Source organism: Vibrio sp. KUL78, from assembly GCF_059725505.1.
In genome coordinates, this window is record NZ_AP045838.1 from 921,092 (window position 1) to 978,762 (window position 57,671).

General features: G+C 45.0%; 53 protein-coding genes (1 of these 53 cut by a window edge). 28 read left to right on the top strand and 25 right to left on the bottom strand.

The features are described 5' to 3' along the window. On the bottom strand, nucleotides 1–726 hold the 5' portion of the coding sequence (locus AC6I8Y_RS20740; RefSeq protein WP_042469984.1) for an AraC family transcriptional regulator. Its footprint begins 63 nt before the window's first position; the window shows 726 of its 789 coding nt (coding positions 1–726); its start codon is at nucleotides 724–726; the stop codon falls past the left edge of the window. Nucleotides 727–825: 99 nt separating this feature from the next. On the opposite strand from AC6I8Y_RS20740, the gene AC6I8Y_RS20745 reads away from it, so the two are divergent. The 5 genes from AC6I8Y_RS20745 (at nucleotide 826) to AC6I8Y_RS20765 (ending at nucleotide 6,283) form a co-directional block, all read left to right on the top strand. Beyond that, nucleotides 826–1,740, top strand: a complete 915-nt coding sequence (locus AC6I8Y_RS20745; RefSeq protein ID WP_394149192.1) for a DMT family transporter — start codon at nucleotides 826–828, stop codon at nucleotides 1,738–1,740. A gap of 151 nt (nucleotides 1,741–1,891) precedes the next feature. Next, nucleotides 1,892–2,377 (top strand): acyl-CoA thioesterase, encoded by a 486-nt coding sequence (locus AC6I8Y_RS20750; protein ID WP_042469983.1) that lies wholly within the window; start codon nucleotides 1,892–1,894, stop codon nucleotides 2,375–2,377. A gap of 186 nt (nucleotides 2,378–2,563) precedes the next feature. Beyond that, entirely contained in the window at nucleotides 2,564–4,375 is a 1,812-nt protein-coding gene (locus AC6I8Y_RS20755) for an alpha-amylase family protein (protein WP_498022971.1), read from the top strand. A gap of 177 nt (nucleotides 4,376–4,552) precedes the next feature. Next, nucleotides 4,553–5,728, top strand: a complete 1,176-nt coding sequence (gene malE / locus AC6I8Y_RS20760) for a maltose/maltodextrin ABC transporter substrate-binding protein MalE (protein ID WP_498022973.1) — start codon at nucleotides 4,553–4,555, stop codon at nucleotides 5,726–5,728. Between the two features lie 396 nt (nucleotides 5,729–6,124). Continuing rightward, nucleotides 6,125–6,283 (top strand): hypothetical protein, encoded by a 159-nt coding sequence (locus tag AC6I8Y_RS20765; protein ID WP_197058645.1) that lies wholly within the window; start codon nucleotides 6,125–6,127, stop codon nucleotides 6,281–6,283. A 78-nt stretch (nucleotides 6,284–6,361) separates the two neighbouring features. On the opposite strand, the gene AC6I8Y_RS20770 is transcribed toward AC6I8Y_RS20765, so the two are convergent. Then, nucleotides 6,362–7,993 (bottom strand): glycoside hydrolase family 13 protein, encoded by a 1,632-nt coding sequence (locus AC6I8Y_RS20770; protein WP_498022975.1) that lies wholly within the window; start codon nucleotides 7,991–7,993, stop codon nucleotides 6,362–6,364. 116 nt (nucleotides 7,994–8,109) lie between these two features. On the opposite strand from AC6I8Y_RS20770, the gene AC6I8Y_RS20775 reads away from it, so the two are divergent. Then, complete coding sequence (locus AC6I8Y_RS20775; RefSeq protein WP_498022976.1) at nucleotides 8,110–9,027, top strand: LysR family transcriptional regulator; 918 nt, start codon at nucleotides 8,110–8,112, stop codon at nucleotides 9,025–9,027. Between the two features lie 80 nt (nucleotides 9,028–9,107). Then, nucleotides 9,108–9,356 (top strand): hypothetical protein, encoded by a 249-nt coding sequence (locus tag AC6I8Y_RS20780; RefSeq protein WP_128650112.1) that lies wholly within the window; start codon nucleotides 9,108–9,110, stop codon nucleotides 9,354–9,356. On the opposite strand, the gene AC6I8Y_RS20785 is transcribed toward AC6I8Y_RS20780, so the two are convergent. Next, complete coding sequence (locus tag AC6I8Y_RS20785) at nucleotides 9,337–10,260, bottom strand: cation efflux transmembrane domain-containing protein (RefSeq protein ID WP_128650111.1); 924 nt, start codon at nucleotides 10,258–10,260, stop codon at nucleotides 9,337–9,339. The genes AC6I8Y_RS20780 and AC6I8Y_RS20785 overlap by 20 nt on opposite strands. 317 nt (nucleotides 10,261–10,577) lie before the next feature. Here AC6I8Y_RS20785 and AC6I8Y_RS20790 point away from each other — a divergent pair, with 317 nt between their 5' ends. Beyond that, the gene (locus tag AC6I8Y_RS20790) at nucleotides 10,578–10,886 is read left to right on the top strand and encodes a VPA0510 family protein (RefSeq protein WP_234496372.1); all 309 of its coding nucleotides are present in this window, start codon (nucleotides 10,578–10,580) and stop codon (nucleotides 10,884–10,886) included. Between the two features lie 214 nt (nucleotides 10,887–11,100). On the opposite strand, the gene malG is transcribed toward AC6I8Y_RS20790, so the two are convergent. From malG to malE (AC6I8Y_RS20805), 3 genes are all read right to left on the bottom strand, one after another. Then, nucleotides 11,101–11,991, bottom strand: coding sequence for a maltose ABC transporter permease MalG (malG, locus tag AC6I8Y_RS20795; RefSeq protein WP_042469972.1), 891 nt, complete (start codon nucleotides 11,989–11,991; stop codon nucleotides 11,101–11,103). An 11-nt stretch (nucleotides 11,992–12,002) separates the two neighbouring features. Beyond that, nucleotides 12,003–13,574 (bottom strand): maltose ABC transporter permease MalF, encoded by a 1,572-nt coding sequence (gene malF / locus AC6I8Y_RS20800; protein ID WP_394149200.1) that lies wholly within the window; start codon nucleotides 13,572–13,574, stop codon nucleotides 12,003–12,005. Nucleotides 13,575–13,651: 77 nt separating this feature from the next. Next, entirely contained in the window at nucleotides 13,652–14,833 is a 1,182-nt protein-coding gene (gene malE, locus AC6I8Y_RS20805) for a maltose/maltodextrin ABC transporter substrate-binding protein MalE (protein ID WP_234496370.1), read from the bottom strand. Between the two features lie 759 nt (nucleotides 14,834–15,592). Between malE (AC6I8Y_RS20805) and malK the strand changes: the two genes are divergently transcribed. Next, nucleotides 15,593–16,702 (top strand): maltose/maltodextrin ABC transporter ATP-binding protein MalK, encoded by a 1,110-nt coding sequence (gene malK, locus AC6I8Y_RS20810; RefSeq protein ID WP_498022978.1) that lies wholly within the window; start codon nucleotides 15,593–15,595, stop codon nucleotides 16,700–16,702. A 68-nt stretch (nucleotides 16,703–16,770) separates the two neighbouring features. Here malK and AC6I8Y_RS20815 read toward each other — a convergent pair whose 3' ends face one another. The 3 genes from AC6I8Y_RS20815 to AC6I8Y_RS20825 all read right to left on the bottom strand — a co-directional run bounded on the left by AC6I8Y_RS20815 (nucleotide 16,771) and on the right by AC6I8Y_RS20825 (nucleotide 18,620). Beyond that, nucleotides 16,771–17,076 (bottom strand): hypothetical protein, encoded by a 306-nt coding sequence (locus tag AC6I8Y_RS20815; RefSeq protein ID WP_498022980.1) that lies wholly within the window; start codon nucleotides 17,074–17,076, stop codon nucleotides 16,771–16,773. 18 nt (nucleotides 17,077–17,094) lie between these two features. Next, a complete protein-coding gene (locus AC6I8Y_RS20820) occupies nucleotides 17,095–17,886 on the bottom strand; it encodes a hypothetical protein (RefSeq protein ID WP_498022982.1) in 792 nt (263 codons plus the stop codon). 83 nt (nucleotides 17,887–17,969) lie between these two features. Then, on the bottom strand, nucleotides 17,970–18,620 hold the full coding sequence (locus AC6I8Y_RS20825; RefSeq protein WP_498022983.1) for a curlin subunit CsgB: 651 nt from the start codon (nucleotides 18,618–18,620) through the stop codon (nucleotides 17,970–17,972). Nucleotides 18,621–19,016: 396 nt separating this feature from the next. Between AC6I8Y_RS20825 and AC6I8Y_RS20830 the strand changes: the two genes are divergently transcribed. Genes AC6I8Y_RS20830 through AC6I8Y_RS20840 form a run of 3 tightly spaced genes read left to right on the top strand, consistent with a single transcriptional unit; the run spans nucleotide 19,017 to nucleotide 20,726 of the window. Next, on the top strand, nucleotides 19,017–19,445 hold the full coding sequence (locus tag AC6I8Y_RS20830) for a curli production assembly/transport protein CsgE (protein ID WP_234497828.1): 429 nt from the start codon (nucleotides 19,017–19,019) through the stop codon (nucleotides 19,443–19,445). A gap of 25 nt (nucleotides 19,446–19,470) precedes the next feature. Next, nucleotides 19,471–19,872, top strand: coding sequence for a curli assembly protein CsgF (locus AC6I8Y_RS20835; RefSeq protein WP_498019600.1), 402 nt, complete (start codon nucleotides 19,471–19,473; stop codon nucleotides 19,870–19,872). A 17-nt stretch (nucleotides 19,873–19,889) separates the two neighbouring features. Continuing rightward, nucleotides 19,890–20,726 (top strand): CsgG/HfaB family protein, encoded by an 837-nt coding sequence (locus tag AC6I8Y_RS20840; RefSeq protein ID WP_234496365.1) that lies wholly within the window; start codon nucleotides 19,890–19,892, stop codon nucleotides 20,724–20,726. A 77-nt stretch (nucleotides 20,727–20,803) separates the two neighbouring features. Here the strand turns inward: AC6I8Y_RS20840 and AC6I8Y_RS20845 are convergent, their stop codons facing one another. Then, complete coding sequence (locus AC6I8Y_RS20845) at nucleotides 20,804–21,280, bottom strand: DsbA family protein (RefSeq protein ID WP_498022984.1); 477 nt, start codon at nucleotides 21,278–21,280, stop codon at nucleotides 20,804–20,806. Between the two features lie 261 nt (nucleotides 21,281–21,541). Further along, nucleotides 21,542–22,222: a LuxR C-terminal-related transcriptional regulator gene (locus AC6I8Y_RS20850; protein WP_234496364.1), complete on the bottom strand. Its 681-nt coding sequence runs from the start codon at nucleotides 22,220–22,222 to the stop codon at nucleotides 21,542–21,544. 689 nt (nucleotides 22,223–22,911) lie between these two features. On the opposite strand from AC6I8Y_RS20850, the gene AC6I8Y_RS20855 reads away from it, so the two are divergent. After that, nucleotides 22,912–23,451 (top strand): hypothetical protein, encoded by a 540-nt coding sequence (locus AC6I8Y_RS20855; protein WP_498022985.1) that lies wholly within the window; start codon nucleotides 22,912–22,914, stop codon nucleotides 23,449–23,451. A gap of 108 nt (nucleotides 23,452–23,559) precedes the next feature. Further along, nucleotides 23,560–24,528, top strand: a complete 969-nt coding sequence (locus tag AC6I8Y_RS20860; RefSeq protein ID WP_498022986.1) for a hypothetical protein — start codon at nucleotides 23,560–23,562, stop codon at nucleotides 24,526–24,528. A gap of 59 nt (nucleotides 24,529–24,587) precedes the next feature. Here AC6I8Y_RS20860 and AC6I8Y_RS20865 read toward each other — a convergent pair whose 3' ends face one another. After that, nucleotides 24,588–25,268, bottom strand: a complete 681-nt coding sequence (locus AC6I8Y_RS20865) for a LuxR C-terminal-related transcriptional regulator (RefSeq protein WP_498022987.1) — start codon at nucleotides 25,266–25,268, stop codon at nucleotides 24,588–24,590. Nucleotides 25,269–25,637: 369 nt separating this feature from the next. Beyond that, nucleotides 25,638–25,838, bottom strand: a complete 201-nt coding sequence (locus AC6I8Y_RS20870; protein WP_234496360.1) for a restriction endonuclease subunit S — start codon at nucleotides 25,836–25,838, stop codon at nucleotides 25,638–25,640. 246 nt (nucleotides 25,839–26,084) lie between these two features. Here AC6I8Y_RS20870 and AC6I8Y_RS20875 point away from each other — a divergent pair, with 246 nt between their 5' ends. The 6 genes from AC6I8Y_RS20875 to AC6I8Y_RS20900 are packed head-to-tail and all read left to right on the top strand — an operon-like array spanning nucleotide 26,085 to nucleotide 33,040. Further along, the gene (locus AC6I8Y_RS20875; RefSeq protein ID WP_394149219.1) at nucleotides 26,085–27,041 is read left to right on the top strand and encodes an AAA family ATPase; all 957 of its coding nucleotides are present in this window, start codon (nucleotides 26,085–26,087) and stop codon (nucleotides 27,039–27,041) included. 55 nt (nucleotides 27,042–27,096) lie between these two features. Further along, complete coding sequence (locus AC6I8Y_RS20880; protein WP_394149220.1) at nucleotides 27,097–28,101, top strand: DUF58 domain-containing protein; 1,005 nt, start codon at nucleotides 27,097–27,099, stop codon at nucleotides 28,099–28,101. 14 nt (nucleotides 28,102–28,115) lie between these two features. Next, nucleotides 28,116–28,607: a DUF4381 domain-containing protein gene (locus tag AC6I8Y_RS20885; protein ID WP_498022988.1), complete on the top strand. Its 492-nt coding sequence runs from the start codon at nucleotides 28,116–28,118 to the stop codon at nucleotides 28,605–28,607. Beyond that, a complete protein-coding gene (locus tag AC6I8Y_RS20890; RefSeq protein WP_498022989.1) occupies nucleotides 28,604–29,572 on the top strand; it encodes a VWA domain-containing protein in 969 nt (322 codons plus the stop codon). Before AC6I8Y_RS20885 ends, AC6I8Y_RS20890 begins: the two co-directional genes overlap by 4 nt. Continuing rightward, nucleotides 29,565–31,406: a vWA domain-containing protein gene (locus tag AC6I8Y_RS20895; RefSeq protein WP_498022990.1), complete on the top strand. Its 1,842-nt coding sequence runs from the start codon at nucleotides 29,565–29,567 to the stop codon at nucleotides 31,404–31,406. Before AC6I8Y_RS20890 ends, AC6I8Y_RS20895 begins: the two co-directional genes overlap by 8 nt. Before the next feature lie 5 nt (nucleotides 31,407–31,411). Continuing rightward, nucleotides 31,412–33,040, top strand: a complete 1,629-nt coding sequence (locus tag AC6I8Y_RS20900) for a BatD family protein (protein WP_498022991.1) — start codon at nucleotides 31,412–31,414, stop codon at nucleotides 33,038–33,040. Nucleotides 33,041–33,100: 60 nt separating this feature from the next. Here AC6I8Y_RS20900 and AC6I8Y_RS20905 read toward each other — a convergent pair whose 3' ends face one another. After that, entirely contained in the window at nucleotides 33,101–34,144 is a 1,044-nt protein-coding gene (locus tag AC6I8Y_RS20905) for a porin (protein WP_234496353.1), read from the bottom strand. Between the two features lie 447 nt (nucleotides 34,145–34,591). Continuing rightward, nucleotides 34,592–35,635 (bottom strand): porin, encoded by a 1,044-nt coding sequence (locus AC6I8Y_RS20910; RefSeq protein WP_498022992.1) that lies wholly within the window; start codon nucleotides 35,633–35,635, stop codon nucleotides 34,592–34,594. Nucleotides 35,636–36,294: 659 nt separating this feature from the next. Here AC6I8Y_RS20910 and AC6I8Y_RS20915 point away from each other — a divergent pair. From AC6I8Y_RS20915 to AC6I8Y_RS20925, 3 genes are all read left to right on the top strand, one after another. Next, the gene (locus AC6I8Y_RS20915; protein ID WP_498022993.1) at nucleotides 36,295–37,341 is read left to right on the top strand and encodes a porin; all 1,047 of its coding nucleotides are present in this window, start codon (nucleotides 36,295–36,297) and stop codon (nucleotides 37,339–37,341) included. A 221-nt stretch (nucleotides 37,342–37,562) separates the two neighbouring features. Beyond that, nucleotides 37,563–38,597 carry a porin gene (locus AC6I8Y_RS20920; RefSeq protein ID WP_498022994.1) on the top strand — a complete coding sequence of 345 codons (1,035 nt, stop codon included), beginning with the start codon at nucleotides 37,563–37,565 and terminating at the stop codon, nucleotides 38,595–38,597. 290 nt (nucleotides 38,598–38,887) lie between these two features. Further along, a complete protein-coding gene (locus AC6I8Y_RS20925) occupies nucleotides 38,888–39,913 on the top strand; it encodes a porin (protein WP_394149230.1) in 1,026 nt (341 codons plus the stop codon). A 387-nt stretch (nucleotides 39,914–40,300) separates the two neighbouring features. Here AC6I8Y_RS20925 and AC6I8Y_RS20930 read toward each other — a convergent pair whose 3' ends face one another. Beyond that, nucleotides 40,301–41,290 carry a succinylglutamate desuccinylase/aspartoacylase family protein gene (locus tag AC6I8Y_RS20930; RefSeq protein ID WP_394149231.1) on the bottom strand — a complete coding sequence of 330 codons (990 nt, stop codon included), beginning with the start codon at nucleotides 41,288–41,290 and terminating at the stop codon, nucleotides 40,301–40,303. Between the two features lie 72 nt (nucleotides 41,291–41,362). Beyond that, nucleotides 41,363–42,838: a putative basic amino acid antiporter YfcC gene (gene yfcC, locus AC6I8Y_RS20935; protein WP_252017246.1), complete on the bottom strand. Its 1,476-nt coding sequence runs from the start codon at nucleotides 42,836–42,838 to the stop codon at nucleotides 41,363–41,365. A gap of 280 nt (nucleotides 42,839–43,118) precedes the next feature. On the opposite strand from yfcC, the gene AC6I8Y_RS20940 reads away from it, so the two are divergent. Both AC6I8Y_RS20940 and AC6I8Y_RS20945 read left to right on the top strand, forming a co-directional pair. Next, complete coding sequence (locus AC6I8Y_RS20940) at nucleotides 43,119–44,000, top strand: DMT family transporter (RefSeq protein ID WP_498022995.1); 882 nt, start codon at nucleotides 43,119–43,121, stop codon at nucleotides 43,998–44,000. Nucleotides 44,001–44,080: 80 nt separating this feature from the next. Beyond that, nucleotides 44,081–44,698: a glutaredoxin family protein gene (locus AC6I8Y_RS20945; protein WP_498022996.1), complete on the top strand. Its 618-nt coding sequence runs from the start codon at nucleotides 44,081–44,083 to the stop codon at nucleotides 44,696–44,698. A gap of 59 nt (nucleotides 44,699–44,757) precedes the next feature. On the opposite strand, the gene AC6I8Y_RS20950 is transcribed toward AC6I8Y_RS20945, so the two are convergent. Beyond that, a complete protein-coding gene (locus AC6I8Y_RS20950) occupies nucleotides 44,758–44,892 on the bottom strand; it encodes a hypothetical protein (RefSeq protein ID WP_128649903.1) in 135 nt (44 codons plus the stop codon). A gap of 428 nt (nucleotides 44,893–45,320) precedes the next feature. On the opposite strand from AC6I8Y_RS20950, the gene AC6I8Y_RS20955 reads away from it, so the two are divergent. After that, nucleotides 45,321–45,989, top strand: a complete 669-nt coding sequence (locus AC6I8Y_RS20955) for a response regulator (RefSeq protein ID WP_394149232.1) — start codon at nucleotides 45,321–45,323, stop codon at nucleotides 45,987–45,989. A gap of 42 nt (nucleotides 45,990–46,031) precedes the next feature. On the opposite strand, the gene AC6I8Y_RS20960 is transcribed toward AC6I8Y_RS20955, so the two are convergent. From AC6I8Y_RS20960 to AC6I8Y_RS20975, 4 genes are all read right to left on the bottom strand, one after another. Beyond that, nucleotides 46,032–46,301 carry a hypothetical protein gene (locus tag AC6I8Y_RS20960; RefSeq protein ID WP_498022997.1) on the bottom strand — a complete coding sequence of 90 codons (270 nt, stop codon included), beginning with the start codon at nucleotides 46,299–46,301 and terminating at the stop codon, nucleotides 46,032–46,034. A 96-nt stretch (nucleotides 46,302–46,397) separates the two neighbouring features. Then, complete coding sequence (locus AC6I8Y_RS20965) at nucleotides 46,398–46,928, bottom strand: LysR family transcriptional regulator (protein ID WP_498022998.1); 531 nt, start codon at nucleotides 46,926–46,928, stop codon at nucleotides 46,398–46,400. Further along, complete coding sequence (locus tag AC6I8Y_RS20970; RefSeq protein ID WP_498022999.1) at nucleotides 46,921–47,904, bottom strand: GGDEF domain-containing protein; 984 nt, start codon at nucleotides 47,902–47,904, stop codon at nucleotides 46,921–46,923. Before AC6I8Y_RS20970 ends, AC6I8Y_RS20965 begins: the two co-directional genes overlap by 8 nt. 528 nt (nucleotides 47,905–48,432) lie before the next feature. Then, nucleotides 48,433–49,329 (bottom strand): LysR family transcriptional regulator, encoded by an 897-nt coding sequence (locus tag AC6I8Y_RS20975; protein WP_394149237.1) that lies wholly within the window; start codon nucleotides 49,327–49,329, stop codon nucleotides 48,433–48,435. A gap of 417 nt (nucleotides 49,330–49,746) precedes the next feature. Here AC6I8Y_RS20975 and dcuC point away from each other — a divergent pair, with 417 nt between their 5' ends. Continuing rightward, nucleotides 49,747–51,114: an anaerobic C4-dicarboxylate transporter DcuC gene (gene dcuC, locus AC6I8Y_RS20980; protein WP_234496342.1), complete on the top strand. Its 1,368-nt coding sequence runs from the start codon at nucleotides 49,747–49,749 to the stop codon at nucleotides 51,112–51,114. Nucleotides 51,115–51,155: 41 nt separating this feature from the next. Here dcuC and AC6I8Y_RS20985 read toward each other — a convergent pair whose 3' ends face one another. Next, entirely contained in the window at nucleotides 51,156–52,292 is a 1,137-nt protein-coding gene (locus AC6I8Y_RS20985; RefSeq protein ID WP_498023000.1) for a BamA/TamA family outer membrane protein, read from the bottom strand. A 225-nt stretch (nucleotides 52,293–52,517) separates the two neighbouring features. Between AC6I8Y_RS20985 and AC6I8Y_RS20990 the strand changes: the two genes are divergently transcribed. Then, complete coding sequence (locus AC6I8Y_RS20990) at nucleotides 52,518–53,270, top strand: dienelactone hydrolase family protein (protein WP_498023001.1); 753 nt, start codon at nucleotides 52,518–52,520, stop codon at nucleotides 53,268–53,270. Nucleotides 53,271–53,361: 91 nt separating this feature from the next. On the opposite strand, the gene AC6I8Y_RS20995 is transcribed toward AC6I8Y_RS20990, so the two are convergent. After that, on the bottom strand, nucleotides 53,362–56,406 hold the full coding sequence (locus AC6I8Y_RS20995; protein WP_498023002.1) for an efflux RND transporter permease subunit: 3,045 nt from the start codon (nucleotides 56,404–56,406) through the stop codon (nucleotides 53,362–53,364). Nucleotides 56,407–56,437: 31 nt separating this feature from the next. After that, a complete protein-coding gene (locus tag AC6I8Y_RS21000) occupies nucleotides 56,438–57,529 on the bottom strand; it encodes an efflux RND transporter periplasmic adaptor subunit (RefSeq protein ID WP_498023003.1) in 1,092 nt (363 codons plus the stop codon). Nucleotides 57,530–57,671 lie beyond the last annotated feature (142 nt).

Consider the following 57,671-nt stretch of genomic DNA (forward strand, 5'->3'; position numbering starts at 1 on the left):
AAATGGGCTTGCTTGGTTATATCCTAGCGTAAATGCCACCTCTTTGACCGAATGTCCACTACGCAATAAATCCATCGAAAACAGATAACGCACCCTCAAGCGCCACTCAGTAAAGCTCATTCCAAGCTCACTTTGACAATATCGCGCTAAAGTCCGCTCTGTCGTATGAACCTTGGACGCCCACTCTTTAAGACTAATGTCGTTCGTCGGCTCCTCTTCAATCGCCGCAAGGATCGGTGCAAGATACTTGTTATTACTTGATGGCAAAAAATGGTGCTGCTCTTGCTGATCGCTCAGTTGATCCAAAAGAACTTGGATTAATCGCTTATCTTTTTCTGACTCCGCCACATTCACACTACGATGGCGAAAATCCTCAATGATCGACGATACAATTGGGGTGACTTTTATCAGGCTCGTGGTTTCTGGAAAGCTATCCGTAAGCTCATGAGCGATGTTCAGTGAGCAGTACTCAAGAGGTTTTCGATTATAGCTGCAGTGCATTACGCCAGCCGGCACCCAAATAGCTAGATGGGGCGGTGCGAGAAATCGAGTGTCCTGGGCCTCCATTTCTAGAATCCCACCACTTATCAGTTGTACTTGCCCCCACGGATGACAGTGAACGCGTGTTTCGGTATTGGAAAGAAACGCATCGAAGTTCATGAAAACATTGGATGGCATCTTGTCGATAGACAAAGAGGGGTGCAGATTTCTAGTGTGTTTTTTCAACTTGTCTTCCTATCGCGCGCAATGTCGTTTTAAAGATACATAATAGTATAACGACCTGTCACACTATGTATCAACAAACAAAACGCGATGAGGTTCACAGTGGTCTATCTTCTCCCTTTCTTTACCGTGCTCATATGGGGCGGTAACGCTATTGTGAACAAACTTTCAGCCTCTGCTATCGAGCCTAGCGCGATGAGTTTTTATCGCTGGGCACTCGCGATTTTGGTGATGACCCCCTTTTGCCTCCCAAAAATAAAACGCTATTGGCCTGAGATCCGTCGTAACAGCGGCAAACTCGCGTTCCTCGCTTTATTAGGTATGGTGCTCAACCAATCGTTAGGCTACTACGCCGCAGCGACCACCACGGCATCGAACATGGCCCTTATTACCTCGCTCGTGCCGCTACTTGCTGTCTTTATCTCAGTACCTCTATTGGGCAAGCGTATTTCAGGATTGAGCATCGTAGGCGGTGTCATTTCTCTTGCAGGTCTCGCATTTATGCTAGGACAAGGAGATGTCGCATTCTTTGTGCACCAAGATGTTTCTCAAGGTGATGGTCTAATGGTCCTGGCAGCCGTGGTTTATGCGACATACTGCGTTTTACTTAAACGTTGGAAGATGCAACTCTCTAGCTGGATGCTCATTTACACGCAAGGGGTATTTGCGGTCATCATGCTGTTCCCACTCTTACTGACCAGTCATCAGGTGATGCCGACTCAAGCCTCACTACCGTTGATCGCCTACGCAGGTTTACTCGGTTCACTTATCGCTCCACTTCTTTGGGTAAAATCCATTGACCTTATTGGTGCAGACAGCAGTGCTATGTTTATGAACCTGCTACCCGTAATAGCCGTAGCGCTCGCAGCCATGCTACTTGGCGAAACCATCACTCAGTTTCACCTTATTGGCGGACTCATGGTGATCTCTGGCGTTATTCTGTCACAAATCAAAACGAGAAAAATGCAGCCGACCACAGAAGGTGTGGCTCAAAATCTCACCATTGATAAGCAGTAACTGGGGCAAAACCATCTAAAAAATCGAGCCCATAAGTCGTAGCACCTTGTTAACAATTTTGTCATACTAAACACCTTAGAAGCTCAAAATGTCGGTCGAACTAAACCACATGGACTGAGAGTAAGCAGCTCAAATAAAAAGGATTACACAAATGAGTAGTGGCAGAAGAGAGACAACCCTTCGTTTTCTTGCTGAACCGGGCGATGTTAATTTCGGTGGCAAGGTACACGGTGGTGCCGTGATGAAATGGATCGATTTAGCAGCCTATGCATGTAGCGCCGCTTGGAGTGGCAAATACTGTATTACGGCTTATGCAGGTGGTATTCGATTTGTTCAGCCGATTCATGTCGGCAACTTGGTCGAGGTTAGCGCAAAGGTCATTTATACCGGCAGATCCTCAATGCACATCGCTATCGACGTACAGGCAAGTGATCCCAAAGAGCTACAGAATAGACTCACCACACACTGTATCGTGATTATGGTGGCAGTCGACGAAGACGGTAAACCCACTTCAGTGCCAGAATGGGTGCCGGAGAGTGAAGAAGACATCAAACTTCGCGACTCCGCGATCAAGCTAATGAACATGCGTAAAGAGATTGGCGAAGAGATGGAAGCGCACGTTAAGTATCTCAAGTAATGCCCTGCTAGCTTCACCTCATGACAGAAGGCAGATCTCGTGACGAAGATCTGCCTTTTCTAACAAGGTCTCATCTACGCCCTAAACTCACCCCAAAAGGATGAGTTTTTGCTAAACGACTTCATCTACACTCGCCGCATATGATAGATTTTTTCTATATCCTGAGAGTGAGCATTGAGAGATCTTATGTCTACCCTTCCGATCGATAATAACAATCAAAAAATACACTTATACCAAATCTTCACACGCCTATACGGCAACAAAAAGACATCCAATAAACCTTGGGGAACTGCCGAGGAGAATGGTGTAGGTAAGTTTAGTGACATCAACGAATCTGCCCTTACCGCAATAAAAGAGCTCGGCATGACACACGTGTGGTACACAGGTGTCCCTCATCATGCCCTAGTGCGTGACTACACTGAGTTTGGTATCAGCAATGATCACCCTGCGGTTGTTAAAGGTCGTGCAGGTTCACCCTATGCAGTCAAAGACTATTACTCGGTAAACCCTGACTTAGCGGACAACCCAGCGAACCGAAACGAGGAATTTCGCGAGCTTATCCAGCGCACCCACGAAGCGGGCCTTAAAGTCATCATTGATATCGTGCCTAATCACGTGGCTAGACAATATCAAGGTCTCAACAACCCACTTGGTGTTACGGACTTTGGTGCAGAGGATGACACCGGCTTAGAGTACTCACGCGAAAACAATTTCTACTACATTCCCAACCAAGGATTTGAGTTACCGGATATTCCCGACCATCTTGTTCCGCTAGGCGGGGAACCACATCCGCTGCTGGCCACACCTTACCTTGAGTATCCAGCGAAATGGACAGGCAATGGCTCACGCAGCGCAAAACCAAATGTCGATGATTGGTACGAAACAGTTAAGGTCAATTACGGCATCAGACCTGATGGCACAAAAGATTTTCCAGAACTGCCAGAGTGTTATCGAAGCAAAAATGCACAACAACATGCCGACTTTTGGTATGCCAGAGATGTGCCTAGCTCTTGGAGAAAATTTCGAGACATAGCACTCTACTGGCTAGAACAAGGGGTTGATGGGTTTCGCTATGATATGGCCGAAATGGTGCCTGTCGAGTTTTGGAGCTTTCTCAACTCATCCATCAAAATGAAGAACCCACAAGCATTCCTGGTTGCTGAGGTCTATCAACCTCATTTGTATCGCGATTACATACATCTTGGAAAGATGGACGCGCTGTACGACAAGGTTGATTTATACGATACCCTGAAAGGCATTATTCGCGGTCATACGCGCACCGGTGAAATCACTCGAATTCAAAATGAGCTCGCAGATATCGAGCCAAATATGCTTCATTTCCTCGATAACCACGATGAACAGCGCATTTCTTGTGAAGCCTTTGCTGGCAGTGCAGGAGCGGCTCTACCAGCTATGGTCTTATCCGCGACTATCAGCCGAGCGCCAACCATGCTCTACTTCGGACAAGAAGTAGGTGAAGCTGGCACAGAAATGGCAGGTTTTGGGCAGCCGACAAGAACCTCTATCTTTGACTATATCGGCGTACCAGCACACCAACGTTGGATGAACGATGGCGCTTTTGATGGCGGTCAGAGTTCCCAGCAAGAGAAACAGTTGCGGGACTATTATCAGCGTCTAATGCAAGTTTCACTCTCTTGCCCGGCCTTTAAAGGTGGCATGGTCCCGATAGGTATAGAGCAGGATTCAGCGCATGGAGAACTTGCCCACAGGCTTTACGGGTTTGTTCGCAGCTGGAAGGAGCATAAGGCATTGGTTGTCACCAACTTTGATGCTAATAGCGCTACCACGTGCCCTATTGCACTCTCAGAGGCCAGTTTTGATGCTTTGGCGCTGCCGGATGGTAACTACCCTCTTAGCTGTTCACTAGAGCCAAGTAAATCCGCCGTCCTACGAGTGCAACAAGGCCGAGCAGTACTCGATATGAACATAAAGCCATTAGCCTCACATATTTTCGAACTGACCTCTGTTGCAAAGTAGCCTCAGAAACTCAGGCGTGCCTAAGCTTAAATGCTGCGGCACGTCATTTAGGTAACTCAGATCACAAAGCAATCAGGTGAAATAGAAATAAACTATACCACTATAAACTTAGCCTATTTTCTCTTCCTCCAACATCAGACTATTCTGGGTCCAATGCAAATGGACAGGATAGTCATAATGAAAACACTAAAAACATCCTTAACTGCTTTAGCACTAACAACGTCAATGGCTACGCCCGCACTCGCGGTCACCGAAGGTGAACTGCTTATCTGGATCAACAGTGATAAAGGCTATGAAGGACTCGCAGAAGTCGGCCGTCAGTTTGAAGAAGATACCGGCATCAAGGTCAGTGTTCAGTTTCCTGAGTCTCTGGAAGCTCGTTTTCAACAAGTGGCGGCTACTGGCGATGGCCCCGATATTATTTTCTGGGCTCATGACAGATTTGGAGGCTATGCGGAATCCGGCTTACTCCGTGAAGTAAATCCAAGCAAAGAGTTTCAGGAGAAACTGGTCGACTTTAGCTGGGATGCCGTCAATTACAAAGGTAAATTGATTGGCTATCCTCTCGCCATTGAGGCTATCTCACTTATCTACAACAAAGACCTATTGCCAGAGCCTCCAAGCACATGGGAAGAGCTGCCAGAAATTCACGCCAAAATGGCAGCGCAAGGCAAAGGTACTATGATGTGGGATGTGAAAAACGCCTACTTCACCTGGCCAATTGTTTCAGCAGGCACCTACTCATTCGCGAAAACTGCAGATGGTCATGATGCAAATGACATTGGCATCAACAACCAACAAGCGCAAGAAAACTTGGCATTCCTATTAGATATGAAGCAGCATGGCGTATTCGACCCTGGAATGGACTACGCCAACGCCGAGTCATCGTTCGTTAAAGGTCAAGTCGCAATGACCATCAACGGACCTTGGTCATGGGGCAACCTCGACAAAGCAGGTATTAATTATGGTGTGGCTGCCTTCCCTACTTTGGATGGCCATAAGTCCAACCCATTTGTTGGTATTTTAAGTGCGGGTATCAGCTCCGCGAGTCCAAATGAAGATTTGGCGGTCGAGTTCATTGAGAACTATTTGTTTACTGATGATGCTTTAGAGACCATCAACAACGATAAACCTCTGGGTGCTGTCACTCTCAAGTCATTCCAACAATCATTAGAATCCGATGACAGGATCCATTCTACCATGATTAACGCCGAAAACGGTGAAATCATGCCAGCCTTACCGCAAATGATGACGTTCTGGATGTCAGAGGGCGCAGCCATTGAGAACGCTCTCACCGGCCGTCAAACGGTCAAAGCCGCTTTGGCCACAGCAGAGAAACAGTTAGTGAAGTAACCTTCACCATAGTTTGGACCTAAATGGTTTTGCCCACACTAGCAAGTGGGCTTTTTTCTATCTGCAATTTTTTTCTATCTGCAAATAGCGAAGTTGTTAGCAAATATATTAATGGAAAGTTGGCAAAGCCTCGCCCTAGTTAGAAGCATCTACGCAAAAACCACGTGAGAACAACATCTTGACGTTGTCACTTCTTTCATAGTGAACATTTAATTGTAAATGGAAGATCACACTCTGCTCTGGATTCACAAAACCGACATGGAATTAACCCAAAATACTGGCTATACACAAAGATACCGTCAAACGATCCTCTGAGGATCGAGCGCGTAAAAAGAGCTGATGTGTCCGTCACCTAGCGCGATAGCATCAGTGTTAGTTGAATATAGGAGAACTAATATGGACCGTACTTGCCCAATGTGTAATACCCCTATGATTGAGAGAAACACAGAACACGTATGCCCTAGAAATGAGATTGGTGATTGCTCCTATGACCCCTACTACCATGAGCTAGAAATTGAGATTGAGCTAGATAAAGAAGGTGATCGCTCGTTCTAGTTTCAGACAAAGCGCAAAGCAAAAGGCGAACTAAGTATTTAGTTCGCCTTTTGCTTTTTTTAGCGCTTATCCACATAGTTAGGTTAACTGAATGACCATCGCATCATATGGCTGCAACATTAAACTATCGAGGTTTTCAAGCTTACCACGTCCATTTGAGAGTAAGATATTTTGGGTAAATTCGTTATATTGGCTCAGATCTACCTGGTGATTTTCACTGCTGAAGTTAGCAACAACTAATAAACGCTCTTCACCAAGATGACGTAAATAAACAAACACGTCTTCATGCTCTTCTAGTAGAGGACGAAACTCTCCATACACTATGGACTTGTGCTGCTTACGAAGAGAAATTAACGCTTTATAGTACTGGTAAATTGAGTCGTCGGAAGCTAAATCCTTCTCCACATTCACCTCTGTGTAGTTTGGATTCACCTCAATCCACGGCGTACCTTTTGTAAAGCCAGCTTGCGGCTCTGTAGACCACTGCATAGGCGTACGGGCATTGTCTCGACCATTTTCTTGCAGCGCTTGCATCATCTCGTCATGACTGATACCTGCGTCTGTCTTGACCTTATAAAAGTTCAGCGACTCGATATCTCGGTATTGCTCAAGATGCTCAAAGTTTGCGTTGGTCATACCAATCTCTTCACCTTGATAGATATATGGAGTACCTTTAAGGCAATGCAAAACGGTAGCCAGCATTTTCGCAGACTTAACACGATGCTCTCCATCATCGCCATACTTCGACACTGCACGAGGAAGATCATGGTTATTCCAGAATAATGAATTCCAGCCCGTATCCTTGAGCTCTAGTTGCCACTTCGTTAGTACTTCCTTAAAAGCCCTTAAATCTAACTTAGCAGGCTGCCATTTATCCCCGTCTTTCCAAGTTAAGGTGATATGTTCAAACTGGAACACCATTGACAGCTCACCTCGTTCGGGTGCGCTGTATAATTTGGCTATCTCCGGCGTTGCGCCCCAAGTTTCTCCTACTGTCAGCAAGTCCTTATCACCAAACGTCGCTTGGTTCATTTTCTGAAGGAGTGGGTGTAGGCGCGGTCCATTGCCTGTGATGCCCTTGTCGATATCTTTACCAATGAGATCGATAACATCGAGTCTAAAACCACCAATCCCCTTCTCTATCCACCAGTTCATCATTTGATGAACTTCATCGTGGACCTTTGAGTTTTCCCAGTTTAGATCAGGCTGTTTTTTGGAGAACAAGTGAAGATAGTACTGCTGAGTCGGCTCGTGCCACTCCCATGCGCTACCACCGAATATGGATTCCAAATCGCTAGGCGCGCTGCCGTCAGACTTTGCATCTCGCCAGACATAGTAATCGCGATATGGCGAGTCTTTTGACTCACACGCTTGTTGAAACCAAGAATGTTCATCGGATGTGTGGTTAACAACAAGGTCCATCACGATACGAATATTCTTTTGTTTAGCTTCCTCGATCAGTGCTTCCATATCCTGCATAGAGCCAAACTCAGGGGCAATGGCTTGATAATTAGAAATATCGTAGCCGTTATCATCCATCGGTGACTGATAGACAGGCGACAACCAAAGAACATCGACGCCCAAACCTGCCAAATAATCGAGCTTTGAGCGAATACCATTTAGGTCACCAATGCCATCACCGTTGGAATCGCAAAAGCTTCGCGGGTAGATTTGATAGACCACAGAGTCATGCCACCATTTTTGTTCCATGAACCGATCCTTTACTAATATTGATTTTCCACCACTTTACGAAGTTCACGCTGGGATTAAAAATAGAATCTTCGTATAATCCTATAGTTTTTTTATATAGCAGAGCTTTCGATGCCATGGCACTAAATAAATCGATAAAGTACTTCTTAGCGGTAGCAAAACACGGCAATATCAAACGTGCCTCTGATGAACTCTACATTAGCCAACCCTCACTCACCGCGGCGATCAAAAAGCTAGAAAGCGAGATGGGAGCACCACTTTTCAACCGTCTCTCAAAAGGTGTGGAGCTGACGGCTTATGGTCTTAAGTTTCGCGAGTTTGCTCAAGAACAGCAAGAGCATTACTTTGCGCTAAAACACCAGTTTAATGATATGCAGCAGCGGCAGTTTGGTAAGGTGAAAATTGGTACTGGTGAAGTATGGTGGGAAGGGTTCGTTAAGCGCTCAGTGATGGACTATCAAGCGATACATCCAGCAAGTTCTTTTCATCTTGAGTTTGGCAACAATCTCTCTTTACTGCATCACTTGATCCAGGGTGATATAGATTTATTTATAGGTCATGAGGTTTCAGACTTGTCCGAATCCTGTCGCGTCGCGTTCCAACCTTTATTTCAAGACTTCGAAGCGCTCTATGTTTCAAATCGCCATCCCCTCGCCACTGGCATCACTAATAACGGTGTGATTAGCGATTATCCTCTACTCAGAGTCACTCCAAACCATCCTAGGCATCAATCCGTTTTATTGAATGGCCTGCCGCACGATGAACTGCTGGACGAACGTATTATCTATGACGTGTATTCAGTAATGGCGAGTATTGATATGCTTCATATAACCCAAGCGGTGATGCCATATAGTCATAGAGCACAAGAGTGGCTAACGAGACACGATTTAGTTGCCATTCACCTCGATGATGAAAAGATCGGAAACATTGGTATCTACACCAAACAAGGGGAAGCGAAGCGAAACGTGGATGAGTTGATTGAACTTCTGAAGTCCAACGCTGATATCGCGTACACAAATGTAAATTCCCTGTAAGGTCACTCGATTGTCATCTTTCTTTCATTAAAGTTTGATGTAATCGCAACTCCTATTTTAGTAAGAGACAGGAGCTCGACTTGACCCTTAGCGACATCACCTTAAGTGAAACCACATTGACCAACTTAAAGTCTGTTGAATATCAATGGATTAGAACCATGTATGTCGAGGGGTATCAAAGAGAAGAGATCAACCACTACATCAATGCTTGCTTTGGTGGTGATGATGTATTTGCTGATTTATTTCAGAGAGTCGCACTGGAGCAAGAAAGCTTATATGTCTTACTCCAGTACGTAGGGTGTGCGCCCTCTAGCCGTGAACTAGGTTAGCGCTATCTTCTGTAGTGGGTGAGCGTTTCAGAATGACATCCACTTCGGTCACCGTATAAGGCTTATCGACCTTACAACTAACATCTTCCACAAAGCGCTCGTAGCTCTTAAACGTCATCGACTCTCGCTTCGGATCAACGTATATCGATACCCAAGTTTTTCTACCCAACTTGGTAATGAAAATATCGACAATCTCAATCTCGTATTCTTGTGCCAAGCCTTTTAAGCTGCGGTAGATCGGTTTAGTGTGCTCAATTGGAGGCATGGCTAGAGTAAGCTCTCGCATACCATTCTTTATGAGTTTAATCGGGTCACTGATAAACGCGAGACTGAACAGCACCACTAAGATTTGGTCGATGTAACGCCCAACCCATCCAAACGACGTCTCTTGGATAATAATCACCAGCACCAATGCGACACCGATAGCACCGGATATCACACCATTGATAAACCAAGCATTCTTCTCTGCCTTGAGGATATCTGAGTTAGACTGCTTGTGGCCTATGTGGCACGCCCAATAAAGAAGTGCACATAGAATCACTGCAGGGAACACGTAGACGGCCATTAGACCCAATGCGGGCTCTCTACCACCAGCAAGGATCACAGGAATATTACTGCCCACCGCAAACGCGATCAAAATCAGTATCGTTATGCCTTTAATCACCACAATTAGCGGCTCAAACGCAAAGAAGCCGATGGGATAATGTCTTGACGTGCCAGACTCTGTAAGCTTCGCGATACGCAATGAGGCGAACGATACCACAGCTGAAAGCAGGTTAAACGAAGCATCTAATAAGATGGCACTAGAACCCGAAATAGAGGCCATAATACCGCCCCAAAGCGCGAGAATACCGGCACCTACCGCTGAAATTATTAATGCTCTGGATTCATTGATTTTTATCATTTGGTCATCCTTTCCAAACGCAGTAACTATTACTATTGTGTTAATTCTTATAACACAGCTATATGACCATTCCTATGGCGGACACACCGTTTGCTCAAAGTTAGTGCAAACGGTGACATCACTTATCACATTCCTACGTTAGGTCAGCTTAGGAACAATTCGTTTTCCACATAAAAACAAAAGTATCAAAAGGTAACATCCTGACAAAGTTGGGGATTTCTTTGCGATTCCCGTACGGTCGCTAACCGTCGGGTAACAGGACTATGACCCTAGGGATCTACATTGTTCACTCCAAGAACCTATTAGAGACGCGAATAATGTCCAAATTAAAACTTTCTGCAGTGGTAGCCATTCTCGTTGGTCTAGTGAGCCTTAATGCTTCGGCACACCCTCAAGGACACCACAAGCACAAACATAAACATAAAGGAAAACCCCACAAGGAAGTCGTAGTCGTTAAGAAGTACCACCCTTCCCCTAAGAAGCGCCCAAAGCATCGACACTACCACTACAAAAAAATGCCGAGGCACACGACGTACATAAAAATCGGCAACTTCACCTATGCACGTGTGGATGGACATTACTACCGCAGACAAGGCGACAATTACGTCAACGTCATCATCAAGTAACAAGTGGGAAAAGTCATCTAGGTGTAGAAAAGAAGAAGCCCGAGCGAATGCTCGGGCGTCGGTTACAAGAACTGTTAGTCGTGATAGTAAGGAATCCGTTTAACAGCCAGCTATACGTAACACCAGTGTTGCTTATTTAACTTGTCGGCGGCCAAACCAATAGGTGTTAAACAAGACAAAAAAATGGGTGACCTTGCGGTCACCCTTATCGTTTTTATCCTTTGACACCGCCGGCGGTCAAACCACCAACCAGCCAACGCTGTGCGAGTAGGAATACGACTGTGATAGGTAGTGCTGATAGTACTGCCGCTGCCGCGAAGTCACCCCATAGGTAGTTCTGAGGGTACAAGTACTGCTGCATACCAACCGCTAGTGTGTACGAGTTTACATCAGAAAGTAGTAGTGATGCTACCGGTACTTCACCAACAACCATGATGAACGACAGAATAAATACAACCGCTAGAATTGGCACTGATAGTGGCAGAAGAACTAGGCGGAATGCTTGCCATGGCGTTGCACCATCAAGTGCTGCAGCTTCTTCTAGAGAGCCATCAATCGTTTCGAAGTAGCCTTTGATTGTCCATACGTGAAGTGCAATACCCCCCAAGTAAGAGAAAATCAGACCGCCGTGTGTATTCAACCCTAGGAACGGAATGTACTGACCTAGTTTGTCGAACAATGCGTAAATCGCTACCAGTGCTAGTACCGCTGGGAACATCTGGAAAATCATCATCGCTTTTAGGATGGTTGACTTACCTTTAAAGCGCATACGAGCAAACGCGTAAGCAGACGTTGTTGATAGACATACAATCAAGATTGATGAAATACCCGCAACTTTAATTGAGTTCCACAACCAAGTTAGTACTGGGAACGGAGGCGGTGTTACTGAGCCGTCTGCGTTCGTTACCGAGAAACCTAGTGCTAGTTTCCAGTGTTCTAGCGATGGGTTCTCTGGGATTAGGCTACCTGTCGCAAAGTTACCTTCACGGAATGAGATCGCGATAATCATCAGTAGTGGGAAAATAATCAGCGATAGGAAAGCCCACATAGCGATGTGTGTTGCCCAAACGCGGTATTTTAATGACTTACCTTGTACCATTGCCATTTTAGGCCTCCTTAGTCTTGAGCTACTTTCGTGACGCGTAGGTTAAGTAGTGCTAGTGCACCTACTAGTAGGAAGATCAGTGTTGCGATTGCACTCGCTAGACCGAAGTCTTGACCACCAGAACCTTCAAACGCGATACGGTACGTGTAGTTAACCAATAGGTCGGTGTAACCCGCTGGCTCAGAAGTACCAATCATGTTAGGACCACCGTTCGTTAGAAGGGCAATCAGTACGAAGTTGTTGAAGTTAAACGCGAAACTAGCAATCAGTAGCGGAGTAAGCGGCTTAATCATCAGCGGCATTGTGATCTTAGTGAAGTTCGAAACAAAGTTTGAACCATCGATTGCTGACGCTTCATACAGGTCATCAGGAATCGCTTTAAGCATACCCATACATAGAATCATCATGTAAGGGAAACCTAGCCAAGTGTTCACGATAAGAATCATCACTTTAGCCATCAGTGGATCAGAGAACCAGTTCGGGCTAATGCCAAATAGACCTTCAAGTAGCATGTTCACTTCACCAAAGCTTTGGTTGAACAAACCCTTAAAGATTAGAATCGAGATAAATGCTGGTACCGCGTATGGAAGAATCAGTAGTACACGATAAACAGCGCGACCGCGTAGTGCTTCCCATTGAACAACACTCGCCAGGATAAGACCAATCAGTACCGTTAGAGCGACGCTCACTGCAGAGAATACGATTGTCCAGATGAAGATGCTGATGAATGGTTCTTTGATACCGTCGTCTTTCCAAACACGTTCAAAGTTATGTGTACCAATACCTACAATGAAGCCAGGAGAGACTGTGTTACCAACAAACTCACCACTGTCATTCACTGGTTGGTAAAAACCTACTTCCATATTTGGACGTAGTAGATCGCCAGTCTTGTTGTCGCGTAGGTCATCAGTGCCTTCAACAAACGTATAAAGCGGCTGTACCGATGCGAACTTACGAAGGCCACTCATACGAATGTCTTCACCACTCGGCATATGCAGATCAATCGTGTTTAAAGTAGAACGGTTTTGAATGATCGTTTTGATCTGTTCCTTATCACCAGCCTGAGTATCTACCGCCGATAGGTCGTAATCAGCTGATGGGCTAGAGATATCAAATTCAGGTGTAGCGAGCAGCTGTTCACCGTCTTTCACATAGATGCGGTGACCGTTTTCTGTCTTATAAAGATCAAACGAGAAGCTCTCACCAGTTTGGAAAGTGCGTTGCATCAGAACGTTTTGAGTTCTTTCCAAAGAGAGTTGGTTCTTCGCGCTGTAGTTCGTGAAGGCTAGGCCTACCGTGTACGCCAAAGGGAAAAGAATAAAAAGGATCATACCCGCAATACCTGGATAGATATAACGGTGCGCGTACGTTTTCTTACTGCCGAAAATATAAAGTGCCAGAGCGGTAAGAATCACAGTAAGCAATGCGAATGCAAGCTCACCACGGGAATACATAAGAATAGTCGCGTAACCATTGATAAGTCCCACTGAGCCAAGAAGTCCCCACTTGATGAATACTTTCTTGCTGCTTGGAACTGTACTAGTTTCAGCTGACATGGCATCTGTACCTTGAACTGACTGCATAAAAGGACCTGCTAGCGATAATACAAAAAATAAAAGAAGGAGGGGTTGCCCCCTCCTTAAAGGGTAGTTCTAGAAAATTACTTAGTCATTTGCTTTTCAGCATCAGCAACTGCTGCGTCAACTGATTGGCGACCGTCAACTACGTTGATGATAGCGTTCTTAGCAGAAGCCCAGAATGCGCTCATTTGTGGAACGTTAGGCATGATTTCACCGTTCATCGCGTTGTCCATTGTCGCTGCGATACGTGCATCAGAACCTAGCTCGTCTTGGAATGAAGTTAGAGCAACTGCGCCTAGTGGCTTGTCGTTGTTCACTTCACGTAGACCGTCGTTAGTTAGTAGGTAGTTCTCTAGGAACTCAACCGCTAGGTCACGGTTAGGTGACGCAGTGCTGATACCTGCTGTTAGTACGCCAACGAAAGGCTTAGAAGCTTGACCGTTGAACTTAGGAAGCGTAGCAACACCGTAGTTGATGCCAGACTTCTCGATGTTCGCCCAAGACCATGGACCATTGATAGTCATTGCAGTCTTACCTTGGTTGAACGCAGACTCAGATACTGAGTAGTCCATGTCTGCAGAGATAACGCCTTTGTCTACTAGACCTTTAACAAAGCTAAGCGCGTCCTTCACACCTTCTTTAGCGATACCTGCGTCTTTAACGTCGTAGCTACCACCGTTGTATTTGAATGCATAGCCGCCGTCAGCAGCCATTAGAGGCCATGTGAAGTACGGTTCTTTTAGGTTCCACATGATTGCAGTCTTGCCATCTTTAGCAAGTTTTGCGTTCAATGCTTCAACTTCTTCCCAAGTCTTAGGTGGGTTTGGAACCAAATCTTTGTTGTAGATTAGAGATAGAGATTCAACTGCTACTGGGTAACCGATGATTTTGCCGTCGTACTTAACTGCGTCCCATGCGAAATCAACGATGCCTTCTTTAGTTTCTTTAGAAGGTTTAACCTCAGCTAGCAAACCTGCTTGAGCATACTCACCGAAACGGTCGTGTGCCCAGAAAATGATATCAGGACCATCACCAGTCGCTGCAACTTGAGGGAAGCGAGCTTCAAGACCATCTGGGTGAGCAACTGTCACTTTGATGCCTGTGTCTTCTTCGAACTTTTTACCTACTTCTGCAAGACCGTTGTAACCTTTGTCACCATTAATCCAAATGGTAAGTTGTCCTTCTTCGATAGCAGCGTTTGCACCAAAAGAACCTAGAGCTACTAGGGTACCTAGAGCTACAGTGCTTAGGGCTTTTTTCATGTTTATATCCTTTTTATAGTTTTGATCGCAGGTTCATCCAGAGGTTCATCCAGAGGATTTCCCAAGTTTCGACGAGTATCATCTAAAAAATACAGCAAGCTCTCATCATCCTACTCTCTACGCCCTCGCTACAAGCGTTGATTTCCGTGACCTCAATCGCTCAAGACTATAGATCAACATCACAAAACAATCTGCACTTGTGACAGAATTCACTATTATCAGGCGCAAATTTTTGACCAAGATCTCACACGTCATTTCTACCCCCCTATCCTCCTCCTCCTTTTCTACTACCCCCATAATTATTTTTGTCAGGAGGATGTCCGAGCGACCTCAATCAAGGAAACTGCAGTCATCCAAGAGTGGATGGTAAGAACCCTTTACCAGTAAGAGCTTGTCTCTATCAGTTTCTACAAGGAACGTATACTGGGTTTTCATCGCCGGGCTCGCCAAGTAGTCATAAATTGAAGTACTAGTGGTAATTTATTTTACGGGGGAGGTTTTCAATTTGTGTCGGGGGATACTAGCGAAGTCTTGGCTTTGAGGGTGGCGCCAAATCGTACAGCGCCACCCTTTTTTCTTTCCATCTAGGACAATTTGCACTAACGAAGGAACATAAAACCCTAATATCATAAGCAAAACAGTCCTAACGCTTCAGCCATGTTGCTGGAGTCACACACTGACCAATTTCCTACTATTATTACCTGTCGAATTATCTCTATAATGACCGACGGAAAGAAAAATGAATCGAGGACGAGCTACATGGCGAGTGTCACGTTAAAAAATGTTAGTAAAGCGTACGGTGACGTACTGATCTCCAAGAATGTCGACCTAGAAATCAATGAAGGCGAATTTGTTGTCTTCGTTGGTCCATCAGGTTGTGGTAAATCAACTCTACTACGTTGTATCGCGGGTTTAGAAGACATCACGTCCGGTGATTTGTATATTGGTGACGAGCGCATGAACGATGTTGAGCCATCGAAGCGCGGTGTGGGCATGGTATTCCAGTCTTACGCTCTTTACCCTCACCTTAACCTATATGACAACATGTCATTTGGCCTTAAGCTTGCTAAAGCAGACAAAAAAGAAATTGATCGTCGTGTTGAGCACGCCGCAGAAATCCTGCAGCTTGGCCACCTGCTAGAGCGTCAACCAAAAGCACTTTCTGGTGGTCAGCGTCAGCGTGTAGCTATCGGCCGCACTCTAGTCTCTCAGCCAAACGTATTCCTACTAGACGAACCACTATCTAACCTAGATGCTGCGCTTCGTGTAAACATGCGTTCGCAAATCACGAAACTTCAACGCCAGCTTGGCTGCACCATGATCTACGTAACACACGATCAGGTGGAAGCGATGACAATGGCAGACAAGATTGTTGTTCTAGACGCAGGCTACGTTGCGCAGGTTGGTAAGCCTCTTGAGCTTTACCACTACCCTGATAACCGTTTCGTTGCTGGCTTCATTGGTTCACCTAAGATGAACTTCATGAGCGTATTCATCGAAGAAGTAGAAGCAGAGCGCGTTAAAGTTCAGCTTGCTGATGGCGACTCTTTCTGGATTCCTGTTGACGGCACAACCGTTAACAAAGGCGACCGTATGTCTATGGGCGTGCGTCCAGAGCACTTGGTATCGGCGGAAGAAGGCGATGCGAAAGTCGGTGGCGAAGTCATGATCGTTGAGAAGCTAGGTAACGAAACTCAGGTTTATCTAAACCTTGAAAGCGCAGATGCAGACGTTATCTACCGTCAGCCTGATACGCTTTCTGTTGAAGTTGGTGATAAGTTTGAGATTGGTATTCCAGCTCACCGTTGTCACCTATTCCACAGCGATGGCAAAGCTTGCCGCCGTTTGTATAAAGAAGCGGGTGTATAAGCCTTCATAACAGTTTTAAGCATCTTTGCTTGCTGAAAAACCCTCCCTTCTAACGAAGCGGAGGGTTTTTATTTTGGTGAAATATTACAGTATTCGTCTACAACAAATACCTCTTCATCAACCTTATTTATGACAGTCAAGGGAAAGGCATCTCGTTGAAGATAAAAACTCGACACGCCACCGTTTTGACTCGATGTTAATACGGAGGAGCCGCTCGTCAGAACTTGAATCCTTAGCGCTTCATTGTCTCCTACGCTGAGCTCAACCACGAAAAATGGCCCGTCTTTGTAACATTTCATGTACTCACCGAGGTTATTGGCATCAGCGAAAGTCGAACAAAGTAAAAAGGTTACCCAAAGGGTAACCTTTTTCATATAGAGGCTCATAGGAGATTAGTACTGAGTCACTGTCACTGACGTATTGTGAGAGTTTGTTTGAGCAACATACGATGCATCATCCCACGTTTGTGTTACGTCTACCATATTGTTAGTGGATGAATGTAGGTAAACTTTAGAGTCGTTGCGGTTGCCTTTTTGGTTCACACTGATTTCGTTGTCTGAACTAGCAGCGCGCAGAGACACGATCGACGTGTTGTCGAAGCGAGAGGTATTCTTACCCTGTTTAACATCTACTCTGTTGTTAGATGATGCCGCATCAAACCAAACTTCAGAGTCTTGTTGTAAGCCATTCTGTACTACAGTCGTCTCGTTACCTTTACTCTTATTAGTAGAACGAACACGAGACCAGTTATCTACCCCGTTTTGCGTAACTGAAACAGTTGAGTTGTCTTCATCGTGTGCCATGTACACAACAGAGTCGTTAGCGTGACCTGTCTGCATGATATCGACATCTGCGCCACCAGTTTTGCCTGCGATTTTAACCAAAGAGTCATTGAAGCTGAAATTACCAGACTGTGTAATCGCCACATCATTATTGTTACCTGGGCTTTGCAAGCGAATATCGACTGCGGAACGGTTACCGTCAAACACGCCGAGTTCACCCTGCGTTACCGTGACCGTAGTTCCTTGGTCATTGGCTTGTAGCACCACACTGTTGTTGTCTTGACCTTGATTGGCCAGTTGACCGTAGCCACCGAAGTTGACTTCTTTACCCGTTGCAGGACCATTCGCCAAAGCCGTAGTAGAAGCCAATGCCAAACCTATACACAAAACTAACTTTTTCATAATCACACCTATTTCCTTTTTTTCTTTCCTTGTCGACAGTTTTTCTCTTGCGAGAAACTCTTTCTAAACCGCGCAGCTACCACTCAATTCGCTTGGTTTATATAAACTCTCATGGCACTCGACGCATTGATGATGGCTGCATCGCCACCGTCTTGCGAAATACCGAGATTGGCACCACCTCCAGCAACAACAAGCGCTATATTGTTGTCATTTTGCTGATTGATGCTTAGCCTGTTGGAGGAGCCTGAGAAGTTGGCCTGCCCTAGCAACGCTAGATTGTTGTCACCTTGTTGATTGACCAGCGCTTCTCCGTTAAACCCTATTTGCCCAACAGCAGCAGCGTTGTTATCACCCTCTTGGTTGATATACGCCACGTTGTTATTACCCTTTTGTCCTACTAAAGCGGTATTACTCACTCCTTCTTGCCTTACTCTCGACCGATTCCCTGCACCAGGTCCGTGACTTTTTTGCGAGACGATAACAACCGAATCAAATGAGTTGACGATCTCTATCTCCGACAGGTTGTCTACGTCTCCCGAATACGAAGCGAGGTCCTCATAATCGCTTACAATGTCCTCACTCACGCCATGTAAAAAAGAGCCACTCGACGATAAACTGCCGTTTGGTGCCAGCACTAATGGAGAGGACGAAACGGGTAATGATGTAGACGCCATTAGAATGGCGCCAATTACCCCATTCCACACCAATTGCCCTCTGTTTCTTGACCATCCCATGTAAGCTCTCCTTGCGTTCAACAATGTTTGTTTGACTACGAAATGAACTGAGTAAATACATTGGATGAACACCCAAGATGTATTTAAGGTCCAGTTAACGTGTCGAATATTGTTGCGCCTTGGTAAGAGTAAATATTGGTGGGGACATTAACCCTAAACTTAAATTGATTTATCAAATTAAGTTCTCAATGAGATGTGCAATATCTTCTATGAAATGGTCATCGCAAGTATGAAAAAATTAATCTAATAACTAGTGCTCTAGTTTATTTTGGATTCATATTCGGTGGATTAATCTTAATGGTGTCGGTGTTATACCGCTTCTCTTGTATCGGAAATGGATTTCAAACGGGATTAGGGATGGAAAAGCTGCTTCCTTCAATTGCAACCTTGCTACTTATGACTAGCTCTACCGTGGCCGCGGAGAGTTTGGAGAGTAGTGCACCCCTTGAAAATGGTGGCAAGCTCGAGAGCCACGAAGCTTCTCCGTTTTACAACTATAACGAAGTAAGCGGTGTCATCGTCGATAGAACGATTACACGTCTGGGTGAGGATTTTTATTTTTTCTTTTCTCAGCAACTGAACGATCAGTACCCAGACTTACAAGAAAACCTTTCGGTCAAAGAAATACCCACAGCATTGTCCGGCAGTATTATTGAAGTGTTTCACTCAAGGCAAGTGATATATAGAACCGCTCTTTCTCCTGGTCGAAGACAAGCAAAAGATAGAGCAAACGATGCCATTAGAGTGGTAGGCAATTATATGATCCGTTGGCAAGCAGAAAGGCTGTATTTAGACACTTTCGATTTAGAGCATGATGAATTCTAAGGAGTCAGGGATGGCAAAAGCAACCATGAAACTTACCCTGTTAGCGGCAGCTATAATGACGCCGCTGTATGCGTTTGGAACGGAACTTATCTATACCCCAGTCAACCCAAGCTTTGGGGGAAATCCGTTAAACAGCACCATTTTGATCAACCACGCCAACGCGATTAATGATTACGAAGATCCAAATGCCAGCACGTTTGACTTCGAAGAAGAATCTTCGTTGGACAGACTAGCCTCGAGCTTGGAGTCACGATTAATCAGTCAGTTGCTTGCAGATATTGGTAACGGCAACACAGGACAACTCGAGACCGACGACTTCTTCCTAAATGTCGTCGACGATTCTGGCACTCTACTGGTGCAAATCGTCGATAAGTTAACTGGTGAATCGACAGAAATCAGTGTTTCTGGACTCAATCCCGACCTCTAATTTACAAGGAAAGTGTTATGAAAGGTCTCGTTATGCTATGCCTAGCGGCAATGCTGGGTGGGTGTGCTTATTCCCTAGATATTCCAGATACCTCAGCGACACCAAAGCTAATGCCAAGAGGGGCAACTTACACAGATCTCGTGTCACTCCCTAAGCCTGCGGGAAAGATTTTAGTCTCGGTGTATGACTTCAGAGACCAGACTGGTCAATACAAGCCCCAGCCAAACAGTAACTTCTCAACCGCAGTTCCTCAAGGAGGAACATCGTTGCTGACGACCTCCTTACTTGACTCACAATGGTTTATTCCCTTGGAACGTGAAGGGCTACAAAACCTGCTAACAGAACGGAAAATAATCAGAGCTGCTCAAAAGAAGGAAAAAAGCATCTCGAATCACGGTGCTGACTTATCGTCGCTCAACTCCGCCAACGTGGTCATCGAGGGAGGCATCGTCGCCTATGACTCCAACATACGCACAGGTGGTGTTGGTGCCAAATACTTAGGCATCGGCGCGTCAGGGCAATACAGAACGGATCAAGTGACAGTAAACCTCAGAGCGGTGGACGTTCGCAGTGGACAAGTCTTACTGAGTATCACCACGTCTAAAACCATTTCCTCTCATGAAATAGGCTTAGGGGCGTTCCGTTTTATCGACTACAAAGAGTTACTTGAAGTTGAGATGGGATACAGTAACAACGAGCCTGTAAACATCGCAATTATGTCAGCCATCGACGCTGCAGTGATTCATCTTATCGTGAAAGGAATGGAAAGAGGCATGTGGTCCTCCCAAGACCCAAACGCGATGTCTAATCCTATCATCGCTCGCTATTCAAACGAGACCACGGAAATACTGTAGTGCTTGAGCACGCTCTCAACGAGTAAGCAGCAAACAGGGCTATGCGGAAAAAGGAACTTACCCGTGGCCCTGTTTTTTCATCCTTGATAAAGCTCAGAGATCAGCGCCTCTAGCTCATCCATATTCTTCAATGAAGGCAAAATAATTTGTTTGTTACCATTGACGATAATCGTTGGTGTTTGGCGAATACGGTATTCACTGACCAAAAGGTTGTGCTCTCCTATTTCGTCTTTTATGCACTGGCTCGGCGTTTCGAACTTGCTCGCATCGACGCCGCAATCGTCCAATACGTCCAACACATCCTTTCTATGCCTAGGAGCCTCGTCTTTGGTAAAGTGGATCCGGCGGATAAGCGCCTTGATATAAGCGTGGGCTTTATTTTGTCGCTTGGCGACGACATATCCTTGCTGTATGTCATTACCTATCTTTCCAATAGGGACAACGACTTCCTTGACGTCCATACCTTTGTCTGAAGCAAGCTTAAGAATTGGGTCATGCACCATGGCGCAAGGCCCACAGTAAGGAGAGTGAAAAAGCATGATCGTCGGGCTCACTGTAGACTCCTATTAATTTCGAGGTAATGGATACCCTCTCGAAATTGACCAGCCAAACTAACGCTAGACACCAAGCTTAAAAGAAAGGCAGTAAAAAGACATCTCATCGCTGAAACTCCTGAACAAAAGGAGCTCAAAAGTAATAGAAACTGTATTTGTAGTGAATTCAATGAGCAATAGATAAACATAAACAAAGCAGAAGCGAATAGGCTCAGCTTCTGCTTTACATTATTACCGCGGGAACACACTAAGGATTAGTTGTTACGGCACGAACTCACTCGTCGCGACGTTGTTTTTAACCCATAGTAGCGCCTGCAGGCGATTCTTCACTTTTATCTTCTTGAAGGCGTTATGCAAATGCGCTTTAACCGTGTTTTCGCTCACAAACAAGGCATCCGCAATCTCTGTGTTAGAAGCACCATCGCCAAGCAGTTTAATGATCTGCTGCTCACGCTTGGTAAGTTTGGTGTAGTAAGGGCTGGTTTTCGCGCACTGTCGACGTCGATAAAAATGCACATACTCGTAGACAAGCTTACGACTCATCCAAAGCTCACCGGCTAAAATACGCTCGAAGCCGTTGACCAAGGTTTCTATAGTATCAGTGTCGTAAAAAACGCCAACTAAGTTCTGCCACTTAAGCATTTCAGCATGCGCCAGATTAGAAGGGGCATTGAGCAGGATTTCTTGCGTATATCCCTCTACGTCTTCAAACACCTCTAAATACTTGGCTACGTTTCTATTACCAATCGCAGAGTAATCAATAATGATATAACTCGTGTCACTACCTAGCGTTTCATCACGTTGGCTATATAGCGTCTCAGGAGACACCAAGCGTATAGTGAGCGCAACCTTTTGCTCTATGGAATCCTTGAGCAGATTAGATTGCAGGCTGTTTCCGGCCAAAAGAATAGCGTTGCGTGCGATATCCTTATCATCTGACATAACAAATCCTTCCATGTAGGTCGTTCAGTCATTCTAATTCAAGAGTATAACAGAGGATTTTTAACCTGGCAGACCAAAGTAATAGATGTGACCAAGTTAATTTTTTAAATTTCATGTAGTTAAATCCACATTCTCAGTAATGAGAAAAGTGTTATTCATGTAAGTCGTCGCATCACTCATCAGCATAAATAATGGTTCACCATTCAGCTTTAGCCATCTCCAGGCTCTCCCCAAAAACATAGCCTCAGACGCAGATATGACACTAAATAAACTTACGTTTATTTATCGAGAAGCAACGCTAAACCATATAACGCCCAGTAATCCGAATTAGATAGCCGGAGTGACTTAAAATTATCCCCCGCAATTACTAGGGATAGTTTATAAAGCCTTTACCTTTTTATACATAGTATTTAGATACAGATGGGCGGTAACAGCCCACACCAAGGTACGTAGATAAAGTTTAAAACGTACACCGAAAAATAAAAACTGAGTAACGATCATGGATAGTACATCAGCAAGGTTGCGTCATTGTTATGGCATGAAGAGCTTAGCGAATTTTCTGACACTATTTGCCTTGAGGTGTTCCGATGCTTTTTTAATAGGGACACTTCTAATCGTAGTCACCACAGTCAATGTCAGTGCGAATCCATTAAAAGGATATGCCATACCGCTCGCAAGCTCAATTTCAAATGAAGGCAAGTTTGGCACTGGGATCGAGAATTCACCTTTTTGGTTCCATCGAGCAAATAGAGAAACAACAAGATTTATCATCGACTAACGAGCTTAACGTTTCAGAGGTCGATATTGAAAGCTCTAGTGGCTCTACTGTGCACATTTTTCAAGAAAGTGATGACTGGGGTACAAACTGGGCCGAAATCACTGTTGACGGTAATGGAAATTATGTGTTGGTCAGCCAAGATGGCAGCCAAAACCAGGCTTATCTAGCACAAAGTGGCGATGACAACACCGCCCTATTATTGCAAAAGGGAGTAAATAATACCGCCCTGTTACTACAGGACGGAAACGAGAACTTTGTGTTCGTAACACAAAAAAATATGAAGGGGAGGCATCACAGCAAAGTTAGTGTTTCACAGCTAGGTAATGGTCATTCAGCCGTCATATTGGCTGGACCAAAAGCAAACGTGGGAATTGAACAAGCAGGTAGTGCGCCAAAAGCCATCATCATGGACGTATCCAGTTCAATGGCGGTTGACGTCACCAGCTATTAGGTTAGATAGGCTACTTGGCAAAATGAACCACTCTGCAGATTCATTTTGTGGGCTTAAGGCGCCTATCTGAATAGAGATCTTTTTATTAGGTATTTTAAGGAAGAAATAATGAATTATTCTAAAGTAGCAGCGTCAGTCGTTCTGACATTGGCAATGACAGGTATGGCAACCGCATCGACCTCTACCATTGAAATAACAGGTGATAACTCTAGCGGTTCGACAAGCCAATCGACACTGGCTAGCAGCACAGCCAGTATTGTGATTAAAGCTTCAGAGAGTTCATCTGTAATTTCTCAAACTGGTGATGACAGCGCGTTTGCAGACATCAAACAGAATGGTGACTACTCAGAGGCCACTATTACTCAAACTCAGGTAGACACTGCTCCAAACTATCTGAAAAAACGTCGAGCCATCATTAACCAAAGCTCAACTGCGGGTTATAACGAAGCAACAATCGTTCAAGTTACTGCAGCAGGCCAAGCCAGAATTACCCAAAGAAACAATACAGCAAACGCTCTTGCAAGTATTAATACTGAAGGTCGCGCTTTAATGACTATCGACCAAGCAAGTGTTACAGGTGCATCTAGTGCTACGATTACGAACGTTGGTGACAAGACTAATGCTACGATTAATCAGATGAGAGGCTCTAACCTAGTCGCATTGATTGACCAAACGGGTAACGAAAACAAGTCCAAAATACAGCAAGGCTACGTAAATGGATTGGAGCTAACGGACTCGACTGCAATGATTGGCGTTGCCGGTAATAAAAATGAACTATCCGTTGAGCAAAAATACGGCTCAAATAACATCGCATTGGCGGGAGCATTGGGTGACGAAAACACCATTGAGACAAAACAACATGGTAGTGAAAACTCGCTGTTAGTTACCGTAATGGGCAACGGAAACAGTGCTGGTGACGCGGACTTTATGATCTCACAAGTAGGCAGTTTTAACGCAGCAACTGCAACTGTTTGGGGAGACAATAACGTTAGTGTTATCACACAAGCAGGTGATAATCACATTGCACACAGTACGATTATGGGTAGTGGCAATACATCAACAATTACTCAACAGTAAAAATAAACAGCTCCCTTCGAGGGAGCTGCTTTTCTCTGTCAGTTCTCAAGATAGCAAAGCTAAGTTAAATACTCATGCGGTGACACATTGTCTTTCACCCAAATTAAAGCCTGCAGACGATTTGAAACATTGATTTTCTTAAAGGTATTGTGCAGGTGAGCCTTCACCGTGTTCTCGCTCAAGAACAGCTCCTCAGCGATTTGCACATTCGTTGCTCCCTCACCCAGTAATTTAATGATCTGCTTTTCTCGCTTGGTTAGATGCGTGTAATAAGGGTTCGTTGATGCACACAAACGCTGCCTGTAGAGCTTAATGTATTCATGAATCAACTTGCGACTCATCCACATTTCACCATTTAGGATGCATTTAAATCCTTTAATGAGTTTATCCATATCATCGGTACCATAGAAGATCCCCACTAAGCGCTGCCATCGAAGCAGTTCACTCTGTCTGATACCCGGTTTTGAATTAATAAGTACTTCTTGTGCCTCTTCGTCAAAGTGACTTCGCAGCTCGTTGTACTTAGTTAAATGACGTTCACTCAATGCAGGTTGATCAATAATAATCAACGACACCTCATTATCATTGTGTTGCGTTTGGTAATTGTTAAGCCGTTCGATAGAAATTAGTCGAATATCCATATCCAGCTTCTGTTCTAATAATTCCTTTAACAAACTGGATTGTAGATTATTCTCTGCCAACAGTACTGCACGTTGGCTCCTAGATTGAGCCGTTTGCATTATTATCTCCATTTAATAAATATTGTGCGTGTATCTAGTAACAAAGTTAATATTAAGGTAATTCAGGACTAATACGTCAAGACTAATTCTTGTGACACATATCCCATTGCAATCGGTTGCAATTGTTCAATATCTTATTTAACAATTAGTTACAAAGCAGTCTCAATTATGAGACGCAATGTTACTTAAGTTTACGAATCATGTTTTAATTTGATGCAGCGCACATTGAATATAATTAACTAGTACATTAGTTTAATTTTCAAATAACACTTGGAGGAAAAGCCAATAATAATTTTGGTTGGATATAGAAAAAGCCTCGAGGTTGAAATTTCAATCTCGAGGCTTTCAGGGAAACGATCGTACTAGAGACTAGTGAATCGGGGTTTGGTTGTCCTTGTTGAACTTGCCAAAATAGTGCTCTAGCACTTCTGGAGTGAGCTTGCCTTCGGCTTCCAGTCTTTTGAGTTCTGCGGCAATTTCACGTTGTTCTTCAATCGAAGGCAGCGCTACTTCTGGCTCAGACTCTACTTGAGACGCCATTTGCTCTAGCTCTTTCTCAAAATCGCTCATAATGATTAACCTCATCTGTAACTCTAAACTTCGGCTAGTGTACTCGTTTTGAGGGATCCATACCAATTATCTGTTGATCTAGGTAAGCAACTGATTGCTTTTCATCCAGCTTGCTCTTGAACTTTGTCCATAGCGCCCACAGCTATGTATTTACAAAACAATGACCTAGATTAGGGAACTTTTCTCTCATTGTTTTCTCTATTTCTTATACTGTTTTCTTAATGCTTGCTATAAGGACCCATTATCATGCCAGCACAGTCTTTCCAACAACTACAACAGTACTTGCAATCTCAAGTTATTGGCCAAGACAATCTCGTCAAGCAACTACTCGTAGCACTACTGGCTGATGGTCATATCCTCGTAGAAGGCCCTCCGGGTCTTGCTAAAACACGTGCAGTAAAATCCCTAGCAGATTGCATTGAGGGGAGCTTTCACCGTGTCCAGTTCACACCCGACCTACTTCCGTCGGACCTGACGGGTACAGACATCTATCGCCCAGAAACGGGCGAGTTTCAGTTTAAGTCTGGTCCAATTTTCCACTCATTGGTTCTCGCAGATGAAGTGAACCGTGCCCCTGCGAAAGTGCAAGCAGCAATGCTTGAAGCAATGGCGGAAAAACAGATCAGTGTGGGTCAAACAACTTATCCGTTACCGGAACTGTTTTTGGTAATGGCGACACAAAACCCAATCGAGCAAGAGGGCACCTACCCTCTTCCAGAGGCGCAACTCGACCGCTTCTTGCTTCATTTGGAAGTGGATTACCCGAATGAAGAAAGTGAGCTTGAGATTTTAAGATTGAATCGCGGCGAAGCTCAGGGCGAAACGCATCGATTTGAAACCAAGCTTTCTCAAGAATCGATATTTAAAGCACGCCAAGAAGTTCTTTCTATACACATGGCTGACGCTATCGAGCGCTACATCGTACGCTTGGTCATGGCGACAAGACAACCAAGCACGTACAGCGCCAATCTAGAAAACTGGATTGAAATGGGTGTCAGCCCTCGTGCGACCATCGCATTGGACCGGGCAGCAAGAGCACACGCTTGGTTAGCAGGGAGAGACTTTGTAAGCCCAGAGGACATCCATGAAGTTATCTATCCGGTGCTACGCCATCGCCTACTGCTGACCTATCAAGCGCAAGCAGAAGGCATTAATGGTAATGCGGTGATCGAAGAGCTGTTACGCACTGTGGCTGCAGCATAAATGGAGCCCTGGCATGATGGCTATCGCACATGTAAGAAGATAAGAATAACACTCTATGTTCACTAGCATTAAATCAAAGCTAAAGCAGGCATTGGGGTCAACTGAAGTAGCTGCGCCATCTCTACAAGACTTTGTGAAGATGGGGAAACTACCTCAGCAGACTTCGGGTGTAACCATCACTCTAGAAGAGCTCTGCTTTTACCAAACGCACAGTCAACGGTGGCAGCCGCCAGCTAAGAGTATTTGGTCGCAGCTCAACGGACAGCATGCGAGTCCACGAAAAGGTCGTGGCATGACCTTTTCCGAAGTTCGCCAATACCAAGCCGGCGATGACGTTCGTCAGATTGACTGGCGTGTTACGGCAAGAACAGGAAAAGTTCACACTAAGCTTTTCACCGAAGAGCGAGAACGACCTGTCGTTCTATTTATTGATTTAACACCGAGTATGCTTACAGGCACGCAGTTGCTACTAAAATCGGTTCAACAGTGCCACTTGGCAGCATTACTCGCATGGGTTGCATTGAGTGGGAAAGATCGAGTCGGCGCAGTGATTCGTGTTGGGTCTGAGCTAGTCGAGATAAAACCTTCTAGCTCAAAGGCATCGGTCCTTCGTCTTTTAAGCCAACTATGTATGCTGCACAACCGCTTCTTACATCAATCGCATCACAAAGAACCGGCTATTCTCGCCGATCCTTTCAATGCTCTCTCTAACCTTTGTAAAAAAGGCAGCGAGGTCATTGTACTTAGCGATTTTTCTGAGCTGACCGATGAGAATAAACAAGCTATGGGGCGACTCGCTAGGCACAATCGCGTACGCGCGATTCAAGTCTTCGACCCAATCGAAATAGGACACACTCTGGCACGGGGTACTCAAAAAGTTCGAGGTAGACATCAAGAGCTTTCTCTGGATTTTTCTAGTGCCCTCGTGAAGCATCAATTAGCGGATGCTTTTAACGATCAAAAAGACTCGTTGGCAAAGACGTTATCAGACCATGGGATAGCACTATCACAGATATCTAGTGGTTCACCATTACTTAGCCAACTCATCAAAACGCTTTAGTCGACAACGAAATCATGAATCAATCAACACAAACGTCATCACTGCCTCTTAAACCAATCCACCTTCCTGAAGAACCAGGAATGTGGCCGCTTCCTTGGGGTTACTGGGCAATCTTAGCCGTCGCTATTATTTCAGTTTGCTTTTTGGTGTGGATGATTCGCCACCATAAAAAACGCTCTAGAGCTAAGGTGGCGGCGTCCAATCTTATTAGAACCAACACAAACTCGACTCCGTCATCAGCATTGGAAGTTGTTAGGCAAGCGGCACTCAGCTATTTCCCACGTGAAGACATCGCTAAGTTAACGGGCGAAAAATGGTTGTCTTTTTTGGATTCACAACTCGATCAACCTCGCTTTGCTAACAACCATCGACAATGGCAACAAGTGCTATACACGTCTGGAGTAAACAACAAAGAAACGAACCAAGCGCTCGTCGAAGACTGTCTTTACTGGGTAGAGAAAGCACTCCCACCTAAACGAAAATACCGAAACTGGAAGCAGTCATGACTGGATTTACGTTTGAATGGTGGTGGATGTTTGCCGCGCTCCCATTACCCATCATTGCCTATCGCTTAATGCCAGCACAGTCCTCATCAGTGAGAGTGACCTTACCGCATATAGACTCGGCCTCGACATCTGCAAATCATCGAGACACAGTGGGAAAAGTACTCGCGGTGCTGGCGTGGATTTGCTTGGTAACCGCCAGTGCGCGCCCAGTTTGGTATGACGAACCCATTACTGTCTATCCCAAACACCGCGATATGATGCTTGTGATTGATCTGTCCTACTCGATGGCACAAGAAGACATGTTGTTTGACGGCGAATATATCGATCGATTATCGACAGTGAAGCGCGTTGTATCAGACTTCATTCAGCAGCGAGAAGGCGACCGATTGGGCTTAGTCTACTTTGCCGATCACGCCTACCTTCAAACGCCACTCACGTTCGATCACCAGGCGATTGAGACTCAACTCAACCAAACTGTGCTAAAACTTATCGGCACACAAACCGCTATAGGTGACGGTATTGGTCTTGCAACCAAAACCTTCATTGATGGCGATGCGCCCCAACGTGTCATGATTTTGCTCAGTGATGGCAGTAACAATGCTGGCGTTCTTGACCCAATGGAAGCGGCTGAAATTGCCAAAAAGAACAATACCATTATCTATACCGTCGGTATTGGTGCTGGTGAGATGCAAGTACGTGAGTTCTTTATGACCCGCACCGTTAACACTGCCGAAGATCTCGATGAAAGAGCTCTGATCGACATTGCAGAACTGACGGGCGGACAGTATTTTCGAGCAAGGAATGCCAAAGAGCTGAGCACCATTTACGATACGATCAACGCACTGCAACCCGTCCAACAGGCGACTCAGTCATGGCGCCCAAAAACCGAATGGTTCTTTGTCCCTACATTTATCGCCTTACTGTTATTGGCTATGACTCTGATGATTAGGAGGAGCCATGTTTGATTTTGAGTTTCTCTACCCGCAAGCACTTTGGCTGCTATTGCCTATGGTCGCTATTTCTCTATGGCTTAAGAGTAGTCAAAAGTCTTCAAGTATTATTGCTGACCACCTCGCCAAAGCACTTGGCTCCGATACAAAGCAGAACAACCTCTTTTGGTGGTTTACTCCCCTATGCTTTGCCTTAATCATCGCTTTGGCGGGACCAAGCTTCGGAAAGGCTGAAAAACCGGGTGCTCAATCGGCAAACTCAAGGGTTTTGGTGGTGGATATGTCTCAGTCGGTCTACGCCGAAGACATTAAGCCAAGTCGACTTGCTCAAATCCGCTATAAGGCGCTCGATATATTGTCTCTGTTTGAACAGGGCCAAACCGGGTTGGTGGCGTACGCTGGCGATGCATACACCCTTAGCCCTCTCACAACGGATGCGGCAACCTTAGCTAATGCCATTCAGTACCTCTCCCCTGAAATCATGCCTTTTCAGGGCGCGAGGGCAGATCTGGCCGTTGAACAGGCGGTCAAGCTAATGACACAGGCGGGGGCGACTAGGGGCAGTATCGTTCTATTCGCTGACGATCTAAGCTCTTCAGAATCAGAGGCCATAAGCAAGGTGCTTAATGGCACTGACTTCACTTTGTCCATTTTAGCTTTTGGTAGTCAAAGCGGAGCACCGATCCCGCTTAACGATGGCTCGCTACTGACCGACAGCCAAGGCAGAACCGTGGTCGCAAAAACACCCCACGAACAGATGCAACAGCTTGCAAAATCATTGGGGGGTAATTTCGCCACTTATCAAACCGACAACTCGGATATCGAAAAATTGGTAGCAGCGTCATCATTTGAAGGGATCTCCGAGTCTTTGGGGCAAACGCTCGATATCGCTATCAATCATGGCTATTGGTTATTACCTCTCGCATTACTTTTAGTGCTTCCACTGTTTCGTAAAGGAGTGATCTTTTCATTGATTGGTTTGATGGTTGTGTCTGCTGGCTACCCTACTCCTGCGCAAGCTTCAGTGTTAGATGGGGCATTCTTGAATAAAGACCAGCGCGGGCTCGCCGAATACGAAGCGAATAACTTTGACCAAGCCGCAGCTCTGTTCCAAGACCCACGCTGGAAATCCGCTGCCTACTATCAAGCTGGTGACTATCAAAGTGCCCTAAATGCACTCGAAGGGCTTGAAACTGTAGATGACTTATATAACCGAGGAAATGCCTTAGCACAGCTAAAGGAGTTAGATCAGGCTATCGACGCATATGAAAAAGTACTGGCAGCCGATCCTGGGCATGCTGACGCTAAATACAACCTAGAGCTCTTGAAACAGCAACAGCAACAGCAACAGCAACAGCAACAGCAACAAAAGCCTGAAGGTGATGCAGAGCAGGAGCAAGGACAATCTCAACACAGCTCCGAACAGCAGGACAGTTCCGAGCAACAACACAGTTCTGAGCAACAAGACACAGCCGACTCAAGTCAGTCTCAGCAAAGCCAACAAGATCAATCTCAAGACAATGGAGATGGCTCAGAAGAACCTCAACCTTCAAGCCCGAGTGAGACTGAGCGTCAAACTCCATCAACCCAAGAGAGCGAGCAAGAAAAAAATAACGAACCGCAAAGTGATGCGCAATCCACGACTGGCGAAGCAGAGCAAGATTCAAATGAGTCGCCGCAAAGCGACTCAGAGGCGATTTCCCAGGCGCAACAGCAAGAAGCAAACTCTGACCTTCGTAAGCTAGAGCAAGTGGAAAGCGCTCGCGATCCTAGTTACTTGCTCAAAGCGCAAATGCTACTGCAAGCTAAAGAGAAAGAGACTCCGTCATCAACGGGTAAGAACTGGTAAACAAAATGAAATCAAGATTATCTTTCATTAGACCATTAATCGTCATCATAACGATTCTAACAAGCTATAACGCGCTTGCGCTCAATGTCTCCGCGAGCGTGACCAAAACGAATGTCAGTAAAGACGAAGTTATTCAGTTAAAGGTCATGGCGGACGAAAAGCTCGATGGTAGTAAAGTAAATTTCGACGTATTGAGTGACGACTTCTTCATGGGGAGACCAAACTTCAGCTCTTCCGTCAACATTCTCAATGGCACCAGAACGGATAGCAGTATCTGGACTATCGCTATTGCGCCACAGCGACTCGGGAAAATCGTCATACCTAGTTTCGATGTTGATGGTGTCAAGACCTCCCCGATCACGCTGAATGTCACTATGGATGAACAGACGCCTACGACCGACGATCTCATCGAAGTTCGCACACAGCTCAGTAAATCTGAGCTTTATCCGAAAGAGAGCACGATTCTTGATACCCGTATCATAGTAAAGGTCGACCCAAGATTGTTACAAAACCCATCGCTAAGTGATCCTATCGCAACAGGGCTTGGCATCGAGCCTATCGCTGAGCCGAAGCAATACCATGCGGTGATGGATGGTGTTGAGGTGTTAATCGTTGACCAAAGCTACCGCGTCACCGCGAAAGAGAGCGGCGATTTTACCATCACGGCTCCAACTCTGCGTGGTGGTGTGTTATATGGAAACAACCGCAATGGCAGCACCAAGATCTTAAGCCTTGATGGTAAAGCGCCTCAGGTTTCGATTAGCGTGTTGCCGATCCCTGAAGACTACAACGGTATTTGGCTGCCTACGGCCTCTCTGACCGCTGAGCAATCCTGGACACTGGATAATGGAGAGGAGTTAACGTCTAAGTCCGTTACTCTTCAAACAGGCGATGCACTGACTCGCACCATTTCGGTAACCGCACAAGGGGTATCTCAAGAGCAAATGCCCGCTCTTACCATCACCAATCCGCGTGCATTTCGAGTGTACCCAGAAAAGCCAAGCTTTATCACCAACCCTGACGGCTCCGTTACCATGACAATGAAGCAGGTGTTAATCGCCAAATCGGTCGATAAAGTCAAACTACCTGCGCTTGATATCCAATGGTGGAACACAAAAGAGAAGAAAGCCGATACAACAACGCTAGTTGGCCTTGAGGTCGACATCGAGCAAGGAGAAGGCTCTGTTCCGGCACTTCCTTCAACCAGTGCTATTGTGCCCCCTACTCCTCAAACGATCCCAGATGCTGGCATCTGGCCAACACTGACGGCGTTGTTCGCGGCGCTTTGGCTAGCATTTGTTTTTCTTTGGTATAGAGAACGGAGTCGCGCTCCCAAGACAGCATCTAGAGAGACTTTTTCTACAGGGAAGAACCGTAATGCGGCAGAGAAAGACCAGTTTATTCAAACAATAAAATCCGGCGACCCAATTTGGGCTCAATCTTGCTTTGAGCATTGGCGAAAGCAAGAGCGCCTTCCAGAAGACTTCGTTACTTTTGCTCAAAGTGAATTAAACAGGATGAGCGAGAGCTCGCTTGGTCAATCCAGTGGTGCTTGGGACAATAAACAGTTAATTGAACGGACTGAAAAGCTAAAACTAACAAGTGACGAGGCTGACGCCTTGGCAAGACTCTAACTTACTGAAACAGAAAAGGCGCTCTATTGGAGCGCCTTTTTTAATCATCAACCTGAGCGATTATAGGTAGAAACGAGTACCAATGATGAACTGGTGATCTTTCGCTTTCATGTACTTGCCTTCACCTTGGTTATCGTAGTTGTAACCTGTGTATGCACGTAGGCGAGGAGAGATTGTGTACTCAGCTTGAACAGACGTACCAGACTTAACGCGCAGGTTATTTTTGTCGTCGTTCATCTCTTCGTGCTTAAGGATTAGGTTTAGACCGAAATCTAGACCGTAAGCAAGGATAGAGTCGAATGCTTTAGTGCTATCAATTAGCTGGTTGTCAAAAGAGTTCATGTGCTTGTTGTCAGCATAGGTTGCTGCAACGTACAGACCAGAACCGAAGTTACCGTATTTAGCAGACACTAGCGCAGATTCAGCAGTTTTTTGCTTGCCTTGTTTCTTATCGATGATATTGCCAGAGTTGAATGCAGCGTTTACGTTGAAGCCAGCGATGTTGTAGCCAGCAGCAACTTGTGCGCGGTTTTGAGTCGTTAACCACTCTTGACCTGCAGAGTCTTTTTGCTCGTTGTAACCTTGCCAGCCACCACCGATGTATAGTGAACCTGCATCTTCAAAATCAAATGTGTTTGAGTATGCTGCCATTTTTTCAGCACGTGCAGTACCGAAGAAACCGTGGTTGTCGTATAGGAACTCGTTTGACCAGCCGATTGGAGTATCAACTACACCAGCAGCCATGTAGTAAGGAGACCACTGTGTACCAGCAGCTAGACGACCGTATGTGTCGTGACCAAGACCGATGTAACCCAGACGAGTCTTGAACGAGTTTTCGCCGCCTTCTAGCATGTTTAGTTGCCATTCACCTTTGAAATCAGCCTTGAAGCCGTTACCTAGGTCTTGGATAACTTCTAGATTGATACGTGGAGACTTCTCTTCAACAGCTGCATCTTTGTTCTTACCGTTTGCACTTGTTAGACCAACAGTTACGTGACCGCCGATGTTCATCTGCGTGCCTTCTTTGTTGTATAGCTCTAGTGCGTTAGCTTGAGTACCGATTGCTGCAGCTGTAACTGCTACTGCTAGTAGTGTTTTGTTCATAATGACTTCCATATGACGGTTTCATACTTAAGCGCTTTTTTCTATCCATAAGAGCGAGAAGCAAAACTCAAGTAATTGGGGTGTTAATCGCACTACCTTGAATGCCTGTAATAACAGAACACTCACTACAAGTGCATGAAAAACATGTGTTTGCGATATGGAATTACTTTAAACGGGAAGTTCCGTGATGTGACGTTAAATGAAATTAAGAATTACAAAGCCCTAGATCAGGCACGCTCACTTCTTTTATTTCAACAAGATAGCCCACTGACCTTTAAGAAAAACAGAGCAAATCTCACCTTTTGTAAGATATTTTTACCTTTTGTGCATTTTTTCTACAAATATCACAATAAGAAGCCATTCACCCCACCAATAAACCCAGGTTTCAGGCATAAAAAAACCCGCTCATAAGAGCGGGTTTCTCAATCAAAAGACTAACTGTTTCTATTATAGGAAGAAACGTACGCCAGCTGCGTATTGGTTGTCTTTAGCTTCTTTGTATTCGCCAGTACCTTGTAGGTCGAACTCGTAAGCTACGAAAGCACGTACGCGTGGGTGGATGTCGTACTCAGCTTGGATAGCAGAAGTCGCGTAAACTGTGTCGCTCTTCTTCTCATCGCTTACTGCTTCGTAGTTAACGCTTAGGTTTAGGCTGTTAGTTAGACCGTAAGCAACGATTGCTTCGTATGCACGAGTCTCTTCTAGAGGTAGAGAACCAGCAGAGATAGAAGCACCGTTCATGTATTCGTTCATTGCTACAACACCAGCAACGAATAGACCGTTACCGTATTGACCGTACTTAGCAGAAACAACGTGAGATTGAGCTTTCTCAGTTTGAGCGTTAACTACAATGTCACCGCCAGTGTAAGCGTAGTTCACGTTGAAGTTAGCAATGTCGTAACCTAGAGCGATTTGACCGCGGTCATCAGTGATGCCGAACTTGTTGCCGTCTTCGTCAAGAAGATCAGCAGAACCTTGCCAACCTAGACCAACGTTTAGTGCACCAGCGTCACCGAACTCAAAACCTTTAGTGTAAGCAACTAGGCTGTCTGCACGACCAGTACCTAGAGCACCGTGGTTGTCGTATAGGAAGTCGTTCGCAAACGCGATTGGCATATCAGCGATACCAGCTGCTGCGTAGTATGGAGACCACTGTGTACCAGCTGCTAGACGACCGTAATCATCGTGAGAAACACCGATGTAACCTAGACGAGTAGTGAAAGAGTTGTCGCCACCGTTTAGCATGTTAAGCGCCCACTCACCTTTAACGTCAGCTGTGAAGCCGTTGCCTAGGTCTTGAGTAGCTTCCATGTTGATACGTGGAGATGTTTCGTCAACTGCGAAGTGGCTTGCGTCGCCGCCTGCAACACCAACAGTCGCGTGACCGCCGATAGAGAAAGTAGAACCGTCTTTGTTGTATAGCTCAACTGCTTGTGCAGAAGTACCGAATGCTGCAGCTGCCACTGCTAGTGCGATAAATTTTTTGTTCATTGGGATTTCCATATTTCAAGTTTTTGTGTCATCGAAATCAATGACATCACGTTCACTAAGCGGTTACGTACACAGACATAACACCTATGCATGCAACCCGCCGGTGTGTAACGCTGGATTAACATGACGAGAGCCACTCTAACCTCAAAGTTCCCAAAGACTTCATAAAAAGACGTAAAACATTAAAAACAGTGTTTTCTATTTTATTAAAATCAACAAAATCAAATACATACAAAAAATATAAATTTCATAAACAGTTCTAAAAAACCGTTTTTATTGAGTGAAATTGAGATCTTTTGGGGTTTTTATGGTGCTTTTTACCGACTTATCGTTCAAAAAACAGCCAACACACAGTCCGTTACTCGTTGTTTTTTCTATCAATTGGAAAAGCGGTCTCTGGAGGTGTGGTGAAGATTTTCGATGAAACCATTGCGGCTACTGCGTTGCACCGTCAGTTATATGAGTTACAGTTCTGCCAATGAGTTGAGCAATATATGAGCATTAGATCACAAAATTACAGTTTGGACGGAACTTTACACCAAACGGAGAGGAAACATTCAGAACCCGACCTATCCTTCAATTAGATCATTCGTTAGTGGTATACGAGCGATCTCGCAGTGGAAACATTGCAGTGGTTAAAATAATTAAAGGATAAAATTATGAAAATGGCAGCCATCGCTACGGCGATTACAACAGCACTCGTCTCTGGTTCAGCACTCGCAGCAGAGGTATACAATTCAGACGGTACTTCTCTAAGCGTAGGTGGTCGAGCGGAATTCCGTGGTGACTTCCAGGGTACTGCAGATGGTGACGAGCTAGGTGGCACAATGAATAATGCATCACGTTTTCGTTTGAACGTAGGTGGTGAGACTCAGATTACAAGTGATTTGAAAGGTATTGGGTTTTACGAGGCAGAGCAAACTGTCGGTAACGGAGTAGGTAGCGGAAATGACGATCGAAAAGCTGGCAACACTGAATTCAAACAGCGTTACATGTACGCAGGTTTAGTAACTGGAGGCAATACAGTCTCTTTCGGTAAACAAGATGCTGCGACAGTTCAGATTTCACAGATGTCTGATACGATCTCTACGCACAGTGGTATTCAGAAAACATACATTGCAGCTGGTGATGAGCAAATTAACAACGCTATCAACTACGCTGGTTACTTCATGGATGCACTTTCTGTAAAAGCAAGTTTGTTAGCTTCCAATACAGCAGATCAAGACGGTTATGCCCTCTCTGCGATCTATAATACGCCTATCGGCTTAGGTATTGGTCTTGGTTATGCAGCGAATGATAACGCAGGTACAAAACAAGACGGTAAGCAGTTCCTTGGTGGTCTAAACTACCGCTTAGATGGCCTATACCTTGGTTTAACATACACTCAAGGCGAAGGCTCTAAGAAAGCAACAGGCAACAACGACTTCAACAGCATTGAATTCGTTGGTCAATATAGATTCCAAAACAACTTTGAAGTTGTTGTTGGCTATCAAAAAGGTGAAATTGACCCAGAGGGTGGTTCTAAGTACAGCGTGAGTGACTATGCTGAGTTGACGGGTATTTACTACTTCAACAGTGCAATTCGCGCGTATGCCACTTATAAGTTCAACAACCTTAAAGCTGACGACGGTCAAACAACTAACGTCAATGGCGACCCACAAGATGCTGACAACTCACTACGTCTAGGTCTACGTTACGACTTCTAACGTACCAACAGTGTCTATACATAAAGGGCGAACACATTCGCCCTTTTTTACTTTCCGAAACACTTATATACACTCAGATTTTGAAAATATTCAATTAAATCAGAATGTAATATAACTCACATTTATCTGTCACATTTTAATCATACCTTATTCGCATCCCAAGGAAGATGTGATGTCGCTTCAATGCATCACGTTATTCAATACTTATAAAGGTAATTAAAATGAAAAAGGCAGTTCTAGCGAGTGCAGTATTTGCAGCAATGGTTTCAGGTTCAGCTCTAGCGGCTGAAGTTTACAATGCAGATGGTACAACACTGAAAATTGGTGGCCGTGCAGAGTTCCGTGGTGACTTTATCGGCTCTAAAGGCGAAGAAATCCCTGGTTCAATGGAGAACAATTCACGTTTTCGTATTAACGTTGGTGGCGAAACTCAGATTACCGACGGCCTGACTGGCTTCGGTTTTTATGAAGCAGAGCAAGGCGTTACTTCTTCTGGTGACAACTCAGCTACTACAAGCCTTAAACAACGTTACATGTACGCTGGTATCGGCACGCAGTTCGGCGACTTCTCTTTTGGTAAGCAAGATACTGCAGGTGTGCAGATCTCTCAAATGTCTGATGATGGCCAAATCTGGACCGGTGATCAGAAGAAATTTATTGCAGCTGGTGATGAGCAAGTAAACAACACAATCGCATACTCGAACGTATTTGCGGATGCTTTCTCACTAAAAGCAAGTGTAATCGCTTCAGATGAAAAGAATGAAAACGGCTACGGTATTTCTGGTATCTACGCTACTCCATTTGGTCTTGATATCGGTCTAGGCTATGCACAGAATGATTTCAGAGATCTAGATAATGGTGGCAACGTTGTTGACACCGGTACTGCTGACCAATTTATTGGTGGTCTTAGCTACTCTATTGCTAGCCTAACACTTGGTGGTACATATACACAGGGTACGTATAAGTTTGATAATTCTCTAAACGAAGATTTTTCTGGTGTTGAGCTTTCTGGTACTTACAAGTTCGATAATGGCTTCCGCATCATGGCAGCATACGCAAAACAAGAGCTTAAGCCTGAATCTGGTGACAAAGAAGTTCTGAACGACTTTGTCGAACTAACAGGTCAGTACCACTTTAACAAGTCACTACGTACCTACCTATCGTACAAAATCGACAACCGTAAAGCAGAGTACGTTGATAACAACGGTAATGCGGCAGACGATACTCTACGTCTAGGCCTACGCTACGACTTCTAATTTGAAGTAAAACTGTTCCATATTTCATAGTTCAAGGCTAGAGAGAAATCTCTAGCCTTTTTTATTCACCCACTCAATAACATTCACACACCAAACACCACAAACCACCTCACCACTTCATATCTATCACTATTCACCCTTACGTTCACTGTTTTTAACCACCTGAAAACATTGAATAAAAATTACTTATTCATTAATTAAACTGAAATATTACCTTCACAATCCCCCCTTACCTTAGCCATCGACTTTGAGGCATGAACCTCATTTATGATAACTAAGGTGTTTACACAATGAAAAAAGCAGTATTAGCGAGTGCAGTAGTATCAGCGTTGATGTCAGGTATCGTTGGCGCAGCAGAAGTTTACAGCAATGATGGTACATCTCTAGATGTTGGCGGTCGTATGGAGTTCCGTGGTGACTTTGGCGGAGCAGATGACGGCACTAAGATAGACGGTACAATGAAAAACAAGAGCCGTGCACGTCTAAGCATCCAAGGTAAGACTCAGATTAGCGACAACCTAACTGGTTTCGGTAAGTATGAAGCAGAACACGGCGTTCCAGATTCAGCAGGTAAAGACAACAAGTCTGATTTTAAACAGCGTTACATGTTCGCAGGTCTAGGCACTCAATATGGTGCTGTGTCATTCGGTAAGCAAGACACTGCTGGTGTTATCATTTCTCAAATGTCTGATAATGGTCAAATCTACACAGGTATTCAAAAAGAGTTCATCAACGCGGGTAATGAACAAGTCAACAACACCGTTAAATACTCTGCTGAGTTCATGGATGCCCTAACTATCGAAGCATCGGCAATCCTAGCGTCTGGCAAAAACGAAGATGGAGCGGGTATCGCGGCGAAATACCAAATGCCATTTGGTCTGTCTGTCGGTCTTGGTTATGCACAAAATGGTAATGGTCAAACAAACGGTATCGACGAAGGTAACGCAAAACAAACAATTGCTGGCCTAGGCTATAACATCGGTGGATTAGAACTTGGTGCTACCTATACTCAAGGTAAGCTAGATGATAAGAAAGGTACTGACTTTAAAGGTGCGGAGCTTTCGGCTGCTTACAAAATCACAGGCGGTTTCTCGGTTCTTGCGGCTTACCAGAACACAGAAAAAGACTCCGTTGACGCAAACAGCGGCAAAGAAAAAACCAACTTCTATGAGCTGACAGGTCAATACAAGTTCAACAGCAACCTACGCACTTACCTTGCATTTAAGCTGAACAACCTTAAGAAAGGCGAATCAAGTAAGCTTACAGCGGTAGATGCGGAAGACTCAATGCGTCTGGGTGTTCGCTACGATTTCTAATCGTATGTAGACAGAGCTATTCAACCACTGCCAACTCGTTAGATAGCTTCATATTCTGGGGCTGAGTCATTGACTCAGCCTTCCCCATCTTAGTGCAATTGCACCACTTCTACTGAAGCTTCCTTTACCATTCAATCTTTATATTTTTATATATTCATTTAATATCAATAACTTAAAATAAATTTAATTGTTGGCACGAGTACTGCTTTAGTAGTAGGGACAAATGCTGGCAGCATTTGCACTTATCGGTCTCGGTGTCTGTTGAGTTGTTTTTTTAGAGGGAGAAGATAACGCAGTAGATGCTATCTAGGCAGAAGAGGCTTAATAAGTGGTCACTATTTTGCCTCCCCTTATGCTAATACGGGGGAGGCTTTTTTTATCTCGTTTTTATCGGATTAGGCGAACAACCAGCGCACCCGGATCTCTCAAACTATCAACGTTATAGCTCAGAACCGTACCTGCATGCGGAGCATGATAGCTATCTATCTGCATACCAAACGCGTCAAACTGTTTCGCAAGCAACTCCCCTTCTTCAACAGACTGTAGCAAGCTTACTTCTGGGATGACAAATCCACCTTGACGAGCTCTTACCGTGGTAATGCTCTGCCCTTCCAGCTGACATGGTTCAACCACTTTGACTGCTCCATCGAGCATTTCATTATTGATGAGAATTTGCTGAACACCGGTTACCGTGCGTTCAATCAACTCTGGCTGGGTGATTTTTCCCATCCCAACTTCAATAGTGATGCTTGGAATGCCCGAGCTGTTCCATACCGTCTCAAGCACGCCAGCATCACCGGGATCATTCAAGATCACATCGGGCTCAATGAGACGAGCCATCTCAAGAGCCTTGTCCAATCGAAAGTCTGCAAACACATACAGCGGATAGGTTGATCCTCGAGTTTGCGTATGCAAATCCACAGCAAAATCCGCATTAGGCTTGAGTAAATGATTCCAAAGGCGATAAAGATAGCGGTTTGCCGCATCGCCCTCTTCGTTACCAGGGAAAAAGCGGTTCAAGTTTGCTGGCGATGCGTCTGGATCCGATGAGTTAAAGTCGCGACTGTGATTCAAAATACCAGGGATGTTGACCGATGGAACGATCGTCACTACACCTGCACTCACTTTATTCTCAATAGTTCGCGCGAGTTTATGTGCGGTCAATATGCCGTTAAGCTCATCGCCATGAACACCTGCCGTAATCATCACTTTAGGGCCCGGCTTTTCAGCTTTGATTGCTATCACTGGCAATTGGATGTTCACGCCCATCGCGTTCGTTGAGGCTTGAAACCAAAATCGGTGAACGCCCGCAGCGAGTGAATTGACGTCAAGAGCAGTAATCGTAGAGTACTCTGATTGAAGTTGTTGTTGAGTCATTGAATTGCCTATAAAAATAAAGCGGGACTATGCCCGCTTTTAGTATCAATCAAGTTTGCATTGTGTTCGATGTTACGCGAATCCTGCGAGGTGCGCGCCAATAACCACAAAACTTGCCAAAACGAATAGCAGCAGTATAAAGCGCCAGCAGAATTTTGCCCAGTCACCCCAATCGATACGGCAGACACCGAGTGTTGCCATAAGCGATGCTGAGGTTGGTACGATTACGTTAGTGAAACCATCACCTAATTGGAACGCTAAAACCGCTACTTGGCGCGTTACGCCTGCGATGTCAGCAAGTGGCGCAAGCAACGGCATCGTCAAGGCTGCCTGACCAGAGCCAGAGGTCACAAAGAAGTTAAAGATTGATTGGAAAGCGAACATTAGCCATGCAGCAGCGACATCAGGAAGACCACTGATCATGCCACCAGCGCTGTTTAGAATTGAATTCAATACGCTCGATTCATCCGTTGTACCACCACCGAGAATCAGCAAAACGCCCTTAGCACAGCCAACCAATAAAGCAGGCGCTAACATGATAGACGCACCTTCTTTAAATGCATCAGCCATATCGTTTAACGTCATACCATTAAGGCGGAAAATCACACCAATAAGCCCCGCAACAAAGCCCATAGTGAAGAACTGAGACGCGATTTCTGGAATGTACCACGCGTGAGCCACTACACCCCATACTACCCAGATAGTCGTTACAACGACAGTGAGCAGAACTAAAGTATCACCTAGGTTCCAACGAGATTCCTGTACTGTGTCAGTTTGCTTTCTAAAGTAACCATCCGTACGGTGGCTGTAAGATAGCTGTGGATTCGCTTTAACGCGAGAGGCGTAAACCATGGTGAAAGCAATACCGATAATCGTAAACGCAGCCCACATCACCATGCGCATTGTCATACCTGATAGCACCGGAATGCCTGCAATACCTTGAGCGACGGCTACTGAGAATGGATTCATCCACGAAGTAGCAAAACCGATTTGAGTCGCTACGTAGGTGACCATTACCGTCGTAATGCCATCATAGCCAAGCCTAACCATTAATGGCGCTATGATAATGGCGAAAGCAACCGCTTCTTCACCCATACCAAATACCGCACCACCGAGCGAGAACAAACTGAACAAAACTGGAATAAACAGCGCTTCGCTGCCTTTAGTTTTGTCGATAAGTCTTAGGATACCGTTATCAATGGTACCAGTGCGCATTACAATGCCAAATGCACCACCAATAACCAGCATGAACATAATGACACCAATCGCTGAACCCCACTTAGAGCCAGAAACTAGACCTTCAAACGCGAAGTTCATTAAGCCAATGCCACCACCTGATGCAAACAAGCCTACTGACTTGTATACCAGATCGCCGTTTTCATCAGTTGCGTACTCAAAAGAATGCGGATCGATTACCGTACGAGACTTCTCTGCACCATCCACCAAGTAGGTCACTTCTTGACTGTCGAAATGACCAGCTGGAATAAAATAGGTCAACAACGTTGCTAGGATGCCAACGATAAAGATTAGGATAAGAGTATCCGGCATCTGCCAGGTTTTGGTTCCTGACGACGCGCTTGAATGCGCTTCAGTGTGAGTGTTCATAATTATGTTTTAGTTAAGCATAAAATTTGGCATAAATATGCTTTAACCAGCATAAAAAATCAATAAGCAACTGACTAGCATTTGAACATTTGGAGGATAAATTGATCTAAAGCAGCGAATATCAGTGTGTACTTCAACTGAGTACCTCAGCTCGCTCGCTTGGTGGTGTTAAACATTCGTAGTAACATGCGCAAAAACTAAGAATGCAATCTAAAGCCAACCTATGAGTTCAAACCACCAACCTATTCGCGGAGCAGTATGGATGCTATCGGCTGGGGCGTCATTCGCTCTTGTAAATAACATTGCGCAAGTGGTCAGTATTAATCATCAAATGCCGTCTACTATGGTCGCACTGATTCAGTACGCAATAGCGCTCGTCGTGATACTGCCTTACCTCAGTTCGCTTGGGTTAAGACATTCACTAAAGACACAACATTTCTCTAAACACCTTTTTCGAGTCTTTCTCTCTGTCATTGGTATTCAGCTATGGATGTGGGCGCTCGCCTATCCCGTGCCTATTTGGCAAGGAATCGCCTTGCTAATGACATCACCTTTATTTGCAACCCTCGGTTCAGGGCTATTGCTTAAAGAGAATGTTGGTCCTGCTCGCTGGCTAGCCACTTTGTTTGGCTTTGTCGGAGCAATGATCATACTCGAGCCTTGGGCAGATGATTTTAGCTGGGCAACTTTGCTGCCAGTCGGTGCTGCTTTCTTTTGGGCGTGCTACTCTTTGATGGTGAAACACTTGTCTTCGGAAGATTCACCTTCAACCATGGTGGTCTACCTACTGCTTTTGATCACGCCATTTAACTTATTTCTAGCCGTACCTGAGTGGTCTTTGCCTAGCTCAGCTTGGGTATGGACGCTTTTAATAGGCGCAGGTGCGCTCACAGCGTTGGCACAGTGGGCAATTGTAAAAGCCTACTCCGTCGCTGATGCTTCATTCGTACAACCATTTGACCATGCCAAACTGCCTATGAATGTGCTCGCTGGATGGATTGTATTTGGCTGGGCACCACCGGGACGCCTATGGTTGGGTGCTGCAATCATTATTGCTTCTGTCGCGTTCATTACCCACTGGGAAACGTCTAAACGAGCAAAGTAAAAAATATTTTGCTCTGAATGAAATGAAAACCCGTAACCAAGGTTCTACTCTATAAATGGATGAATTAAGAGGCGAATAACATGGCACAACCAATCAAACTCACTCTATATCGTTGGGCAGGCAGTTGGGGACCATTCAAGGTCAACATTCCGTGTGGTGAATGTACGCTCACAAAAGACATCCTAACGGATACCTTTGCTAACGAGCTGGACGGTATTCCTATTGAGCTTGAAGTGAAAGATTGGCTGTCTCACTGGTGGGAGCCTCTTAAAGCAGGATCATGGCACGCTCCAATACTGATGGTTGAAGGTAAAGTCGTCAGTCAGGGAGAAGCCTTAAACCGCGGTGTTCTCGTGCAGTCTGTGATTCAGGAGTGGACCAAGCGCGATACCTTACAAGGTAACATTGTCTACGGTAAGGCGACCTGCCCTTATTGCGTGAAAGCCAAGAAGATGCTTGATGAAGCAGGTATCCCATACACCTATTCCGATGTCGTTAAAGACAGTGCCGCTCTGTATCGTATGATTCCTGAGGTGAAAGCACATATTGGCTTGAAGACGCCAGTGACAGTGCCGCAGATCTGGTTGGAAGGGGAATATATTGGTGGTGCGGACAACTTAGAGAAGTGGTTGAAGGATCGCAGCCACGCTCAAACACCAGACAATGTTGTCGATTTTGGCGAGAAGACTGCTTCTTAACGCTTTGAAGATACAAACAAAAAGCCCGCAATGTTAATTGCGGGCTTTTTTTGAATCCATTACTTTGCCAGTTTCTTCATCATTCGTTTAACGAACGACTTTTTCTTTGGCGTCGGCTTTCCATACATCATGTCATCGATCATTTTCTTTGCTGCTAGTTGACCAATATACGCAGAACCTAGTTCATAACTCATGATTGTTTCCCGATTAAAATGTAATTAACTTTCATCTGGGTGTAATTTTATACCTAACTAAGAAAAAAACAAGACTCAAATCACACTTTTTTGTGGTTATATTTCAAAAACAGTTCCCACCCCAACGCGTATCTTGATAGCTCTGGACCTAATTCTGTCAATCAATCTTTCAACTCATCACGATAGAAAACTGGAATTGTCGTCAACCAACATTCTGATCTTTAATACCCAAAAGAGGATTCTGACACTATTCCATTTTGGAATTTCCGTCTTTCCACACTTTCAACCGAATGTTTCCTATACTTCGGGCACAGATAATTTGAGCCTTGAATTAATTGAGTCAGTGATATGACGCTTACAAGCAATGTGGATGCGCCCTTCTAGTCGCTCATTTTTTTGTTATTCACTTGTTTTGCAAGGTTAAGTTAATGCTCTATCCAAACAGCAAAGATTGTCTCATCGTTGATAACTACCCAATCGTTAGGGAGTCTATCGCTAAGATTGTCACCAGTATCGATGACATGAACTTAGTGCACCAAACTGCCAGCATTCAGACTGCTCTGAGTCTGGTTAAAACGGGTAATATCGAACTGATCATTCTAGATGTGAACCTAGCAGAGGCTGACGGGTTTGAGCTTATGCGTCGTGCCTACGCTGCTGGCTATAAGGGAAAAGCCATATTCGTGTCTAGTTACGGCTACCCGGTATATTCCGAAACCGCTTATAAACTCGGCGCTAACGGCTATATTAGTAAGTCAGAAGATACTGCGCTCATTCGCGATGCGATCGCGGGAGTCATGCGTGGCTACAATCTGTTTAAAACAGATTACAAGCAACGCAGCCGCAATATTGTGTTATCACAACGTGAAACTGTGGTGTTTAACTACCTCAAAAAAGGTTACACCAATAAACAGATCTCTGAGTTTCTATCATTGAGTGCGAAAACCATCAGTACTTATAAGTCACGTATTCTCGACAAGTACGAAGCGAACTCAATTGTAGAGTTATTGCATACTCAAGATGTTGTCCAAACACAGCCTGACGCACCTATTGCTAACTTGGCACCTATGGTTGAAGCGCCAGTCGCGATGGTCTAGTTATAGTTTTGGTTTTTCTATTCGGGCAAGGAAGCCCAAATATTAAGCAATAGCATCGAGCACGGCTTGCTTGATAATCGTGTGAAGTTTTTGATGCAACGGATTTTGCCTATTGCTCTGCTTGATACAGGTAACAAGCGGAGCATAATTTTGCATATGCTCAGGGAAAGGCACATACCTGAACTCACTTTCATCCGTCATCAAGTGCTTTGCTAACACCACAGAAGTATTCTCTTGAGTAACCATCTTTAACGCCAATGAGAGACTGTCCATTTTGGTTTGATAATCAAAAACAAGATCGTACTCAGCCATCTGTCTAATCAAACGATGATTGGTCTCATTCCAACCGCGAATCTCAAAGTGAATACAAGGATAATCAAATACATCTTGCCATTGATGAATAGTACTCTAGGCACCAACGATAGCGCCCATTTCAATGTTTAAGATCGAGTTTTGATAAAGGGATTTTGAACAGTCCTCATTGAACATCTGAACCCCTATTTGCACACTGCCATCGAGGATCGATTGATAGGTGTCACGGCGCCATGTCGTAATGTGAATCATCGAGCTTTGAAAAACCGATTTAAGCGCCAATAGAATTTCGCTTCCAAACCGCTCAATCGACATGTTGTCCAATGCTACTGTTATTGGTTGATCGTAACTTAACTCATCGAAAATGGGACCTTGTTTGAGCGCAGTCTCTACTGAACGCAAACCGCGCTGAATACCAGGCATGACTCGCTCTAGGTAATGTGTCGGCTCTAGACCATCGCTACGGCGAACAAATAGAGGATCACCCAGTTGCTCACGCAATTTTGCTAAGTGCTTACTTACGGCACTTTCCGTCTTGCCCAGTTGAGCCGCAGCAATAGTTAGACTGCGGTACTCATAAATAAGAACTAGTACTTTTAATAAGTTATAGTCACGTTCTTTATGCATTTTTGGACTCCGACTTTAACAGTAACCGCGCTTTTCTCCGTTTATCTCGGTACAACAAGTTATCTGCTCTTTTGATGGCAGCATCTAACGATTCTCCCCGCAGCACCTCTGTTACTCCAAAGCTGATGCTGATAGTTAATGCCATATCGCCAAAAGAGTGATTTTGAATATCGTTAGCGAACCGTTCTGCAAGTATCTCTGCTGTCTTGCCCGTACACCCAGGCAATAGCACTAAAAACTCATCGCCTCCACTTCTTACTAAGTAGTCACTCTCTCTGAAGTTCATTACCATTCTATTGGCGATATGAACTATCGCTTGATCCCCAGCATGATGACCATGTGTATCGTTTATCGGTTTAAGTCCATCACCATCGATCACTATCACAGAGAGCCCTTGTTTCTCTATTGCATATTTGAGGGCGCTATCTTTAAGGATGGCTCGATTATACAAGCCTGTAAGCTCATCTTTGCTGATCGCTATTTCTGCCAATTCGAGCTTTTCACGCTTTACTCTTAGCTCTTCGAGCTTAAGCAAGATGTAAAACACCACCAAGGTGAGGCAAATAAGCCACCAGCTTGTATCAATGATCAACTTGCTATAGGGAATTCGATAAACAAACTCGAGGTTGTCATCTATATCAAACTGCACGGAGAAGGCCGATTCATAGAATGGGTAACGAAGATTTTCTATGATAACTTGCCTTTTCTCATTCGTTCGCGTTGAGATAAAGTCCTTGTTGTTGAGGAAAGGGAAATAGCTTAGATAAATATCAACATTCACATCACCAACCATCACTTGTCCGTCATAAACAGGCGTCGACAACGTAATGGTTTGCTGCTTCGTAATCGTATCAAGGTAGATATCAGACGCGATAAGTCGATTGGCTAGGTCTTCGGCAGGCATATAGAATGCACAATTTCGAATCGCGACACACGCCTTCTTGGAGAATGCCTCTTTCACCTCTTGGGGCGACATGGCGAAGTCTTTGGAAGAGAGTAGTTTTTTTGCCCTCGTAAGATCGGTAATACAGTGCGTGAGAATTGTCATTGGTTATCGCAGGCATACTGTTAAACATTTTCTCAGCTGTCGCACCTACGACTTTTTCATTGTGCGTTAACGTCCGATCGTAGTGGTAATAATATATTTGACCACGCTTGAACTCCTCTACGTCGATCGTTTTCCCTTTATTGGCCTCTACTTGAGCTTCAAACAAAACGCCTATGAGATACAGTGTCGATTTATAGTCCTGAATAGATTTTGTCAGCAAGCGGAACTGAGCTTCCTCATTATTGATAAGCTTATCTTTGCTATGGTAAACGCCCACTCCATAGAGTAAAACCGACAGAAGCACGGATTTAAGCAGAATTAAGGTGTATTTTTTAGCGTGTGCTTGCATGCAGAAAGTATGGACCAATAGTGAAGTTAACACTTTCAATTATCAGACAATAGTCTTTTATAATCAATAACACACCTTAGAGTAGCTCTTATGCAAGAAGCTTGGTTCTATGTCTCTTTAAAGGCTTCGATAAGATGGTTCACACAGGCTCGGATCCGATTAGGCTGAAACCTATCTTTATGATAGATAAGTGAAAGTGGTACATCTCGTATACGCCAATCCTCAAACACTGGCACAAGTACACCTTGTCGAATCTCTTCTTCACAGTACACGGCTGGAACTCTAATTAACCCCACACCTTGTTTTGCTGCATTTACCAATACCCGACCATTCTTACAGCTCAGAGCGCTTTCAATAGGTACTTCGATAGATTCAGCGGTGTGAATATGCTCAAAATGCCACTTTTTCACCGACCCTGTAATACATTTATGTTCTCTTAGCTGTTTTGGATGTGTCAGTGCTGGGTTGTTCGCTAGGTATACTGGACTTGCTAGGGTTTGCATCTCGATAGTCGTCAAACGTCTGGCTACATAGCTCGCATCGGCAAGATCGCCCATACGAATGGCGAGATCAAACTCTTCTTCCAGTAAATCAACACGATGGCTGGAAAAATCTAATTCTATAGTGACATCAGGATACGCATTTAGAAACTGAGCGACAGCAACAGCGACCACTTCTTCTCCTAAGTAGCCTCCAACACAATTTATCTTGATATTGCCGCGAATCGTCTCAGTATCATCGACTGCGGTATGTACTGCTTTATCTATCGTATGCAAAGCTTGATCGCAGGACGACAAAAAGCTCAATCCAGCATCTGTGAGCTTCATCGAACGTGTGGTGCGAATGATTAAACTGACGCCCATTTGTTTTTCAAGTGACTGAATTTGACGAGAAACGTGGGAACGAGAAACACCAAGAGCCTCAGCAGCCTTAGTAAAGTTGCCCATGTTTGCCACAAGAACAAAAGCACGAATATCAAGCAGATTTATAGAAGAGTGATACATAGGTTGCGCGCGTATTGGGTATATTTCTATATTGTGTTCGCTGATGGGCAAATTGCAACTATTGTTAGCCTAAACAACGCACTTCTCAATTTTGAGTCAGTGCTACAAGAAAATAAAAGCAATTAAATATCCACTTTGGCCGCCAACCACCTCAAACCATAAAAAGTAGAGCTCAACCCCACTCAAGCCCACATGTGAGCCAGTTAAAATATTCAAGCCTTAAAACAATAACAATATTAACAACTGGAAATATATCATTTAACCAGTTATACACACCATTTTCTCATATGAAAATATTGTTTGTCCTAGATCATCAATATGCCGTACTGCACTCGTGCTACAAAACATTTATCTGTACAGTTCCTGACACATTTAGAAATAAATAGACGAACTTTTTAACAGTATCAGGGGAGATTTATGTTAGAACTGATGATCGGCCTAGTCGTCACCATCACCGTGGGCTATTTTATTGTTAAAGGCTATAAGCCCGCTGGCGTGTTGCTAACAGCGGGGATTTTCCTGCTGCTACTCACCGGTATTTTGGGGCACACTGTACTGCCTGCAAAGATTACGTCGACCGGGAATATGGTCACCGATGCACTGGAATACGTGAAATACATGCTTCAATACCGCGGTGGCGGCTTGGGCATGCAAATCATGTTGCTGTGTGGCTTTGCCTCTTACATGACGCACATCGGCGCGAATAACGTTGTCGTTAAACAATTCTCAAAGCCTCTGTCATTCATCACCTCTCCATACGTACTGCTGGTTGCGGCATACATAGTAGCTTGTTTGATGTCTCTTGCTGTGAGTTCAGCAACAGGTTTAGGTGTACTCCTAATGGCGACACTCTTTCCTATGATGACCGCTATGGGGATTTCTCGTCCGGCAGCTGTCGCGGTCTGTGCATCTCCTGCAGCGATTATCCTATCGCCAACTTCTGGCGATGTTGTGATTGCCGCTGAAAAGTCTGGCTTGGCTCTGGATGTGTTTGCTGTACAAACCGTTTTACCGGTTTCTATTTGCGCCATTATTGTTATGGCAGTCGCTGCCTTTTTCTGGAACAAATACCTAGACAAGAAAGACAATACGCCAATGGAGCGCGTTGATGTCTCTGAGATGGAAGTAAACGCGCCAGCTTTTTACTGTGTGCTGCCTTTCCTACCAATTATCGGTGTCTTTCTTTTCAACGGCCGTACAATCCCGGGGTTAACTCTCGACATCTATACTATTGTGGTCGGTTCTATTTTCCTGGGCGCGCTTGTTGATTTCGTGACCAAACGCTTCAACGGCAAACAAACATTGGAAGATCTCGAGTCTTGTTACCAAGGTATGGCAGACGCATTCAAAGGCGTTGTCATGCTATTGGTCGCGGCGGGTGTATTTGCGCAAGGTCTGATGTCTATTGGCGCTATCGATAACCTACTGCACCTGGCGGACAAAGCTGGGGCTGGCGGTATCGCGCTTATGCTTATCTTGACGGGCCTAACTGTTGCCGCAGCCATCGCAACGGGCTCAGGTAACGCGCCGTTCTATGCATTTGTAGAGCTTGCGCCGTCATTGGCAGCAAAAATGGGACTTAACCCAGCGTTTCTTATCATCCCGATGCTTCAAGCTTCGAACTTGGGTCGAACCATTTCACCGGTTTCAGGTGTTATTGTTGCAACATCAGGTATGGCACAGATCTCGCCTTTTGAGGTTGTAAAACGTACGTCTGTACCTGTGATAGCGGGTTTGATTACCGTGATTCTTGGTACTTTAGTCTTGGTACCAATGACCGTTTAGCACTCAAACTAAAGGGGGCTTGTGCCCCCTTTACGCAACCTCTAGAATGCTTCACCCACTGATAAGTGAAGTGTGCTTTCCTCTGGTCCTCGAGCTACATCAAGTCGGATGTTCATTTTCTTTTGCTCGACGGGTTGCCACCTAAGACCAACGCCTTTGGTCACGACAGTACTCTGGCTTAAGATATCTTGCTCCGCTTCGGCGGTCTTACCAAACCCAACAAAACCAACTAGACCAAATCGCTCCAAAAACGTCCAACGCCCCTCGAACTGCACTTGCACAATATTGTCATTTCTATAGCGACCATGGTTAAAGCCTCGCATTTGAAGTGTCGGTTTCTCATAAAACGGTACATCACCTCCACTGGTCATTCCGGTTAATTGAGAAGCAATGACTAAGTCATTTCTCACACTCCAGTAGTTGCTTGTCGATAGCTTGCCTATATTGTAGTTACCATCCCCACCCCAATTTTGTCCGTAATCCATATAGCTAAACTGGGTATACCAACCTTCAGTTGGGTAATAGTTATCGTCACGAGTATCGTAGTGTATGACGGCACCAAGACCGCCAGATTTTACCCGTTCTTCTTCAGGCCAAAACTCATTCAATTCACGAAAGTTAATGTCGGTTTGCATATAGTTGTATTGGGGACCTATATACCAATGGGAATCAAAGACTTGAAACAGGGCTCGTAACATCACGCCACTCATCTTCATGTCGTACTTGAGTGGATTACCTGCAAATATAGGATCGTTACCGTCCCCATAGTACTTGAGTTTCAGATCACCATGGAAAACCCCACCGGTGTATCTCACTGAGTCGTCTTTTAATGCCCCGTCATGAAAGGCACCAACTAGCCAACTCTCGGTAGAGGTATACATGCCGATAATGCCGGATGTGTCATTATGAGCTTTTGAGCCAGGCTCTTTAGCATGCATATAGAGCCCAACTAACTGCACACCTGTACCCAGCGTTGGGTTTGACATTGGAATGGGTAAGGCGATAAACCCTTGTTTCTCCTCATTGGTTTTACTAGTGCTATCTACTTTGGATTTTTTATCATCAACATGGTCTTTATATTCTGCCGCGATAGCAGACCATGAAGGTACGCTCAAAAGTCCTAATAAAGAGAGGAAAGAAGCACGCCTTAAGCATTGACTAATAAGGTGATTTAACATTAACAACATCCATGTATACAGTTCATTAACCAGTATACACTGAATGGTTTGAAGCGCTAACGCTTGGCCGCCAGTCCAATCATTTAATTGAATATCTCAAACACCACCTAAGCCATTGAGAAAAAATCGATAAATTAAATAGAAAAATTTCTCGCAAATTCATCCATAAAGCATTTCAAGACGTACTAAGCTTTTGATGACAAATGTCAGACAAAAGGGAAAACAATGAAAACAACACTCAAAGGACTTACCGTCTGTGCAGCATTAATGGCGCCTGTCGCATTAGCGGGCGAACATGTTATCTACAACGTAGATGGCGAACCGTATGAAGGTTACTGGGCTAAAGTGAGCAATACCGCTCCGCTCGTACTCTTAGTACATGATTGGGACGGTTTGACCGAATATGAAGAAAAGCGTGCAGAAATGCTCAACGAAATGGGTTACAACGTGTTTGCTGTGGATCTATTTGGGCAAGATGTCCGCCCAACAAAAGTTGAAGACAAAAGGCAGCATACTGGCGAGCTCTATAAAAACCGCGATAAACTCCAAGCCTTGATGGCGGCAGGATTAGCGGAAGCTGGTAAGCTAGGTGGCAACCTCGACAATACGGTTGTCATGGGCTACTGCTTCGGCGGTGCAGCAGCGTTAGAGTCAGCACGCGCAGGTATGAACGCAAGAGGCTTTGTGACCTTCCACGGCGGTTTGAAAACGCCAGAAGGCCAAAACTATGCACAAACTAAGGCACCAATCATGGTTTTACACGGCACGGCTGATTCAGCAATCCCGATGTCCCAGTTTGCAGGCTTAGCGGTTGAGCTCGAAGAGAGCGGCGTTAAACATGAGATGATTACCTATAGCGGTGCACCGCATGCGTTCACCGTATTTGGCTCAGATCGCTACCGTGAAGATGCAGACAAGAAGTCTTGGATGGCATTCACTGGCTTCTTAGAAGAGAAAACTGGCGTTAAGGCTATGTAACGCCTCGACGCCATTTAGCGACTCTTAAACACCAAAAACAGAAAACCCAGGATTGCTCCTGGGTTTCTCTTATTTAATTACGAGTTTGCTCTTAGGCTGGGTTCTTAGCCTTGAACAGAATCGCGTACATAACTGGGATAAACACCAGTGTCAGAACGGTCGCGAAGCCAAGACCAAACATCACCGTAATAGACATGTTTACGAAGAACACATCACCTAACAGCGGAATCATACCCAAAATCGTCGTACATGCCGCCAGCATAACCGGACGCATACGAGAGATCGAAGAATCAATAATCGCGTCGTAGATAGGCTTTTCTTCTGCCTGCATGTCGATTTCTTCGAGGAGTACGATCGCATTTTTAATCAATAGACCTATCAGACTCAATGCACCCAGTAGCGCCATAAAGTCGAAAGCGCCATCAAGTAGTAGTAGACCCGCTGTGATACCGATAATCGCAAGTGGCACCGTGATCCAGATAATCAGTGGCTGACGAACCTTACCGAATAGCAACACGACAACAATGATCATCATGATGAATGACACAGGAATTGCGCTAAATAGTGCGCCTTGTGCTTCTGCAGAGTCTTCATACTCACCACCCCAGTCCATCGTGTAGCCTGGCGGTAGCTCGATCGCTTCAATTTGAGGTTTCAATCGCTCGAACAGCGGTGCTGCTAGCTCACCGGTTGGGTTAGCTGATGCAATGATGGTTGTTAGTCGATCACGACCACGAATCATGGCATCTTCCCAAACCGTCTCAAAACCAACAACTACCTGAGCGATTGGAACCGTGCGTTCAAGTACAGGACTGTATACTTGGGCATCCATCAACTGAGATACGTCTTGACGCTCACTTGCATCCGCTCGGAAGTAGATTGGCAACAAACGCACACCATCGCGATAGATACCGACTTGAGTACCCTCACTAGCCGCACGCAGTGACGCAGTAAGCTCAGTTCTAGTCACACCTAACTGGCGTGCTACCTGCTCGTTAAAGATAGGCTTGATGAGCTTAACTGGTTGACGCCAGTCATTACGTACTTCTTTCGCGCCAGGATCCGCATGCATAATCGCTTCAGCCTGAGACGATAAGTCACGCAGAACTTCAGGATCCGGACCTGCAAAGCGAGCTTCGATCTTAGAGTCACGTCCAGGACCGATACGAAGACTCTTAATCTTCGGCTCGATACTTTCAATGTTGTCCGTCATGAACTGATCAATTTTCGTTTGAAGATCCGCGATCATCTCACGGTTTTCGGTACGAACAATGATCTGACCATAAGCTTTAGTTGAGTCTTGTGGTGTATATACCAGCGAGAAACGAGATGCACCGCCACCAATAAAGGTCGCTGTCCATTCAACACCTTCTTGTCCACGAACAAACTCAGCGACTTTAAGAGTATCATCGCGGGTTTGATGAATGTCCGTTCCTTCAACTTCCCAGATATCTACGAAGAACATCGGCGTATTCGCATTCGGGAAGAAGGCATTCTTAACGAAACCAAAGCCCCAAACGGCAGACACAAACATCGCAAGGATGACGCCTATAGTTAGCACACGCTGCTTGAGTGCGAACTTAAGAATGCCTTTGTAGATAACAAAACCAGCACCAGCGTAAGGATCTTTTTCCTCTTCCCCTTCTTTCTTATCATCTTTCTTGAGTAGCAGCGCACACAACAGTGGTGTTGTAGATACCGCCGTTACCCAACTTAAAGACAGCGAAATGAGGATTACGTAGAATAGAGAACGAGTGAACTCACCTGTGTTACTCTGCGACATACCAATCGCCGCGAACGCAAGGATACCAACCGCAGTACCGCCGAGTAGCGCCCAACCATTCGCACCAACCACTTCACCGGCCGCTTTCATGGCAGGCATACCACGCTTGATCCGTATCATCATACCTTCGGCGACAACGATGGCGTTATCCACCAGCATCCCGAGAGCAATGATCAATGCACCAAGCGAGATACGTTGCAGTTCAATGCCATATAGATGCATCAACGCTAAAGTACCTGCAACGGTGATCATCAGTACCGCACCGATAATAAGACCGACACGAAGTCCCATAAAGGCGAGAAGCACGACAACTACGATAATCAGAGCTTCAACCGTATTGGTCACGAACCCTGCTACCGATTGGTCTACTTCTTGAGGCTGGTTGTAGATGATATCCAGATTCATCCCTAGTGGGATCTGGTTTTCCAAGCTCGCTAGCTTATCTTCGATCAATGCGCCTACTTCTACTACGTTACGTCCGCTTAGCATTGAAATACCAACGGTCAATGACGGCTTACCGTTAAAGTAGATAAGTTTACTTGGTTGGTCGTCGTACTCGCGTGTAACGTTAGCGATATCACCAAGGCGAATAAGTTTCTTGTCGTTGCTCGAGATAAGCAGGTCTTCAATTTCACTCACATGCTTGAACGAGCCCGTTGGCTCGATACGAATATACTCTGGACCAACACGGAATCGACCTGAATCAGACACTAGATTCTGAGACTGAAGCAGATTTTCAATCGTGGCCATATCTATGCCAAGTTCAGCCATTTTCGTGCGAGACATCTGCACGTAAACCACTTCTTTTTGGTCACCATCAATTGAGACTTTTCGCACGCCAGGGACGAGAACAAGCTGCTTCTTAAGATTGTCAGCAACATCTTTTAGCTCTCGATAGGTATACCCTTCGCCGTTAAGCGCCAAGAAACCGCCATATACATCAGCGAAATCATCAACGATTTGTGGCTCGCCAGCGCCCGGTGGCAGTTTATGCTTGTTATCAGCGATCTTACGACGAAGTTCGTCATAAATACCCGGCATTTCGGCAGAGGTATACTCATCTTTAAATTCGATGGTAATGTCCGAGAGACCTTCACGAGTCACTGAGCGCTTGATGCGCTTAACTTGACCAAGCAAACGAACCGCATCTTCGATGTGATAAGTTACCTCATCGTACACTTCCTGAGGCGAAGCGCCTGGATAAGTGGTAATAATCTTGGCTTCTTTGATAGTAAATGCTGGATCCTCCAGTTTACCCATCTCAAAATAGGCTAAGATACCGCCAATGGTCATCAACAGGACCAACAGCCAACTGTTGACTTTATTCTTAACTGAATACTCACCTAAATTCATATAACTTCTCTTCTTGCTGAGTCACAGTGGTTTATTGCGCTTGATCAATCTCTGGCATCAAGCTGACTTCCATGCCTTCAATAAGGAATGGCACACCAACCGTTACAATGCGCTCGCCCATCTCTAGGCCAGAAAGAATTGTGATGCGATCCCCAGACATGGTTGACACCTCAACTGACTTCGGTGCAACAGTATTATCTTCTTGTACGATCCAAACAGTCGCGTTGTGCGCGTTGTCGCTAACCACGGCTGTTGCTGGTACCTGAATTGAACCTGAGGTTTCTTGCAATTTAGAGAAATCAGCTGTCACGTAACCCGTCATACCTGGAAGAATATTCTGGTCTGTTGGCGCTTCCATAGAAACCGTTACTTCGAACGTCTGAGTATCTGAATCTGCTTTTGAAGATACTTCAGTGACTGTTACTGGGTATGGTTTTTCACGAGCGACATCGAAATAAGCAAAAACCGGAATCTCAACAGGATCTTCTGCTTGCTCATCGCGAATCTGACGCACAAGTTTCTCAGGAACATTGAACTTCAGTTCAAGGGTGTTTAGGTTCTGGAATGTAAACACCACTTGTTTCGCTTCAACGTTTTCGAAGTTTTGAATATCACGCTGAGCGACGAATCCGTCAAAGGGTGCTAAAAGTTTGGTGTAGCTAAGCTCAGTGTTGGCTTTATCGTAAGCCGCTTTTGCTCGCGTTAAGTTAGCACGCAACTGCTCAAAGTCTTTCTGAGAGATGAAGTTATCTTTGATCAACTCTTGTGCACGTTTGAAGTCAGCTTGAGTTCTTTGCAACGTCGCTCGAGTATCACGAACGGCAAGTTTGAAGTTTGTATCGTCCAATGTGGCGAGCACTGTCCCTTTCTTAACGTTATCCCCTTCTTTCACAGGAATACTGTTTACTTTGCCAGCGACACGGAAAGCCATATCTGCACGATCCGAAGCGAGCACACGCGCTGGAAATTCGCGGATCATACTTTGGTTTTCTAAACCGATAACGACAGTTTTAACTGGCCTAATTACAGGCGCTTCGACTGTTTTTTCTGGCTCTGGGCTACAACCAGTCAAAGCAACGCCAATCGCTGCTGCCAGAGTAAGAGCACGTAAATGAGTTTTCATAACAACCACCCAATAAAAATTTATAAAAACCAACACAATATTTGGCTAACGAGATCGAATACACGCCATTTCACAAGTTACATTAAGCGTAGCAAAAAGCAACAAACGCTACACAAAAACATAACTTTATAAAACGCATTAG

Bases quoted from the DNA above. Each gene is read 5' to 3' on its own strand.
- AC6I8Y_RS20750 (WP_042469983.1), top strand. From the start codon at position 1,892: ATGAGTAGTGGCAGAAGAGAGACAACCCTTCGTTTTCTTGCTGAACCG.
- AC6I8Y_RS20755 (WP_498022971.1), top strand. From the start codon at position 2,564: ATGTCTACCCTTCCGATCGATAATAACAATCAAAAAATACACTTATAC.
- malE (WP_498022973.1), top strand. From the start codon at position 4,553: ATGAAAACACTAAAAACATCCTTAACTGCTTTAGCACTAACAACGTCA.
- AC6I8Y_RS20765 (WP_197058645.1), top strand. From the start codon at position 6,125: ATGGACCGTACTTGCCCAATGTGTAATACCCCTATGATTGAGAGAAAC.
- AC6I8Y_RS20770 (WP_498022975.1), bottom strand. From the start codon at position 7,993: ATGGAACAAAAATGGTGGCATGACTCTGTGGTCTATCAAATCTACCCG.
- AC6I8Y_RS20775 (WP_498022976.1), top strand. From the start codon at position 8,110: ATGGCACTAAATAAATCGATAAAGTACTTCTTAGCGGTAGCAAAACAC.
- AC6I8Y_RS20785 (WP_128650111.1), bottom strand. From the start codon at position 10,260: ATGATAAAAATCAATGAATCCAGAGCATTAATAATTTCAGCGGTAGGT.
- AC6I8Y_RS20790 (WP_234496372.1), top strand. From the start codon at position 10,578: ATGTCCAAATTAAAACTTTCTGCAGTGGTAGCCATTCTCGTTGGTCTA.
- malG (WP_042469972.1), bottom strand. From the start codon at position 11,991: ATGGCAATGGTACAAGGTAAGTCATTAAAATACCGCGTTTGGGCAACA.
- malF (WP_394149200.1), bottom strand. From the start codon at position 13,574: ATGCAGTCAGTTCAAGGTACAGATGCCATGTCAGCTGAAACTAGTACA.
- malE (WP_234496370.1), bottom strand. From the start codon at position 14,833: ATGAAAAAAGCCCTAAGCACTGTAGCTCTAGGTACCCTAGTAGCTCTA.
- malK (WP_498022978.1), top strand. From the start codon at position 15,593: ATGGCGAGTGTCACGTTAAAAAATGTTAGTAAAGCGTACGGTGACGTA.
- AC6I8Y_RS20815 (WP_498022980.1), bottom strand. From the start codon at position 17,076: ATGAAAAAGGTTACCCTTTGGGTAACCTTTTTACTTTGTTCGACTTTC.
- AC6I8Y_RS20820 (WP_498022982.1), bottom strand. From the start codon at position 17,886: ATGAAAAAGTTAGTTTTGTGTATAGGTTTGGCATTGGCTTCTACTACG.
- AC6I8Y_RS20825 (WP_498022983.1), bottom strand. From the start codon at position 18,620: ATGGGATGGTCAAGAAACAGAGGGCAATTGGTGTGGAATGGGGTAATT.
- AC6I8Y_RS20830 (WP_234497828.1), top strand. From the start codon at position 19,017: ATGACTAGCTCTACCGTGGCCGCGGAGAGTTTGGAGAGTAGTGCACCC.
- AC6I8Y_RS20835 (WP_498019600.1), top strand. From the start codon at position 19,471: ATGAAACTTACCCTGTTAGCGGCAGCTATAATGACGCCGCTGTATGCG.
- AC6I8Y_RS20840 (WP_234496365.1), top strand. From the start codon at position 19,890: ATGAAAGGTCTCGTTATGCTATGCCTAGCGGCAATGCTGGGTGGGTGT.
- AC6I8Y_RS20850 (WP_234496364.1), bottom strand. From the start codon at position 22,222: ATGTCAGATGATAAGGATATCGCACGCAACGCTATTCTTTTGGCCGGA.
- AC6I8Y_RS20855 (WP_498022985.1), top strand. From the start codon at position 22,912: ATGAAGGCAAGTTTGGCACTGGGATCGAGAATTCACCTTTTTGGTTCC.
- AC6I8Y_RS20860 (WP_498022986.1), top strand. From the start codon at position 23,560: ATGAATTATTCTAAAGTAGCAGCGTCAGTCGTTCTGACATTGGCAATG.
- AC6I8Y_RS20865 (WP_498022987.1), bottom strand. From the start codon at position 25,268: ATGCAAACGGCTCAATCTAGGAGCCAACGTGCAGTACTGTTGGCAGAG.
- AC6I8Y_RS20870 (WP_234496360.1), bottom strand. From the start codon at position 25,838: ATGAGCGATTTTGAGAAAGAGCTAGAGCAAATGGCGTCTCAAGTAGAG.
- AC6I8Y_RS20875 (WP_394149219.1), top strand. From the start codon at position 26,085: ATGCCAGCACAGTCTTTCCAACAACTACAACAGTACTTGCAATCTCAA.
- AC6I8Y_RS20880 (WP_394149220.1), top strand. From the start codon at position 27,097: ATGTTCACTAGCATTAAATCAAAGCTAAAGCAGGCATTGGGGTCAACT.
- AC6I8Y_RS20885 (WP_498022988.1), top strand. From the start codon at position 28,116: ATGAATCAATCAACACAAACGTCATCACTGCCTCTTAAACCAATCCAC.
- AC6I8Y_RS20890 (WP_498022989.1), top strand. From the start codon at position 28,604: ATGACTGGATTTACGTTTGAATGGTGGTGGATGTTTGCCGCGCTCCCA.
- AC6I8Y_RS20895 (WP_498022990.1), top strand. From the start codon at position 29,565: ATGTTTGATTTTGAGTTTCTCTACCCGCAAGCACTTTGGCTGCTATTG.
- AC6I8Y_RS20900 (WP_498022991.1), top strand. From the start codon at position 31,412: ATGAAATCAAGATTATCTTTCATTAGACCATTAATCGTCATCATAACG.
- AC6I8Y_RS20905 (WP_234496353.1), bottom strand. From the start codon at position 34,144: ATGAACAAAACACTACTAGCAGTAGCAGTTACAGCTGCAGCAATCGGT.
- AC6I8Y_RS20910 (WP_498022992.1), bottom strand. From the start codon at position 35,635: ATGAACAAAAAATTTATCGCACTAGCAGTGGCAGCTGCAGCATTCGGT.
- AC6I8Y_RS20915 (WP_498022993.1), top strand. From the start codon at position 36,295: ATGAAAATGGCAGCCATCGCTACGGCGATTACAACAGCACTCGTCTCT.
- AC6I8Y_RS20920 (WP_498022994.1), top strand. From the start codon at position 37,563: ATGAAAAAGGCAGTTCTAGCGAGTGCAGTATTTGCAGCAATGGTTTCA.
- AC6I8Y_RS20925 (WP_394149230.1), top strand. From the start codon at position 38,888: ATGAAAAAAGCAGTATTAGCGAGTGCAGTAGTATCAGCGTTGATGTCA.
- AC6I8Y_RS20930 (WP_394149231.1), bottom strand. From the start codon at position 41,290: ATGACTCAACAACAACTTCAATCAGAGTACTCTACGATTACTGCTCTT.
- yfcC (WP_252017246.1), bottom strand. From the start codon at position 42,838: ATGCCGGATACTCTTATCCTAATCTTTATCGTTGGCATCCTAGCAACG.
- AC6I8Y_RS20940 (WP_498022995.1), top strand. From the start codon at position 43,119: ATGAGTTCAAACCACCAACCTATTCGCGGAGCAGTATGGATGCTATCG.
- AC6I8Y_RS20945 (WP_498022996.1), top strand. From the start codon at position 44,081: ATGGCACAACCAATCAAACTCACTCTATATCGTTGGGCAGGCAGTTGG.
- AC6I8Y_RS20950 (WP_128649903.1), bottom strand. From the start codon at position 44,892: ATGAGTTATGAACTAGGTTCTGCGTATATTGGTCAACTAGCAGCAAAG.
- AC6I8Y_RS20955 (WP_394149232.1), top strand. From the start codon at position 45,321: ATGCTCTATCCAAACAGCAAAGATTGTCTCATCGTTGATAACTACCCA.
- AC6I8Y_RS20960 (WP_498022997.1), bottom strand. From the start codon at position 46,301: ATGGCTGAGTACGATCTTGTTTTTGATTATCAAACCAAAATGGACAGT.
- AC6I8Y_RS20965 (WP_498022998.1), bottom strand. From the start codon at position 46,928: ATGCATAAAGAACGTGACTATAACTTATTAAAAGTACTAGTTCTTATT.
- AC6I8Y_RS20970 (WP_498022999.1), bottom strand. From the start codon at position 47,904: ATGTCGCCCCAAGAGGTGAAAGAGGCATTCTCCAAGAAGGCGTGTGTC.
- AC6I8Y_RS20975 (WP_394149237.1), bottom strand. From the start codon at position 49,329: ATGTATCACTCTTCTATAAATCTGCTTGATATTCGTGCTTTTGTTCTT.
- dcuC (WP_234496342.1), top strand. From the start codon at position 49,747: ATGTTAGAACTGATGATCGGCCTAGTCGTCACCATCACCGTGGGCTAT.
- AC6I8Y_RS20985 (WP_498023000.1), bottom strand. From the start codon at position 52,292: ATGTTAAATCACCTTATTAGTCAATGCTTAAGGCGTGCTTCTTTCCTC.
- AC6I8Y_RS20990 (WP_498023001.1), top strand. From the start codon at position 52,518: ATGAAAACAACACTCAAAGGACTTACCGTCTGTGCAGCATTAATGGCG.
- AC6I8Y_RS20995 (WP_498023002.1), bottom strand. From the start codon at position 56,406: ATGAATTTAGGTGAGTATTCAGTTAAGAATAAAGTCAACAGTTGGCTG.
- AC6I8Y_RS21000 (WP_498023003.1), bottom strand. From the start codon at position 57,529: ATGAAAACTCATTTACGTGCTCTTACTCTGGCAGCAGCGATTGGCGTT.